The following is a 48,173-nucleotide window of genomic DNA, read 5'->3' on the forward strand; positions in this document are numbered from 1 at the left end:
CGCGGGTCATCGTGGACATCGGCATGCACGTGGGCCTGCAGATCCCGGCGGACTCGCCGTTCCACCCGGGCGAGACCTGGACCGTGGACCTGGCTCAGGAGTTCTTCGGCCTGCACAGCGGCCGCCCGGCCGACTTCGTCGAGAGCGAGCTGACCCGCTACCTGTCGATGCCGGGCCAGGCGATCGGCTACAAGCTGGGCGAGCGCGCCTGGCTGCTGGGCCGGGACAACGCCCGGGCCGCGCACGGCGATTCCTTCGACCTGAAGGCCTGGCACATGGCGGCGCTGTCGCAGGGTTCGCTGGGGCTGGACGACCTGGTGGACGAGCTGTCGAAGCTCTGACGGCCCGCCCGGTCGCCCCCGCGGCGGACGACGGGCCACGGACGACGGGCCACGGACGACGGACGGGCCGCTCCTCCCCCGGGGGACGAGCGGCCCGTCCGCGTGGCGGGCACTTCAGCAGCCGCAGTCGTCCGAGTCCGTCGGCGCGGTCAGCGGGTCGGCCTCGGCACGCTGCTGGTTCCCCTGCCAGGTCTCGACCTCGAAGCCCTCGCGGATCCAGTACTCGATGCCACCGAGCATCTCCTTGACCTGGAAGCCGAGTTCGGCCAGGGCGAGGGCGGAGCGGGTGCCTCCGTTGCAGCCGGGGCCCCAGCAGTACGTCACCACGGGGATGCCCTTGTCCAGGAGCCGCTCCGCCTGCTCGGGAACGAGCGCGGTGGGCAGGTGGACGGCGCCGGGCACGTGGGCCTGGTCCCAGGACGGGGTGGAACGGGAGTCGACGAGCTGGAAGCCCAGCTCGGCGCCCTGCTCGCGGTGGGCCCGGAAGGCTGCGGCGACGTCCGAGACGTCCGCGTGGAAGGCCAGGCTCGCGGCGAAGTACGCGGCTGCCGCGGCCGGAGAGGCGGGCGGCACCCGCAGCACGGGATTGGTGGCGGCGGGGGCGGAGGAGGCGTTCTGCGTCGTCGTCATGGCCAAAAATCTACGATCCGTTGATCACCGCCGGAAGTGGATTTCCCCGGCCTTTTCCTTGTCCGACCGGGGAATCCCCTGCTAGACCTGCCCCATGACCGACTATTCCCCTGACGCCACCGACTGGCGGATCCTCGAAGCCCTCCAGCGGGACGGGCGGGCCAGTTTCACGGAGCTCGCCCGCGCCGTGTCCATGTCCGCGAGCGCCGTCACCGAACGGGTCCGGCGGCTGGAGGAGACCGGGATCATCACCGGCTACACGGCGGTGGTGGATCCGGAGAAGCTCGGCAAGGCGATTCTCGCGCTGGTGCGGCTGCGCTACCCGCACGGCAACTACAAGCCGTTCCACGACTTCCTGGAGTCCACCTCCGAGATCCTGGAGGCCCATCACGTGACCGGCGACGACTGCTTCGTCCTCAAGGTCGCGGCCCGCTCGATGGCGCACCTGGAGGAGGTCACGGGCCGGATCTCCGGCCTGGGACCGGTGACGACCAGCATCGTCTACTCCTCGCCGCTGCCCCGCAGGCCGCTCAGTCCGTGAGCGCCGCCGTGCGGTGGCGGACCACGGAGCCGCCGCGCTGCTTGACGATCTCCAGCTGGGCCTGGACCCGGGTCCGCAGGTCGGCGACGTGGCTGACGATGCCGACGCTGCGGTCCCGCTCGCGCAGCGAGTCCAGGACGTCCAGCACCTCGTCCAGGGACTGGTCGTCGAGGCTGCCGAAGCCCTCGTCGATGAAGAGGGTGTCGAGCCGCATGCCGCCGGCCTCGTCGGTGACCACGTCCGCGAGCCCCAGGGCCAGGGCGAGCGAGGCGAAGAAGGTCTCGCCGCCCGACAGCGTGGCGGTGTCCCGCTCGCTGCCGGTCCACGAGTCGACCACGTGCAGCCCGAGGCCCGAGCGCCCCCGCCCGCTCGACCGGGTGTCGGAGTGCACGAGGGTGTAGCGGCCTCCGGACATGCGCAGCAGCCGTACGGTCGCGGCGGCGGCCACCTGCTCCAGGCGGGCGGCCAGTACGTAGGCCTCCAGGCGCATCTTGCGCTCGTTGTCGGCGGAGGTGCCCGCGGTGAGCCCGGCCAGCCGGGCGACCCGGTCGTAGGCCTCGCGCAGCGGTCCGAGGGCGTGCAGTTCCTGCTCGGCCTGCCGGGAGAGCCGGTCCAGTTCCGCGCAGCGCACCCGGGCCGCGTCGGCGGCCGATCCTGCCGTACGAAGCTTCGCCGCGGCCGAGGCCGCGTACGCCTCGGCCGCATCCGGTGCGGCCGGAGGCAGGGCTGCCGCTTCGGCGGCGCCGGTCTCGCGGCGGCGGTCCGCCAGCAGGGCCTCCTCCGTCTGCCAGGCGTCCAGCCGGTGTTGGAGCGCGGTGCGTTCGTACTCGGGGAGCACCGCGTCGGCGGCGGCCTCGATGGTGTCGAAACCGGCCTTGAAGGCAGCGTCGGCGAGCTGGTCGTCGGCCTCCTTCAGCCGGGCGGCGGTGCTCTCGGCCCGCCGCAGCGAGGTGGCCGCGCCGGAGACCATGCGGACCCGGTCCTCCAGGGTCCGGGCGCGGGCCGCGACGGTGGGCGCGCCGTCCCGCACGAGGGCGAGTTCGGCCTCCAGCCCGGCCTGTTCGCGGTCCAGGGCCTCGCGCCGGGAGGCCCTGGCGGCGGCCCGGGTCTCGGCGCCCTGCCGGTCCGCGCTGCGCGCGGCGTGCTCCCGCTCGGCCCGGGCCAGCTGCTCACGGGCGGCGTGCAGACCGGCGGCCGAGGCGTGGGCGGCGGCATGGCGGGCGCTCAGGTCTGCGGTCAGGGCGAGGAGTTCGGCGGTGGTCGCCTCCCCGGCCGCGGCCGCGGCCTCGGCGCGGGCCTCCTGCGCGGCGGCCAGCCTGCGCTCGACGGCGGCCCTGGCCTGCTCGGCCCGTTCGAAGAGGCCGTGGGCGGCGTCCTCCGCCGCGCGGTCCACGTGTCCGGGGGCCGGGCGGGCCGGAGCGGGGTGCTCGGCGGACCCGCACACGGTGCATGCCTCCCCGACCACCAGGGCCTCGGCGAGCTCGGCGGCGATTCCGCGCAGCCGGGCCTCCTTGAGCTCCAGCCAGCGCTCCCGGGCCGCGGCCGATTCCTCGCGCAGGGTGAGCAGTTCACCCGAGGCGCGCTCGGCCTCGGCATCGAGCTCGTCGCGTCGGCGGGCGGAGTTCAGCTGCATGCGGGCGGGTTCGAGCCGGCCGGCGAGCTGCTCGGCCAGGGTCGCGGCCTGCTGGGCGGCGTCCACCCGTTCCTGCAGCTCGGTCCGGGTCGCCTCCCAGCGCTCCAGCCACTCGGCGGACTCCTGGTGCTGATCCTCGGCGGCCCGGGACTCCCGTTCCAGGTCGGCGCGTTCGCGGCCGATCTCGGCGCTGCGCTGCTCGGCGCGCTGCGCCGCGCCCAGGGCACCGAGTGCCTCGCGCAGCCGCTGCTCGATGTCGGCGAGCTGCTCGGTCCCCGCTTCCTTCAGCGTGGGCGGAAGCTGCGCCCGGGCGGAGGTCTCGGCGTGCGCGGCGGCGAGGTGTGCGGCGGAGGCGGCGCCGCGCAGCTCCAGGGCGGGGGCCACCAGGGCGCCCCGCCGGGCCCGGTCCAGCAGGCCGCGCACCCGGTCCCGCTCGGGTTCGGCCTCGGCGAGCACGGCGGCCCGGCGGAGGGTCTCCGCGTGCCGGCGCTGCAGCCGGTCGAGCTCCCGGGCGTCCTCGGCGGCCCGCCGGGCGGCCGCGTGCCGGCTCTCGACGGCGGCCAGCGCGTACTCGGCGACGTCGAGGCGCTCGCGGGCCGCGCACCGGGCGACGGCCGCCCAGGCCCGGACGGCCTCGGCGAGCCCGGGGTCCCCCGGCTGGTGTCCGGGCATGGGCCAGGCGCGCAGGTCCGCGCTGTCCCCGGCGGCCTGGGCGAGCCGCTGGGCGGTGTGGAGCACCTTCTCGTCGCCGGCCCGGACCTTCGCCTCGGCGGCCCGGCGGCGTTCGCCGAGCAGGGCCTCGACGGCCGCGAAGCGGCGGGTGTCGAAGAGCCGGCCGAGCAGGCGGCCGCGGGCCGCCTCGTCGGCGCGCAGGAACCGTGCGAACTCCCCCTGCGGCAGCAGCACGACCTGGCAGAACTGCTCGCGGCTCATGCCGAGCAGCTGCTCGATCTCCTCGCCGATCTCCTGGTGGGAGCGGCTGAGCGCGTCCCAGCCCTCGCCGGTGTGCTCGCGCAGCCAGCTCTGGGCCTTGTCCTTGGTGGTGCCCGTACCGCGCTTCTTCGGGCGCTCCTGCTCGGGGCGGCGGGTGATCTCCAGGCGGCGGCCGCCCGCGGTGAGTTCGAGGGTGACCTCGGTCGGAACGTGGGCGGCGGCGTGGTCGCTGCGCAGGCTGGTGCCGGGGGCCTGGCGGGGGCCGGGCACGGAGCCGTAGAGCGCGTAGCAGACGGCGTCGAGGACGGAGGTCTTCCCTGCGCCGGTCGGTCCGTGGAGCAGGAAGATCCCTGCGGCGGACAGCGCGTCGAAGTCGATCTCCTGGGGCTCGGCGAACGGCCCGAACGCGGTGACGGCCAGCCGGTGCAGCCTCATCGGTGGGTCTCCCGGTGGCTGTCGTCGGCCCGTACGTCGTCGAAGGCGCCCTGGAGGACGGCCCGTTCGGCCTCGTCCGCGTGACCGCCGCCGCGCACGTGGGCGACGAAGTCCTCGGCGATCTCCTGGTCGGTGCGGCCGCGCAGCCGCTGGGCGTAGGAGGCGCCGGTCTCCTCCCGGCGGCCCTCGGGGTCGAAGGCGAGGGTGAGGGTGTGCGGGAAGCGGGCGGCGAGCCGGGCCATGGGGTCGTCGGGCCGGACCGGGTCGGTGAGGGTCGCCTCGACCCAGGCGTCCTCGTGCTCCTGGTGCGCCGGGTCCTCCAGGAGGTGCTCCAGCCGTCCGCGGAGCCGGGCGAGGGCGCGCGGTACGGGGGTGTCGATGCGCTCGGCGGCGGCGATCTCGCCCTGGGCGCCCAGCTCGATCAGCCACATGGTCTTGCGGTGGTCGGCCTCGGAGAAGGAGTAGGCGAGCGGGGAACCGCTGTAGCGGACCCGTTCGTTGATGGTCTGGCAGCCGTGGAGGTGGCCGAGGGCGGCGTAGTCCACCCCGTCGAAGACGGAGGCGGGCACGGCCTCGACGCCGCCGACGGTGATGTCGCGTTCGCTGTCGCTGGCCTGCCCGCCCGTGACGAAGGCGTGCGCGAGGACGATCGAGCGGGTGCCGGGCGCACGGGCGGCCAGGTCGGCGCGGATCCGGTCCATGGCGGCGCCGAGGACCGCCTCGTGGCTCACCTTCTGCGCGCTGAACTCGTCCTTGACCAGGGCGGGCTCCAGGTACGGCAGGCCGTAGAGCGCCACGTCACCGTGTGCGTCGGCCAGTACGACGGGGTCGGCGCAGCCGGCGGGGTCGGTCCGCAGGTGGATCCCCGCCCGGTCGATCAGCCCGGCGCCGACGCCGAGCCGGCGCGCGGAGTCGTGGTTGCCGGAGATCATCACGGTGGGCACACCGAGATCGGCGAGGCGGTGCAGGGCGCGGTCGTACAGCTCCACGGCGGGCAGTGGGGGCACGGCCCGGTCGTAGACGTCACCGGCGACGAGTACGGCGTCGACCTCGTGCGCGCGGACGGTCTCGATGAGGTGGTCGATGAAGACCGCCTGGGCGCCGAGCAGGTTGACCCGGTGGAAGGCCCGGCCGAGGTGCCAGTCGGAGGTGTGCAGGAACTTCACTCGCCGGCCCCGCCGCACATGCCGTCTCCCCCTGGTCGTCTCCCGCTCGCTGAACCCCTCTACGCTAACCCGTCCCGGGGGTCGCTCAGGGCGCGTACGTCTCCCCGCCGAGGGTGAGAGCGGCGCTGCCGGCCGTGGTGTCGGCGAGCCAGGCCTCGAAGGCGGGCAGGTCGGCCTCGGGGAGGGCGACCTCGATCTCCACGGCGGACCCGTAACGCAGATCCACCACGGTCCGGCCGGTGGAGCGCAGGTCGTTCTGGGTCTTGCCGGCCCGCTGGTGGTCGACGGTGACGGTGGCCAGCCGGTAGCGGCGCCGGGTGACGGTGCCGAGCTCGTCGAGGGCCTCGCCGACGACCCCGCCGTAGGCCCTGATCAGGCCGCCGGCACCGAGTTTCACACCGCCGTAGTAACGGGTGACGACGGCCACCGCGTAGCGGACGTCGCGGCGCATGAGCATCTGCAGCATGGGCACCCCGGCGGTGCCGCCGGGCTCGCCGTCGTCGCTGGCCTTCTGGACGGACGCGTCGGCGCCGACGACGTAGGCGAAGCAGTTGTGGGTGGCGGTGGGGTGCTCCTTGCGGATGCGCGCGACGAAGTCCTGCGCCTCCTGCTCGGTCGCGGCGGGCGCGAGCGAGCACAGGAAGCGCGAGCGGTTGATCTCGGACTCGTGCACGCCCTCACGGGCCACCGTCACGTACTGGTCTGCCTTCACCTCACCACCCTAAGCCGTGGCGACGGGCTACCTTGGCGGTCATGAAACTGCGGGGGCGGAACTACCGGTACGTGGGCCCGCCCGAGCTGAGGGCACTCGCCCACCCGGGCACCGAGGGCCGACCCATCCTCTCGGTCGCGGACGCCCTCGACGCGGTCGGGATCGGCCTGCGCACGGGCGGCTTCACGCACGCGGTGGTCTTCCGGCGGTGCCCTGCCTGCGGGCAGCTGAACATCGTGCGGGACGGGGACTTCGTCTGTGTCTTCTGCGACGGGGCGCTGCCACCCGATTGGAACGTGGACCCGTCGCCCGCGTAGCCGGCGGGGAATCGCACCCGGGTGTTTTCGGTTGATCCGGCTGAGCGCCGGTCCGACGCAGTGAGAAGCAGTGCACGGGGCCGGCGGGGACGAGAACATCAGGAGGCGGCACACGTGTACGGCGACCCGGCAACCATCCGCAAGATCCTCACCGAGCTCGGCGACACCTGGGCCGTGGTGGGCCTCTCGAACAACCAGGACCGCGCGGCCTACGGGGTGGCGCGCGTGCTCCAGCGGTTCGGCAAGCGGGTGATCCCCGTGCACCCCAAGGCCGAGACCGTCCACGGTGAGCCCGGGTACGCCTCCCTGGCGGACATCCCGTTCAAGGTGGACGTGGTGGACGTCTTCGTGAACAGCGAGCTGGCCGGGCCGGTGGCGGACCAGGCTGTCGCCGTCGGCGCCGAGGCCGTCTGGTTCCAGCTCGGCGTGATCGACGAGGCCGCGTACGCCCGCACCCGCGAGGCCGGGCTGACGATGGTCATGGACCGCTGCCCCGCGATCGAGATCCCGGCGCTCTAGGACGTCGGCGCGCCGGCGCCCGTGCCCCCGTGTGCATGCGCGGGCACCGGCGCCGAGACCGGGGGAACCGACACCGCGAGGGTCATCTCCATCGGTACGGAGCCGTCGTTGCGGTAGGAATGCGCGAGGTTGGCCTCGAAGGTGGCCGCGGCTCCGGCCGGGACGCGGAACTCCTCCTCGCCGACCACCAGGGTCAGCTCCCCGACCGTGACGTGCAGCATCTCGATGGTGCCGGACGGGTGCGGGACGGAGTCCGTCCCCTCGCCCGGCACCAGGTGCCAGGTCCACAGCTCCATCGGCCCCCGCTCGTCGGTGCCGATGAGCATCGTCGTCGAGCTGCCCGCCTCACTGGACCAGATCCGGACGACCTGGTCCGGGGGGACGACCCGGACCTGCGGGCCCCGGTCGTGGTCGAGGAGCGCGGAGATGCTGACGCCGAGCGCGTCGGCCAGCCGGACCGTGGTGCCGACGCTCGGGTTCGTACGGGCCTGCTCGATCTGGATGATCATCCCGCGGCTCACTCCCGCGCGAGCCGCCAGCGAGTCCAGGGTGAAGCCGCGCTCCCCGCGCCACCGCTTGAGGTTCCGGGCGAGCGCCTGGGTGAGCTGTTCGAGATCCGACACCATTCCGTCCAATATTTTGGATGACAGAGTCCAACAGAGTGCACTAACGTGTTCTGTATTCGATGCTGCACTCCACCGTTCACTGCACTGTACTGCGAGGCCCCCATGACCGCGCTCTTCGCCCTGGCCACAGCCGTGCTGTGGGGGCTCGCCGACTTCGGCGGCGGGCTGCTGACCCGCCGGATCCCGGCGCTCACCGTGGTCGTCGTCTCGCAGATCGTCGCCGTCGTCGTGCTCGGCGCGGTGGTCCTGGGCACCGGCGCCTGGCGGGAGGCCGGGCCGCAGCTGTGGTTCGCGGTCGGCGCGGGCCTGGTCGGGCCGGTCGCCATGCTCAGCTTCTACAAGGCCCTGGCCCTCGGCCCGATGGGCGTGGTCTCCCCGCTGGGCTCCCTCGGCGTGGTCGTGCCCGTCACTGCCGGGCTGATGCTGGGCGAACGGCCCGGCCTCGGCCAGTTCGCGGGGATCGCGGTGGCCGTCGTCGGCATCGTCCTCGCCGGTGGCCCCGAGCTGCGCGGCGCACCCGTACAGCGGCAGGCCGTCGTCCTCACCCTGGTCGCAGCCTTCGGCTTCGGCGCGGTGATGGCCCTGATCTCAGAGGCGTCCACCACCGTGACCGGGCTGTTCCTCGCGCTTTTCGTGCAGCGGGTCACCAATGTCACCGTCGGCGGCGCCGCCCTGTGGGCTCAGACCAGGCGCGGCATACCGGCCCTCCCTGCGGGCACGGGCCCGCGGGTCCTCCGGGGGCTGTTGCCCGCCCTGGCTTTCGTCGGCCTCGCAGACGTCGCGGCCAACGGCACCTACTCCATAGCCGCCCAGAACGGCCCGGTCACCATGGCCGCCGTCCTGTCCTCGCTCTACCCGGTGATCACCGCGCTCGCCGCCTTCGCCGTCCTCAAGGAACGACTGCGCACGGTCCAGGCGGCAGGCGCGGGCCTGGCCCTCGCCGGAACCGTGCTCCTCGCCGCCGGCTGACCCGCCGGACACTTCCTAGGCGTGCTCGGCCTCCGCCAGCTCCGCCAGGCCACGCAGTTGCTCGGGCGTCATTCCGTGCGGGATCGGTACGGGCGCGGGCGTGCGCAGCGGCGGCTGCCAGCCCGTCTCCGGCTCCCAGCGCCGCACGATGCGCGCCGGCGCCCCCGCCACCACCGCATGGTCCGGCACCTCGCCCCGTACGACGGCCCCCGCCGCCACCACGACGTTGCGGCCGAGCCGCGCCCCCGGCAGGATCACCGCGCCGGTGCCGAGCCAGCACCCCGGGCCGATCTTCACCGGCTCGCTGCGCGGCCACTGCCGGCCTACGGGCTGGTGCGGGTCGTCGTAACTGTGGTTGGTGGACGTGATGTAGACCCCGGGACCGCAGAAGGTGTTCGAGTCGATGGTGATGCGGGCGTCGGCGATGACATGACTCCCGCGGCCGATGACCACCCCGTCGCCGAGCACCAGCATCGGCTCGGAGCCCAGGTCGAGGTCCGGCATCATGCCGGCGGTGAGGGTGACCTGCTCGCCGATGATGCAGTGCGCACCCAGGCGGATCCACCGCTCACCGAAGACCGTGCCCTGCGGGAAGGCGAGCCGGGTGCCGTCCCCGATCGCACCGAACCTGAGCCGCCCCGGGGTCTGCGCGGTGACCGCGCCGGCCTGCTGCATCCAGCGCCAGCCGGTGTGGACCACGCGGCTCGCCAGCCGGCGGCGCGCGGCCGTCAGAGATGAGAACGTGTTCTGTTTCTTCGGCACCCGGCCACGGTAGTGCGCCGGGCCCCGGTCACCCCGGCCACACTCCTGTGATCTTCACCCCATCGCCGGTGCGGCGGGGCGCGTGGCCTACGGTGCCGTTAGCGCGGCAACCGGACGACGGACGCAGAGGAAGAGAACATGACGCACCAGGCGGCCCAGGCACTCGTGGCGGGTGTCGGCGGCAAGAACCCGGACATCGACCCGACGGCCTTCACGGCCCCGACCTCGGTCGTGGTCGGCGACGTCACCCTCGCCGCCGGCGCCAGCATCTGGTACTCGGCGGTGCTGCGCGCCGACTGCGGCCCGATCACGCTCGGCGCCGACAGCAATGTGCAGGACAACTGCACGGTCCACGTGGACCCCGGCTTTCCCGTCTCGATCGGCGCGCGCGTCTCCATCGGCCACAACGCCGTGGTGCACGGCTGCACGGTCGAGGACGACTGCCTGATCGGGATGGGTGCGACCGTACTGAACGGTGCCGTGATCGGCGCCGGTTCCCTCGTGGCGGCGCAGGCGCTGGTCCCGCAGGGCATGGTCGTCCCGCCCGGCTCACTGGTCGCGGGCGTGCCCGCCAAGGTGCGCCGCGAGCTGACCGACGAGGAGCGCGAGGGCATCAAGGTCAACGCCCTGATGTACGTGGAACTGTCCAAGCAGCACCGCGCCTCGGTGACCCCGAACGCCTAGGTCGTCGCGGCTCCGAGGATCCTGCGGACGGCTCCGTGGTCCGGCCTGCGCGTGCCCGGCAGCGCGTGGTCGGCGGACTGCCGCCGGCCGGCCGTGGACCGCTCCCTCTGCGTCACTTCCCGCAGGGTCTGCTCGGTGAGGGCGGCGCCGCGCTCCAGGAGCCGCTCCACCGTGGCGGGGAAGCCGAAGCGCGCGGCCCAGTCGAGCGAGGTGCGGTCCCGCATCGTCTCCTCGATGTCGGCGCCCCGGTCCAGCAGCAGGTCCACGGTCTCCGGGCTCCCGCTCCCGCAGGAGGTGGCAGCCAGGACCAGCGGCACGTGGCGCAGCCGTCCGGCGGGGCCGCCCGGCTCGGCGCCGGCGTCGAGGAGGGCCCGGGCGAGACGGCGCGCGTTCGCCAGCGGGTGGTACTGCTCCGACCGTCCCTCGTCCGACCAGTCCCCGTCCGGGCGGTCCGCCGTCATTCGCCGACCGGTGTCCGGTCCGCCGTCATTCGCCGACCGGTGTCCGGTCCGCCGTCATTCGCCGACCGGTGTCCGGGTCGCCGGCTGGGCCGGGATCTCCGCCCCGGCCGGCGCGGGCACGGAGACCGCCTGCGCCGCCTTCTTCATCCGGCTGCGCACCACCAGCGTCACCGCGAGTCCGAACAGCACTGCGAGCCCCAGGGCCAGCCAGGAGAACCGCTTCAGCCACGGCTCGGCGACGATCCCGACCGAGTAGATGACGGCCGTGGTGCCGCCCGCCCAGAGGATGCCGCCGAGGACGTTGGCGACCAGGAAGCGCCAGTACGGCATGTGCAGCACGCCCGCCAGCGGCCCGGCGAAGATCCGCAGCAGCGCCACGAACCGCCCGAAGAAGACGGCCCACATGCCCCACTTCTCGAAGGAGCGTTCCGCCAGCGCGACCTGCTGGGGTCCGAAGTGCTTGGGGAAGCGCCGGCCCAGCCGGTCCAGCAGGGGCTTGCCGCCCCGGCGGCCGATCGCGTAGCCGATCGAGTCGCCCACGATCGCTCCGGTGATCGCGCAGAGGCCGAGTACCACGGGGTCGATCTCCCCGTGCTGCGAGGCCAGCAGCGCCGAGCTGACCAGGATGATCTCGCCCGGCAGCGGGATGCCCAGGCTCTCCAGCCCGATGACCAGACCCACCAGGAGATAGATGCTGACCGCCGGAATCGTCTCCAGCCATTCCTGGATGTGCACCGGTACGTCCTCCCGTGTCGTCGCCGGCGCGCCCCCTGTGACACGCCGAACGGGCAGCCTATCGGCTCGTCACGACCGCCTTGGACCTCAGTGGCAGTTCCCGCGACGAACGGCCCACGAACACCTCGCGGCGGCCGGAACCCAGCACCCAGGCGTGCTGCTCCGGGTCCCACGACGACAGGGTCCGTGCGCCGATGTCGACGGTGACCCGCTGTGCCTCGCCGGGCGCCAGGACGAGCCGCCGGTAGCCGGCCAGTGCGCGCACCGGCTGGTCGAGCTCCAGCTCCGGGGAGGGTCCCACGTACACCTGGGCGACCTCGGTGCCCTTGCGGCGGCCGGTGTTGCGGACGGTGAATTCCACCCGCAGCCCTGACCGCTCGGGCCGGACGGTGAGGTTCTCGTAGTGCCAGGTGGTGTACGAGAGTCCGTGCCCGAAGGGGAACAGCGGGGTCACCCGCCGGGCGTCGTACCAGCGGTGGCCGACGTGGACGCCCTCGGAGTACTCCTGCCGGCCGCTCACCCCCGGGTAGCGCAGCGCGTCGCCGCCGACCGGGGTGGCCCGCTCGTCGGCCGGAAAGGTCTGGGTGAGGCGGCCGCCGGGGTCCACGTCCCCGAAGAGGAGGTCGGCGGTGGCTCCCCCGCCCTCCTGGCCCGGGTAGTACATCTGGAGGACCGCCCCGGTACGCGACAGCCACGGCATGGTCGTGCTGGACGAGGTGTTGAGGACGACGGTCGTACGCGGGTTGGCGGCGGCCACCGCTTCGATCAGCCGCTCCTGCCCGCCCGGCAGCGCCAGGGAGGTCCGGTCCCTGCCCTCGGTGGCGTCCTCGTAGGCGAACAGGACCACGCTGCGGGCGGACTTCGCGGTCCGCACGGCCTCGGCGAGGTCCGCGGCGCGGATCGCCCCGGTGGTGTGCCGGAGTCGGAAGCGCTGGCCCTTGTCCCCGCCCTCGGCGGTCACGGCGAGCCGGTGGGCGCCCGCCTTCAGGGTGAGGGTGCGGCGGCGGACGCTCATCCCGTCGGGTGCGGAGCCGAGCAGCCCGCCGGCGAAGTGCTCGGCCACACCCTGCCGGACGGGGAACAGCTCCTCCCCGTCGAGGCGCACGACGGGCCGCTTCCCGGTGTAGTGGACGAGCAGGGTCCACTCGTCGTCGGCCGTGAGACGGAACTCCCCCTCGTGGCTCCATACCTGCCCGGGGGCCACGGCCCGCTCCTCCAGGGCGGCGGCCGGGTTCAGCAGCTGCGCCGGGAGCGGGCGCCCGTACAGGTCCTCGCCGAGGGCGTAGCGCACGGACGCGCCGTTCCCGGCGCGCTGCCGGATGGCGGTGAGCGGGGCGGGTGCCCTTTCGGGGACCACCTGCGCGCTGCCACCGCCGCCGACGAAGGGCACCTGGCCGGTCGGCCCGATCACCGCGATCGAGCGGGCGGCGGCGCCGGTCAGGGGCAGGGTGCCGTGTTCGTTGCGCAGCAGTACGGCCCCGGCGGTGGCCACCTTGCGGGCGGTCCGTGCGCCTGCGGCTGCGTCGCGCGGGGGCCGGGCGGCGGGGCGGGCCGCGAGCAGCCCGAAGCGGTCCATGGTGGCCAGGATCCGGTGGACGGCGAGGTCGACGGCGCCCTCCGCCACGGAGCCGCCGCGCACGGCCTCGCGCAGCGGTCCGCCGAAGTGGGTGCCGCCCGGCATCTCCATGTCGAGGCCGGCGCCGATGGCGGCGACGGTGCTGTGGGTGGCGTCCCAATCGGACATCACCCAGCCGTCGAACCCCCAGCTGCCGCGCAGCAGTTCGTCGAGCAGCGGCTTGCTCTCGCAGGCGTGGACCCCGTTGACCTTGTTGTACGCGCCCATGACGGCACCCGCGCCGGCCGCCACGGCGGCCTCGAAGCCCCGTAGCTCGGTCTCGTGGAGGGTCTGCTCGGCGGCGATGACGTCGACGGTGTCGCGGCCGTGTTCCTGGTTGTTGAGGGCGAAGTGCTTGACGGTGGCGATGAGGCCCTCGTCCTGGATGCCGCGGATCAGTTCGCCCACGAGGTCTGCGGTCAGGCCCGGGTCCTCGGCGAAGGTCTCGAAGTTCCGGCCCGCGTAGGGGGTGCGGATCAGGTTCACCATGGGGGCCAGCAGGACGTCCTGGCCGAGTGCCCGGCCCTCGCGGCCGATGACCCGGCCGTACTCGCGGGCCAGCGCCGGGTCGAAGGCGGAGGCGAGCAGCACCGGCGCGGGCAGCGCCGTGGCCGGTACGGCGACCCGTACCCCGGCGGGTCCGTCGGCGAGGCGCAGCGCCGGGACGCCCAGGCGCGGTACGCCGGGCACGTAGCCGGCCTGGCCGAGCGGGGCGGGGTCCCGGGCTCCGTGCAGCAGGGCGGTCTTCTCGTCGAGGGTGAGGCGCTCCACGAGGGCGTCGACGCGGGCCGCGCCCTTGGCCTCGACGGGTGGTGCGGCGGCCGGCGCCCCGGGGGCCGCGGCGCCCGGCGGTACCTCGGGGGCGCAGGCGGCAGCGCCGAGGGAGGTGCCCGCCGCGCCCGCCGCCGCGAGGAGCCGCATCGCGGAACGTCTGGACACGGCCTCGCTCATGGGCGCTCCCTGCGGCGTGGGTCGGCGGGAGCGGCCCGCGCCGGACCGCTCCCGCGCCCACTGTGCGCCGCGCGCCCGCCGGGTCCGCCGAGACGCGCCACCGCGACGCCCAGGTTCAGTCCTCCGGCAGCGGCGCGGTGTCGGCGCCGCTGCCGGGTCTCGTCCTGTCGCTGCACGCGCGCCTCGGTGCGGTGCCCGCGCGCGATGCAGTCCCGTACGACGGCTTCCACCGCGCCCTGAGAACTTCCGTGGCGCCTTCGCCTCACCCAGCAGCAGATCCACCCATGTCCGGGCGGACTCTGCCTACGCCGGCCGGCTCGGCCGTGGTGGTCCCGCGCGCGGTTCCCCGTGGTCCACGGGCTGCGGCTTCGGCTTCGGCTTCGGCTTCGGCTTCGGCTTCGGCTTCGGCTTCGGCTTCGGCTTCCCGAGCATCTGCCGTGCCGCATCCGACTGGCCAGCCGCCGGGCCAGTGTGGGTTCGGCGTGCCGTCATCGCTCATGTGCGCCCGCTGCCAGATCTCGTTCCAGCGGTATGGACTCCCCGGCACGAGCCGGTGCGGCTGCCCGCACGGACACGGCGCCGGCGCCCACGCGCACCGGCCGCACAGTTCGACCCAGCCGTGTCCCGTCGAGTTCTGCTCCGGTGCTCCCTCGTGCCCGCAGGCCGGGCAGCCGGGCAGCTCAGCGCCGTCCAGGAGCGCGTTCTGCCGCCGGACGTACTCGGACAGCCGCAGCGACGGGTGGCGGAACGGATCTTCGTACCAGGCACGGTCCGGGCTCTCCCACCAGCTCCGCAGCCACCACGGCCGAGGGTTCGGTACGGCCCGCCGCCCGGCCCGCTTCTCAGTCCGACGCTGCGCGGCGTACTCCTCCGCCCGTGTGAGCCACAGCAGCCGCGCCTCGTGCAGTTCCTCCACCGCCCGCAGCAGCGCAGCAGGGTCCGCCTCCAGCCGCCGGGGGATCGCGGCGCTGAGCGTGAGGTGGTGGTACGTCGCCCGCAGGCCGTAGGGCGCGAAAAGGGTGAGGCAGGTGCGCAGCGCGCTGTGCCGCCGGTGGAGGGGGAGCCGGGCGTCGTGCACGCGCGCTCTGTGGGTGAGGAAGCTGGTCATGGCGTGGGCCCCAGGTCCAGCGCCCGGGCCAGGGCGGCGGTGACGGCCGCGCCATGTGTCGGCAGGTGTCGTCCGGCCCAGATTCCGGCGAGGCTGAGGAAGTCCCGCAAGTCCTGCTGGGCGCCGGTGACAAGCGCCCGTACCCGGTCCACGGGCAGCTCGATCACCGGGCTGTCGGTCACCCGGAAGCCACCGGCGGCGAACAGGTCGGTCATGGTGAGCAGCCCGTGCAGGAACGCGCCGAGCGGGTCGGTCGGGGACGGCCCGTGCCCCTCCTCCGGCTCGAAGTCGTTGCAGTCGGCGATCCGCATCACCGCCGTCCCGACCTGCGCCGGAGTCAGCTCCCCGTCCAGCACGAGGTAACCGTGGGACTCGTGCTCGCCGACCGGCCAGAGCGCGAAGTCGTCGGCCGAGAAGATCTCCAGAACGGGTTGCATCACCATCACATGGGGATGATGCCGAACCCTCTGCCCCACCGCCACGGGCTTAGGAGGCCGTCCCGTTCGGTGCCGGGGAGGTTTCTTCCCTCGTCCACTCGGAGAACCGCCGGTGGGCTGTCGCCCCCCGACGGCCCGCACGACGCCGTAGGCACGCGATCGTTGCCGTACGGCTGCCGCTACGCGTTGGGGCGCAGGGTCCAGACGACGGTCATCTCACCCGTCACGGCCTCGTCCTCACGCTGGATGGCGATGGTGACGGGGAACTCGGGGCGGCCGCCGGCGTCGAGTTCGGCGACGACCTCCGCGGCCGGGCGACCGAGGGTGGCGGTGGCGGTCACGACGCCCTTGGCGAGCTTCTTGTAGCCGATCTCGGCCTTCACGGCGAGCGGCACGGCGCGCGAGAGCTGGTCGCCGAAGGCGGCCAGGACGATCGCGCCGCTCGCGGACTCGGCGAGGGTGAACATGGCGCCGGCGTGCGGGCCGCCGACGTGGTTGTGGTAGTCGGGCTGGTCCGGAAGCCGGACGACCGCGCGCTCGGGAGTGGTCTCCAGGAACTGGAGGTTCAGGGTCCGGGCCATCGGCACGGTCGCGGCGAGCAGTTCGCCCACGTTCATCTGGTCTGCGCTCATGAAACGCGATGTTACCCGCGAGTAGTCCAGGTTGGCCAGAGCTCCTACGGGGGCGGCCGTGGCTCCCCACGACCACGACCACTATCGTTACCGGCCATGTGGCCAGGACAGCAGCAGCCGCCCGGGGGCGAACAGAACCCTCAGGACGCGCATCAGAACCCGTACCAGCAGCAGCCGGGACAGCCGGGGCAGCAGCCGAACCCGTACCAGCAGCAGCCCGGTTACGGATATCCGCAGCAGCCGGGGTACCAGCAGCCCCAGGGCGCTCCCGGCCAGCAGTGGGGACCGGCCCAGCCGCCCCAGGCGCCTCAGGCGGGCGGCGGAAGCCCGTACTCGACCAAGACCGTGGCCATCGTCGCGGCCGCCGCGGTCGTCGTGGCGGCCGCCGCGACCGGCGCCTTCGTCCTGACCCGGGACGACAAGAAGACCGAGGCCAACGACAAGCCGCCGGCCAGCCCCTCGGCGCCGGCCTCCGAGGCACCCGCCCCGGCCGGCAGCAGCGCGAACCCGCGGGCCGGCGGCAGCGCCCAGCCGGTCATCCCGGGCTGGAAGGTCGTCGTCAACACGAAGTACGGCGTCAGCTACGACGTGCCCCCCGAGTGGAACGTCCACGACTCCGGGGTGTCCCTCTTCTACGAGGACGAGGTCAAGAAGGACGGCAAGCCGGTCATCACGATGTCCGGGACCTCCAGCCTCAAGGAAGAGTGGTGCACCTTCGACAAGGACGCCGACGGCCGGGTCGAGAAGTTCTCGGTCGCGGACGCCGGCGTCAAGGGTGCCCAGGGCGCCAAGGACACCGCGCAGGCGGCGACCGACAACACCGGCACCTGGGTGTGGGCGGGCTTCGCGCAGAAGGAGCCCAAGGGCACGGTCAAGGTGACCGACCCCAAGGAGTTCACGACCGCCTCCGGCCTCAAGGGCCACATGGTGGTGGCGACCGCCACGGGCGTGAAGAAGGAGCACAAATGCTCCACCGACGGCAAGGCGGTCGGCTTCGCCTTCAAGAACGCCACCGGTGACTTCGCCAGCTTCGCGCTCATCAGCGCGGCCGGTGTGAAGGACGAGGTCGGGACCGACGTCACCGACAAGGTCCTCAGCTCCATCCGGCTCACCGCCCCGTGATCCCCGCGTCCCGTGTCCCGGGTCGGGTATCCGTTTGGATTCTCGGCCCGGGGCGGGGATAGTCCGGGGGTGAGTTCTCCCCGCACCGCAGCACCCCGTACGCCCGTGCACCGCCGCCGCCCCGCCTGGGCCGGCCGCAATTACAGCCTGCTCACGGGTGCGGCGATCATCACGAACCTGGGGAGCCACGGAGCCCACATCGCGGCCGCGTTCGCGGTCATGCAGGCCGGCGGATCCGGCGCCGACGTCGGACTGATCGCGGCCGCCCGCACGCTGCCGCTCGTCCTCTTCCTGCTCATCGGCGGCGCGATCGCCGACCGGCTGCCCCGTCACCGCGTGATGGTCGCGGCCAACACCTTGAACTGCCTGTCGCAGGCCGCCTTCGCGGTCCTGGTCCTCACCGGCACGCCCGAGCTGTGGCAGATGATGCTGCTGACGGCCCTGTGCGGCACCGGGACGGCCTTCTTCAACCCCGCCGCCGAGGGCATGTTGCTGTCCACGGTCTCCGGCGAACACTCCAACCGTGCCTTCGCGCTCTTCCGCATGGCGATCAACGGCGCCGGCATCGGCGGCGCGGCCCTCGGCGGAGCGATGATCGCGGTGCTGGGACCCGGCTGGGTCCTGGCCGCGGACGCGGCGGCCTTCGCCGTCGCCGGCGCCCTGCGCGCCTTCCTCGACGTCAAGCACGTACCCGACCGGGCCCCGGGCGGCGGCCTGCTGTCGGATCTGCGCGAGGGCTGGGTGGAGGTCCGCACCCGTCCCTGGCTGTGGAGCATCGTGCTCCAGTTCTCCGTCGTGGTCGCCGTCGTCGGCACCGCCGACGCGGTCTACGGGCCGCTGGTCGCCCGGGACCACCTGGGCGGCTCCGCGCCCTGGGGGCTGGCCCTGGCCTTCTTCGGGGTCGGCACCATCGCCGGGGCCGTCCTGATGATGGCGTGGAGGCCGCGCCGGCTGCTGCTGGTCGGCACCCTGTGCGTGTTCCCGCTGGCGCTGCCCTCGGCGGGGCTGGCGGTACCGCTGCCCGTGTGGGGGCTGTGCGTGGTGATGCTCGTCAGCGGCGCCGCGATAGAGGTGTTCGGCGTGAACTGGATGACCGCGATGCACCAGGAGATCCCTGAGGAGAAGTTCTCCCGGGTCACCGCCTACGACTGGTTCGGCTCTGTGTCGATGCTGCCGCTGGCGACCGCCCTGGCCGGGCCGGCCGAAGCGGCGTTCGGGCGCACCCAGGCGCTGTGGGGGTGCGCGGTCCTGGTCGTCGTGCCCACCGCCCTCGTGCTGCTGGTCCCGGACGTCCGCCGCATGACCCGCAGGGCGCACGGCAAGACCATCGCCCCGGCCCCGGCACCGGCACCGGCCGAGCAGGCCCCCGCCGGGCTCTGACGCCCGCCCGGCTCGGACCGCCGCTCACCCCAGGCTGAACGCGCCCTCCGGGGGCGCCGGTGAAGGGGCCGCGTCCGCATCGGCCACGGGCACCGCGCCCTTCCTGAACCGTGCCAGGCCGTCCCCGTACTCCACCCGGGCGGGAAACGCGTCGCCCGCGCACCGCCGGGCCAGCGCCCCCACGGCCAGCGGGGCGTCGGAGGCCAGCAGCACGGCGTTCCCGAACCGCCGGCCCCGCAGCACCGCGGGCTCGGCGACCAGCGCCAGCTCCGGGAACACCTCCGCGAAGTTCGCCACCTGCGCCCGCAGGAAGTCGAAGGGCGCCCCGTCGGCCAGATTCGCCGCGTACAGCCCGCCGGGCCGCAGCACCCGCGCGGCCGCCCGCGCGTACTCCACCGACGTCAGCTGCGCGGGCACGCGCGAGCCGCCGAACACGTCGGCCACCACCACGTCCGCGCTCCCCGCCGGCGCGGCCTCCAGCCAGGCACGGGCGTCGGCGGTGTGCACCGTGACACCGGTACCCGCTGCGAGCGGCAGGTGCTCGGCCACCAGCTCCACCAGGCCCGCGTCGAACTCGACGACCGCCTGCCGGGATCCGGGCCGGGTGGCCGCGGCATAGCGCGGCAGGGTGAGCGCGCCGCCGCCGAGGTGCAGCAGGTCGAGCGCGAGCCCCGGCTCGGCCGCGCAGTCCAGGACGTGCGCGAGGCGGCGTACGTACTCGAACTCCAGGTGCTGCGGATCGTCCAGATCCACGTACGACTGCGGGGCCCCGTCGACGGTCAGCAGCCAGGCCCGCTCCCGGTCCACGTCCGGCATCAGCTTGGCGGTGCCCTGGCCCACGTCCCGGACGACCGGGATCTGTTCGTCGCTCACCGTTCCATTCTCCGGCAGGAGCCCGGGACGGCTCCGGGCGGGCCCTCAGGCCGCCCGGCCCGACCAGACCTCCGCCGCCTCCCGTACGTGCTCCGCGGCCTGCGCCAGGCCCGCCCGTGCCGCCGGGTCCCGCCGCGCAGGATCCAGCACGTTGCGCCCGAAGACCTTGCGGGCGGCGTTCGAGGGGGTGATCAGCAGCACTCGCGCCCCCGCCGCCCGGAGCCGCTCGGCCTGTGCCGACGGCGAGGGGACCAGCTTGGAGCCCAGCGACAGCGGGGCGATGATCACTACGCGCGCGTAGCCCGCGGCCAGGTCGGCGTTGGTGGCGGAGCGGATCCCGCCGTCGATGAAACGGCGCCCGCCGACCGTCACCGGCGGCCACACCCCGGGCACGGCGCAGCTCGCCGAGACGGCGTCGACGAGTCCGCTGCCGCTCCCCCGCTCGAACGCCTCGAGTTCACCGCTGAGCGCGTCCACCGCCGTGACGACGAGCCGCCGCTCGGGCCACTCGTGCGAGACCAGCCGGGCGGCCAGGACCTTGCGCCGCTCCGCCTCCGGGCCGGTGTCGGCGGCCAGCGCCATGGCGCCGATCCGCTGCCGGTAGGCCGTCGCGGTGCGCGAGCCCACCATCGCGACGGCGTACCGGGCGACGAGGCCCGCCCCCAGTTTCGCCGCGACCTCCCCGGCGGGGTCCCCGAGCTGGCGCTCGTACAGCTCCTGCGCGGTGAGCAGCCCGGAGGTGAGCTGGGCACCGACCACGGAACCGGCGGAAGTGCCGACGACCAGGTCGGCGGTGGTGAGGTCCACGCCCGCGCGGGCGAGGCCGTACAGGATTCCGCACTCCCAGCCCACGCCGGTCAGTCCCCCGCCACCGAGCACCAGTGCCGTGTCGCCGCCCATTTCCGCCCGCCCCTTCGATCGCGCCTGTGGTGACGGCAGTCTGGCTCAGCCGTCCTGCCGTCACCACAGTGGGTCGGGATCGGACCCGGATCGGACCGGCATCGGATCTTGATCCGACCTTGATCCGACCCGGATCAGGTCCGGATCAGCCCAGGACCGCCGTCACCGTGCCCGCGCCGACGGTCCGCCCGCCCTCGCGGATCGCGAAGCCGAGCCCGGACTCCAGCGGCACGTCCCGGCCGAGCTCGACGGTCATCGTGACCGTCTCCCCGGGCCGGGCCACGGCGGCCTCGCCCAGGTCCACGTCCCCCACCACGTCGGCGGTGCGGATGTAGAACTGCGGCCGGTAGCCGCTGGCGACCGGTGTCGTACGGCCGCCCTCGCGCCCGGAGAGCACGTACACCTGCGCGGTGAACCGGCGCTGCGGGGTCACGCTGCCGGGCGCGGCCACCACGTGCCCTCGGCGAACGCCCTCGCGCGGCACTCCGCGCAGCAGCAGCGCGACGTTGTCCCCGGCCTCGGCGGACTCCATCGGCTTGCCGAAGGTCTCCAGCCCGGTGACGACCGTCAGGGCGGGCTCGCCGTCGCCGCCGAGGATCGCCACGCGGTCCCCGAGGCGGACGGTGCCGCGCTCGACGGCTCCGGTCACGACGGTGCCGCGCCCGGTGATGGTCAGCACGTTCTCCACCGGCAGCAGGAACGGCGCGTCCGTGTAGCGCACCGGGGTCGGTACGTACGTGTCCACGGCGTCCAGCAGCGCCCGGATCGCCTCCGTCCACCGCGGGTCGCCCTCCAGCGCGCCGAGTCCGGAGACCCGTACGACCGGCGCGCTGTCGCCGCCGTAGCCGTGCGCGGTGAGCAGCTCGCGGACCTCCAGCTCGACCAGGTCGGTCAGCTCGGGGTCCCCGGCGTCCGCCTTGTTGAGCGCCACGACGATGTGGTCGACACCGACCTGCCGGGCGAGGAGCACGTGCTCGGCGGTCTGCGGCATGACCCCGTCGAGCGCGGAGACGACGAGGATCGCCCCGTCGAGTTGGGCGGCTCCGGTGACCATGTTCTTGATGTAGTCGGCGTGACCGGGCATGTCCACGTGGGCGTAGTGCCGGGTGCCGGTCTCGTACTCGACGTGCGTGAGGTTGATCGTGATGCCCCGGCGGGACTCCTCGGGGGCCCGGTCGATGCGGTCGAACGGCACGAAGGAGGCGCCGCCGCTCTCCGCGAGGACCTTGGTGATGGCGGCGGTGAGGGTGGTCTTGCCGTGGTCGACGTGACCCATGGTGCCGATGTTGAGGTGCGGCTTGGTGCGCACGAAGGCCGTCTTGGCCATGATTCATTCCCGTGTCTGGAAGCTGGAACGGGACCCCGAAGCCGAGCCGACCCTCCCCCTGCGGGGTCCGCCGGACGATCCGGGAAGGGTCAGCTTCGTGCGCCGTCGAATGCGGCGAGGGCAGGTGCGCCTGCAAATTCGGCAGCCTTCGGCGCGTCCGCGACTGCGGACGGCGCTGCGAGGAAGGCGTACCGGTTCATGCCACTGATCCTGCCGGACGGTCAGGGGCCCGTCGAACGAATTACCGCACGCTCAGAGGTTCTTGAGCGCCTCACGCACGGACAGTGGGGCCAGGGTGCCCCGTTCGGCCTCGACGAAGGCGCGTACGGCGTCCGGATCCGTCTTCGCGTACTCGCGCAGAGCCCAGCCGATCGCCTTGCGCAGGAAGAACTCCGGGGCGCCGGCCCGGCGGCGGCAGTGGTCGAAGAGCCGGCCGCTGTCGGTGGCGGCCTTGAAGCGGAGCTGGTGGAGCAGCGCCGTGCGGGCGAGCCAGAGGTTCTCGTCCTCGATCCACTCGTCCATCACGGCCGCGAGCGGCGGATCGGCGGCCACCAGCGGACCGACCGTGTGCGCGGCCAGCAGGTCGACGGTGTCCCACCAGGGGACCGTGACGATCAGGTGCCGGGCCACCGGCAGGAAGCCGGAGGAGCAGCGGGCGACGTGGCGGCGCAGGTAGTCCACGGCGAAGTAGTGGTACTCACGTTCCGGGAGCAGCCAGCAGCGCAGCGCGAGCGCCGCGCAGTCCGTCTCGGACGGTTTCGGAGTGTCCTTGGTCACGGTCTTCGACAGGTCGCGGCGCAGCGGGGTGGGGATGCCGAGGAACGGCGCGACGTCCTTCATGTACGCGGCCATGGCCCGGGCCCGCACGGGATCGGCGGCCGCCCCGTACGCCCCGGGCAGGCGGTCCATCAGGGTGTCCGCGAGGGCGCTGCGGGGAACCTGCGGGGGTCGCCGGTCGTTCGACAGCATGAGGCCCAGATTACGGCGGGACGCCGCATACGTCGGCTAGTCTCCCGGGATGTCCCTCCTCCTCGCGCCGTGGGCCCGGCTGTCGCTGCTCGTCGTGCTGCTCGTGGCGGCCGGCGCGTGCGTGCTGCTGTACCAGCCCCAGCGCATCCTCTCGGAGGGCTGGCCCCCGGGGCTCCCGGTGGGCACGGCGGTCCTGCTGTTCGCAGCCGCGTACGGGGTGTGCACGGCCGCGTTCGTGCCGCGCCCCCTGCTCAATCTGGCCGCGGGAGCCGTCTTCGGCTCCCGGTTCGGCCTTGTCGCGGCGGTCGGCGGCACGGTGCTCGGCGCCGCGATCTCCTTCGGGCTGGGCCGGATCATGGGCCAGGAGGCTTTGCGGCCGTTCCTGCGCGGACGCTGGCTCCAGGCGGCCGACGGCCAGCTCAGCCGGCACGGTTTCCGCTCGATGCTCGCGGTCCGGCTCTTCCCCGGAGTGCCCTTCGTCGTGGCCAACTACTGCGCTGCGGTGTCGCGGTGCGGCTGGGGCCCCTTCCTCCTCGCCACCGCGGTCGGCGTCGTCCCGAACACGGCCGCGTACGTGATCGCGGGAGCCAGCGCCTCCTCCCCCGGGTCGCCCGCGTTCCTCTTCTCGTTCGGCTTCATCCTCGTCTCCGTGGTGGGCGGCGCAGTCGTCGGATGGCGCAAGCGGCACCGCCTGGCACCCCCTCGAACCCGGGACCGGGTGTCCGAACTGACGCCCCAGCACCCCCCTGTGGTCAGTGGCGCTTCGCACGGGCCCTAGCATCGGACGCGAACTGCCCGACGATCACAAGGACGAGCGCACCCCGACATGAGCTGGTTCGAATCCCTAATCCTCGGTCTCGTCCAGGGGCTTACGGAGTTCCTCCCGATCTCCTCCAGCGCCCACCTGCGGCTGACCGCGGCGTTCGCCGGCTGGCACGACCCAGGAGCGGCCTTCACCGCGATCACCCAGATCGGCACCGAGGCCGCCGTGCTGATCTACTTCCGCAAGGACATCGCGCGGATCATCTCCACCTGGTTCCGCTCCCTGTACACGAAGGCCCTGCGCTCCGAACAGGACGCCAAGATGGGCTGGCTGGTGATCGTCGGATCCCTCCCGATCGGCATCCTCGGCCTCGTCTTCAAGGACGCGATCGTGGGCCCGGCCCGTGACCTGCGGCTGACGGCCACCACCCTGATCCTGATGGGCATCGTGCTCGGCATCGCCGACCGGCTGGCCGCCCGCGACGAGGAGGGCGGCAGGCACCGCGCCATCCGCGAGCGCAAGACGCTCCAGCAGCTGGGCGTCAAGGACGGCCTGATCTTCGGTCTCTGCCAGGCGATGGCCCTGATCCCGGGTGTTTCGCGGTCCGGCGCCACCATTTCCGGCGGTCTGCTGCTCGGCTTCACCCGCGAGGCCGCGGCCCGCTACTCCTTCCTCCTCGCGATCCCGGCCGTGCTGGCCTCGGGCGCGTTCGAGATCAAGGACGTGATGGAGAACCCGGGTCACATCTCCTGGGGGCCGACGATCTTCGCGACGGTCATCGCCTTCTTCGTGGGCTACGTCGTGATCGCGTGGTTCATGAAGTTCATCTCGACCAAGAGCTTCATGCCCTTCGTGATCTACCGGATCCTCCTGGGCATCCTGCTGTTCGTGCTGATCGGCACGGACGTGCTGAGCCCGCACGCGGGTGAGTCCGGCTCCTAGCGGGACCCCTTTCCACCACTTCGCGTGAACCGCAGGCCGCTCGGGAACGTTCCCGGGCGGCCTGCGCGTCGTTGTGCCTGAAGAGAGCGGAAGGCAAACAGCAGGGGGTGCCCCATGGGTCGAGTGGTGCTGGAGCGATTTCCCGCCGGAAGTCCGCGCGGAAGTTGGCCCGCCGAGGAGTACGCGGCGCAGCGGATGCGCGAGGGCGTGCCGGCCGAGGTGGTCATGGACCTGGACAGCGACGCGTTCCTCGTCGTGGTCCGGCAGCGGGAGTCCCGATCCGGTCACTGACCGCCCGCGGGAGCATCCGGTGGGCGCACGGCCCTTGGCCTCGCGCTCGACCGGCCCCACACTGACCCGATGACTCAGCGTGTGGATCTCGCGACGGTGATGGACCGGCTGGCGATCGACGAGGTGGTCACCGGCTACGCGGTTGCCGTCGACGACGGGGACTGGGCCGCCTACCGGGCCCTGTTCGCCGACGGCGCGCGGGTCGACTACAGCACGGCGGGCGGGATCGAGGGCCCGGTGGCCGAGGTGGCGGACTGGCTGGCGCAGACCATGACGCTCTTCCCCGTGCGCCAGCACCTGATCGTCAACCGGCTGATCCGGCTGGAGGACGTGGGCGGCTCGCCCGGGGACAGCGCCCGGGTGCGGGCGGACTTCCTCAATCCGATGCGGCTGGCCGGGCCGGACGCCGACCCGGAGGTCACCGCGCCGAACTTCGTCGCCGCCGGCCGGTACACCTTCGGGCTGGCCCGCACCCGTGACGGCTGGCGGCTCACCCGCGTCACCGTGCACGAGAAGTGGCGGCACATGTCCGGCTGAGACGGCCGGAAGCCGCTCGACTCGGCCCGGACGTCCGGCACTGCCACACTGGAAGCGGAGGCGCGCCATGATCACGACGGGCATGCGGTGGTGGTCCCCCCGATGGCGCGCGCCCGCCGCCGTCGCCGCCGGGGCGCTGCCCGCGCTCGCCTTTCCCGCGCCCGCGCTCTGGTGGTTCGCCTACGTCGCCCTCGTGCCCTGGATGCTGCTGCTGCGGTCGGCCCCCACCGGGCAGCGCGCCGCCCTGGAGGGCTGGCTCGGCGGCGCCGGTTTCATCCTGGCCGTCCATCACTGGCTGCTGCCCAGCCTGCACGTGTTCCTGATCCCGGTGGCCGCGCTGCTCGGGCTGCTCTGGATCCCCTGGGCCCTGCTGGTGCGGGAGCTCCTCGGCGGGGTCCCGGCCGCGGGCCGGGCCTGGTGCGCGCTCGTCCTCGTACCGGCGGGGTGGCTACTGTCCGAGCTGGTGCGGTCCTGGCAGGGGCTGGGCGGGCCGTGGGGGCTGCTGGGGGCCAGCCAGTGGCAGGTGGCGCCCGCCCTGCGGCTGGCCTCGGTGGGCGGCGTGTGGCTGGTCAGCCTGTTGGTGGTGGCGGTGAACTGCGCCCTGGTGCTGCTGGTCGCGGTGCCGGGCGCGCGGCTCCCGGCGGTGGCCGGCATGACGGGGTGCGCGGTGCTGACGGGGGCGGTGTGGGTGTGGGCGGCGCGGCCTGCGGAGTCGGGCCGGCTGCGGGTGGCCGTCGTACAGCCGGGCCCGGTGGCGGACGGCCCGGACAGTGCGGAGCGGCGGTTCGACATCGGGCAGCGGCTGACCCGGCCGCTGGCCAAGGAGCGGGTCGACCTGGTGGTGTGGGGCGAGAGCAGCGTCGGGGAGGACCTGACGGCCCGCCCGGACCTGGCCGGTCGGCTGGCGGCGCTGTCGGCGGAGGTCGGGGCTCCGCTGCTGGTGAACGTGGACGCGCGGCGGGCGGACCGCCCGGGCATCTACAAGAGCGCGGTGCTCGTGGGTCCGCAGGGCCCCACCGGCGACCGGTACGACAAGATGCGGCTCGTCCCCTTCGGCGAGTACGTCCCGGCCCGTGCGCTGTTCGGCTGGGCCACCTCGGTGGGCCGGGCCGCGGGCGAGGACCGGGTGCGGGGCGAGGCCCCGGTGGTCATGGACCTGCCCGGCCGGCCGGGCGGGCGCACGGCGGGCACCTCCGTCCGGCTGGGCCCGTTGGTCTGCTTCGAGTCGGCCTTCCCCGACATGAGCCGGCGCCTGACCCTCGACGGGGCCTCCCTGCTCATCGCCCAGTCGGCGACCTCCTCCTTCCAGCAGAGCTGGGCCCCGGCCCAGCACGCCTCGCTGGCCGCGCTGCGGGCCGCGGAGAACGGCCGCCCCATGGTGCACGCCACCCTCACGGGCATCAGCGTCGTCAACGGCCCGTCCGGAGAGCGGATCGGCGCCGCCCTGCCCACCTCGGCGAGCACGGCGATGGTGTACGAGGTCCCGCTCGCCCGGGGCACGACCCTCTACGTCCGCTTTGGGGACTGGCCGCCGGCCGCCGCCCTCGCCGTACTCGCGGTGTACTGCGCGGTGGCGGGCAGCCGTGCACTCAGGAGGCCTGCGCCAGAGCCGAGCCCACCACCTTCTCGCACAGCTCGTGGGTGAGCAGCGCGTCGCGGGCGCTGAGCGTGCTGCCCGCCACGACGGCCTCCAGGAAGTGGTGGACGACCTGTTCGATGCCGCGCTGCCGGGCGACCGGGACCCAGTCGCCGCGGCGCCGCACGGTCGGCTGGCCCTTGTGGTCGATGACCTCCGCAAGGTTGACGACCTGCCGCTTCGTGTCGCGGCCGGAGACCTCCAGGATCTCCTCGGTGGAGCCCGACAGGCGGTTCATGATGCCGAGGGCGGTGAAGCCCGCGCCGGACAGCTGGAGCACCACCTGGTGCATCAGCCCCTCGCGCACCACCGCCCGGACGTCGACGTGCTCGGCCTCGCCGGGCAGCAGGAAGCGCAGGGTGTCGACGACGTGGATGAAGTCGTCCAGCACCAGCGTGCGCGGCTCCTCCGGCAGACCGATCCGGTTCTTCTGCATGACGATCAGCTCGCGGGGATGGTCGGCGCACTGCGCGTAGCCGGGCGCGTAGCGGCGGTTGAAGCCGACGGCGAGCGAGACGCGGCGCTCCTCGGCGAGTTCGACCAGCCGTCGCGACTGCTCGATCTCGTAGGCGAGCGGCTTGTCCACGTACGTGGGCACGCCGGCCTCCAGCAGCCGTGTGACGATCTCGGGGTGGGCCACGGTCGCGGCGTGCACGAAGGCGGCGTCGAGCCCTTCGGCGAGGAGCGCGTCGAGATCGGCGTGCCGGCGCGCGGCCGGCACGTGGTGGGTGTCGCCGACGTCGGCCAGCGTGGCGGGGTTACGGGTCTGCAGGTGCAGCTCGATCCCCGGGCGGGTGGTGAGGACGGGCAGGTACGCCTTCTGCGCGATGTCGCCGAGTCCGATGCAGCCGACCTTCACCGGGCGCCTCCAGGTTGGTTCCGTGTGGGATCTCCCGCAGCTTAATCCCTGGTGGCAGGGGCTCCGTTCGCCGAGGATGAGCCCCATGACCACCAGTTCTGGATCACACCGCAACGAACCCGCCACCACCGCCGACGAGCGGGACATGTTGGACGGATGGCTCGACTACCACCGCGCCACCCTCGTCTGGAAGTGCGAGGGGCTCCAGGACGAGCAGCTGCGCCGCACCCCGCTCGCGCCCTCCGAGCTGAGCCTCCTGGGCCTGGTACGCCACATGGCGGAGGTGGAGCGCTTCTGGTTCCGGGAGATCATGCTGGGCGAGGACCTCCCCGAGCTGTACTGCACGAGCGAGGACCCGGACGGCGACTTCCACTTCACCGAGAAGGACACCTGGGCCCAGGTCGAGCAGGTCTGGCAGACCGAGGTCGAACTCGCGCGTCAGGCCGCCGCGGGCCGTTCGCTCGACCTGGTGTCGCAGGCCGAGAGCCACCACCGCGGCGAGGTGTTCAGCCTGCGCTGGGTCTACACCCACATGATCGAGGAGTACGCACGCCACAACGGCCACGCGGACCTGCTGCGCGAGCAGATAGACGGCGCCACCGGCGATTAGCGGGTGCGGCCGTCACCCGTGCGGGGTGAATATCGGCCGCGGGTTTTCGCAACAGGGTCCTCGCACAGCAGAGTTGCGCGGGTGCATCCAACCCGAACCACGACAACGCTGCTGCTCGGAGTCGCCTGCGCCGTCTCGGCGGTCTCCGGCTGTGTGAATGTGAGCCCCGGACCCGCGCAGCCGGCGACGGCCCCCGCCGCCGGGGTACCGCCCCGCCACGAGCCGCGCGGCGGGCCGGGGGCCGCGCCCGTGGTCGTCCGGGCGCCGGCCCTGGAGGCTCTGGAGGCGGTGGAGGCCGCCCCGGAGCGGCCCGGGGTCCCGGCGGCTGCGGCGCCCGCCCAGAGGTCCGCACAGCGCCCGCTGCCGGGCGGCTCGGGCGGGGCGGTACAGCAGGCGCCGCCGGTCCCGGACATCCCGGAGCCGCGGCGGGCCGCCGAGCCCGCCTCCGGGCGGCCCGGCGGCCGTCCGCAGCGGTCCCGGCCCGACGCCGAGGTGGAGCGTGAGCTGATCCGCAAGCTGCCGGTGCGGCCGGCCGACGTGTGCGCGCTGGGCCGCAGTCACGGACGCTGGCATCCCGACAGCCCGGAGGCCCGTATCTGCGCCGGCGTCCACACGGACTGAACTCCGGCAGGCCTACGGATCCGCGGGATCCACGGACCCTCCGGATCCACGGGCCCACGGGCCTCGGGATCCACGGGTCTACGGGGACTGCTCCGGGAACGGCGGAGGCCCGGCCCCCGGTTCCGCGGCCAGGCTCCGCTCCAGCCGGGCGATCGCGGCCCGTACGCCGTTCCCGTACCCGTCGTCGGCCAGCACCCCGGTGGCGGCGCGGGCCCGCGCCAGGTGGACCCGGGCCGCCTCCGGCCGCTGCAGCTTCACGTAGTCGGCGGCCAGGCTGAGGTGCAGGGACGGGTAGAACGCACGCATCGCCGGGTGCGGCTCCTGCCGGACGGGCCGCCCGTCCCAGGGCGACCCGGTCCCCGGCCCGTCACCGCGAACCTCGTCCGCGGCGGCGGTCAGGGCCCTGAGGTCCCAGGCCAGCTCGTCCGCCGGATCGTCCTGGGCGTCGGCCATGTAGTGGGCCAGCGTGCACCGGTGCAGCGAGTCGCCCTCCTCGCCGATCTCGGCCCAGATGTCGCCGAGCCGGTTGCGGGCCTCCTCACGGTCCCCGGCGTGCAGCAGGATGACCGCCTGGCCGATCCTGGTCATGACGGCGTCCTCCGACGCCTCCTGCTGCTCCGTCACGGCGGCCTCCGGCTTGCTCTGCCAGACCTGCTCCGGTCTGATCATCAAGAAGCTAGCCGGAGGCACCGGCAATGGCGCCGAGGCGCGGGGGGACGTCAGCCGAGGTTCGGGATCCGCCAGTCGATCGGCTCATGTCCCTGGGCTGCGATGGCCTCGTTGATCTGGGTGAAGGGCCGGGACCCGAAGAACTTCTTGGCCGAGAGCGGGGAGGGGTGGGCGCCCTTGACGACCACGTGCCGCTCCTCGTCGATCAGCGGGAGCTTCTTCTGGGCGTAGGCGCCCCAGAGGACGAAGACGGCCGGGTCGGGACGCTCGGACACCGCGCGGATCACGGCGTCGGTGAACTTCTCCCAGCCCTTGCCCTTGTGCGAATTGGGCTCGGCCTCCCGGACCGTGAGCACCGCGTTGAGCAGCAGGACACCCTGCTCGGCCCACGGCATCAGGTACCCGTTGTCCGGGATCGGCAGGTCGAGCTCCTCCTTCATCTCCTTGTAGATGTTGCGCAGCGACGGCGGGGTCTTGACCCCCGGCTGCACGGAGAAGCACAGGCCGTGGCCCTGGCCGGCGCCGTGGTAGGGGTCCTGGCCGAGGACGAGGACCTTCACCCGGTCGAAGGGCGTGGCGTCCAGGGCGGCGAACACCTGCTCGCGGGGCGGGTAGACCGGCCCGTTCGCCCGTTCCTTCTCGACGAACTCGGTGAGCTCTTTGAAGTAGGGCTGGTCCAGCTCTCCGCCGAGGACGGGGAGCCAGGACTCGGGCAGCATCTGGGTCACGGCGACAACCTCCGGTACAAGTTCGTGCAACTGCTCCAGAACCTACCGGGGCCCACTGACAATGCGTCGGCCGCCCGGTACCTGCCCGGGCCGCCGACGCATCGATGCCGGGGCTACCAGCTGGTCTTGCGGTACAGCTCCCACATCTGCATGGCGGTCTGCGGGTCCAGCGCCCGCTCCCCGCCCGCGATGTCCTCGCGCGCGGCGACGTACAGCTTGCCCTGCCACAGGGGCAGCAGCCGGACGTCCTCGGCGAAGATCTGCTGCGCCCGCTCGAACTCCTGGACGCCGGCCGAGCGGTCGCCCTCGCGGCGGGACTTGGGCAGCAGGTCGGTCAGGATCTCGGCGGGCTCGTACGGGGTGCCGACCGCGTTCTCCTTGCCGACGAACGGCGCGATGAAGTTGTCGGGGTCCGGGAAGTCGGGGAACCAGCCGCGGCCGAAGATCGGGTACTCGCCGGTCTTGTAGCCGGCCTGGAAGGCCTTCCAGGGCTGACTGCGCAGGGTGATCTTGAAGAGCAGGCTCTCGTCGAGCTGCCGCTTGAGTTCGGTGAACTCGTCGGCGGTGGAGGAGCCGTACCGGTCGGTGGTGTACCAGAAGGTCAGCTCGACCGGCTGGGTGATCCCGGCGTCCTTGAGGATCTTCTTGGCCTTGGCCACGTCCGCGGCGCCGTACTTGTCGTAGAAGGGCGTCTTGTGGCCGACGACCCCCTTGGGAACCATCGAGTACAGCGGCTCGGCAGTGCCGTGGTAGACCTTGGAGACGAGCGCCCCGCGGTCGACGATCTGCGCGATGGCCTGGCGCACCGGGAGCTTGGCGACCGCCGGGTCCTTGGGGTTGAAGACCAGGTAGCGGATCTCGGCGCCGACGTTCTCGACGACCTGGACGCCCAGGTCGTGCGACGCGGGGGTCTGCAGGTCCGTGATCTCCGCGGCCGACAGGCCTCGGTAGGTGGCGTCGATCTCCTTCGCCTTCAGCGCGGCGACCATCTTCGGGGAGTCCGCGAAGTAGCGGATGGTCACCGCGTTGTTGCGGCGGTTGGCGAAACCGGTGTAGCCGGGGTTCTTGGTGAGGACCGCCTCGGCGCCGTCCTTGTACGAGTCGAGCACGTACGGGCCGGACCCGGTGATCTTGTCGCCCTCGCGGACCTTGTCGGCCGGGTAGTCCTTGGGCGCGACGAGCGAGGCGGCGGGCGAACCGAGAACGTAGGGGAAGGTGGCGTCCGAGGTGTTCAGGTGGAAGACGACGGTCAGCGCGTCCGGGGTCTCGATCTTGTCGAGGGTGCCGAAGAGCCCCTTGGGGCCGACGTTGGAGCCGATGGTCTTGATCCGGTCGAGGGAGTACTTGACCGCCTTGGAGTCGAGCGGCTCTCCGTTGGAGAACTTCAGCCCCTTGCGCAGGGTGCAGCGGTAGGCCTGGCTCGCCGCGTCCGTGAACTCGCAGTTCTGGGCCGCGTCGGGCTGGGGCTTGCTGGAGCCCGTCGGGAAGGCCAGCAGGGTCTGGTAGACGTTCCGGTACAGCTCCCAGGAACCGTCCCACGCGGCCGCGGGATCGAGGGTGCTCGGTGCGCTCGTGGTACCGACAACGATCCTCTTCATATCGTTGCCGTCGTCCTCCGACAGCAGGCCGCATCCGGCGAGCAGGGATATGGACGCAAGGGCCGCAGTGATCTGCAGGCATCTGGTCCGGTTGAACACGTGCACGCTCCTCGATCAGCCAGGGGTGCGGCAGACCCTACCGCAGTGCCTCACGAATCCAATGGGGTGGTTTCGTGAGGCACTTGACCGGTTCCGTGCATATTCGTTACGCATTTACCTCCCTTTCGGAGGCAAATGCGTCCGATTATCGGTCAGTGCACCCCGGCATTGAGGAACATCCCGCCGTCCACGACGAGAGTTTGCCCGGTGATCCATTCCGCTTGTGCAGATGTCAGGAAGGCCGCCGCCCCGCCGATGTCCTCCGGGACCCCCAGCCGGCCGAGCGGATAGGCCGCCGCCGCCTCCTGCTCCCGGCCCTCGTAGAGCGCCTGCGCGAACTTCGTCTTGACCACCGCGGGGGCGATCGCGTTGACCCGGACCCCGGGCGCCATCTCGTGCGCGAGCTGGAGGGTGAGGTTGACCATGGCCGCCTTGCTCATCCCGTAGGCGCCGATGAAGGGCGAGGCGGAGACACCGGCGATGGAGGCGATGTTCACGATCGCACCGCCGTTGTCCTTCTGCCAGGCGTGCCAGGTCCGCTGGGCGAAGCCGAGCGCCGAGATCACGTTGGTCTCGAAGACCTTCCGCGCGACCCCGAGGTCCAGGTCCGCGATGGGCCCGAAGACCGGATTCGTGCCGGCGTTGTTCACCAGGAAGTCGACGCGGCCGAAGGCCTCCATCGTGCGCTCGACGGCGACGGCCTGGTGGGTCTCGTCGTGCGCCTTGCCGGCGACACCGATCACCCGGTCAGCGCCGAGCCGCTCGACGGCCTCCTTGAGGGCGTCCTCGTTGCGCCCGGTGATGCAGAGCCGGTCGCCCCGGGCGACCAGCGCCTCCGCCACGCCGTAGCCGATGCCCCGGCTCGCCCCGGTGATCAGAGCGACCTTGCCGCTGTCGATACCGCTGTACGTCATGTCGTACGCCCTGTCTCTGGTGGACTCGTCAGTTGAGCGGGCCGCCGGCCACGTACACGACCTGGCCGGAGACGAAGCCCGCGGCGTCGCCCGTGAAGAAGGCGATGGCGTTGGCGATGTCGTCCGGGCGGCCGACGCGCTGGACGGGGATCTGGGTGGCGGCGGCGGCCTGGAAGTCCTCGAAGCCCATGCCGACGCGAGCGGCCGTCTGGGCGGTCATCTCGGTGACGATGAATCCGGGGGCGACGGCGTTGGCGGTGACGCCGAACTTGCCGAGCTCGATGGCCAGGGTCTTGGTGAAGCCCTGCAGACCGGCCTTGGCCGCGGAGTAGTTGACCTGGCCGCGGTTGCCGAGCGCCGAGCTGCTGGAGAGGTTCACGATGCGGCCGAACTGGGCCTCCACCATGTACTTCTGACAGGCCTTCGACATCAGGAAGGCACCGCGCAGGTGCACGTTCATGACCGTGTCCCAGTCCGTCTCGCTCATCTTGAAGAGCAGGTTGTCGCGGAGCACGCCCGCGTTGTTGACCAGGATGGTCGGGGCGCCCAGCTCGCTCGCGACGCGCGCGACGGCCGCCTCCACCTGGGCGCCGTCGGAGACGTCGCAGCCGACCGCCAGGGCCTTGCCGCCGGCCGCCGTGATGGCCTCGACGGTGTCCTTGCAGGCGGCCTCGTCGAGGTCGAGTACGGCGACGGCCCGGCCCTCGGCGGCCAGGCGTACGGCGGTGGCCGCGCCGATGCCCCGGGCCGCCCCGGTCACGATCGCGACGCGCTGCTCGGTGGTGGACATGCTGGATCTCCTCGCCCTTGAGAGGCGGCCGCCCAGAGGTGAGCAACCGCTTAGTAGCTTCAGCTGAGGAGACGCTAGGAGCCCTGGCACCCGGTGTCAACGGCGCTCGGCCGGCTCCGCCGCCGTTTGCGTCGCGGGCCCGGCCGACAAGATCCGAAAGGGACGGCCCGAGCCCCTCAGCGGACCAGCAGGTCCAGCAGCCGCTCCACCTCCGCCGCCGGGTCGGCCGTGAGGCCGGTGTGCACCGGCCCCGGCTGCACCACGGTGCTCCGCGGCGCGATCAGCCAGCGGAACCGGCGCCCCGCGTCGTCGCCCGCCGCCTGCCCCGCGTCGGCACCGCCGCTGCACACGCCCTCGACCCCGCGCAGGGCCGCCCGTACGCCGGCCACGTCGGCCCCGGGATCCAGCGCGAGGAGCTTCGCCTCGTCGAGGTGGATGCGCGCGGCGACGTAGGTGTGCGCCCGGCAGTAGACGATCACGCCGGCGTTGAAGCACTCGCCCCGTTCCATCCGGGGCACCACGCGCACCAGCGCGTACTCGAACACGTCCCGCTTGGTCACTCGTTGTCGCTCTTCTGCTTGTGGGTCTTGTGGGGCCATTCCGGCAGGTGGTCGGTGAGCCAGCCGGGAGGTCCGGCGGGCGCCTTCACCTCGGCCTCCATCGAGATCCTCTCGTGGATCGTGGCCGCACGCGGGAGCAACGCCTCCACGTAGGCGCGGCGCAGCGCGTCGGTGGAGTCGAAGCCCGGCTCGTCGACCAGCCACTCGTCGGGGACGTCGGCCGCGACCTCCGTGAGCAGCTCCTCGGTCACCAGGGGCGCGAGCGCAGCGGCCGCGGCGGCGATGTCCGGGCCCACGGGGGCCAGTACGTGATCGGAGGCGTTGTAGGGCTTGGCGGCCGCGGCGGCGGCGGTGGGCCAGTTGTGGTGCCAGATCATGGTGGCGCCGTGGTCGATGAGCCAGACGTCCCCGTGCCAGACGAGCATGTTCGGGTTGCGCCAGGACCGGTCGACGTTGTTGATGAGGGCGTCGAACCAGACCACGCGCCCCGCCTCGACCGGGTCCACCTGGTAGGCGAGCGGATCGAAGCCGATCGAGCCGGGCAGGTAGTCCATGCCGAGGTTGAGCCCGCCGCTGGCCTTGAGCAGCTCCTGGACCTCCTGGTCGGGCTCGCCGAGCCCGATGACGGGGTCGAGCTGCATCTGCACCAGCCGCGGGACCCTCAGCCCCAGCCGCTGGGCCAGGCGACCGCAGATGACCTCGGCGACCAGGGTCTTGCGGCCCTGGCCGGCTCCGGTGAATTTCATGACGTAGGTACCGAGGTCGTCGGCCTCGACGATTCCCGGGAGCGAGCCGCCCTCACGCAGGGGCGTGACGTAACGGGTCGCGATCACTTCGGACAGCATCCGCCCAGGTTACGGGGGTCAGGTCGCGGGAGCCCACTGCATTAGCAGTTCCTCGGCCGTGGTGACGGACGCCACCAGCGCGAGGGAGTTGCGGATCACCTCGGCGGTGCAGGAGGCGGGCACCCCGGCGATGGCGTCGGCGGGAACCACCACCCGGTAACCGAGGTTGACGGCGTCGAAGACGGTGTTCGGGATGGCGATGTTCGAGGAGACCCCGGTGACGACGAGGGTGCGGATGCCGAGATTGCGCAACAGGGCGTCCAGGTCGGTGCCGGCCATCGGGGAGAGGCCGTGCAGCCTGCGCACCACCAGGTCCTGCTCGGCCACCGTGATGGGGGCGGCGACCTGCACCGCGGGGCTCCCGGTCAGCTGGCGCACCGGCAGCCTTTCGGCGGCCCGGAACAGCCGTGCGTTGGCGTTGGCCCCGCGTCCGTCCGGCCGCCGTTCGGCGACCGCGTGCAGCACCTGTACGCCGGCCCCGCGCGCGGCGTCCACCAGCGCGGCCACCCGCGCCAGCATCCCGGAGTCCCGGGCCTCCTTCGCGAGCTCGGGCAGCGCGCTCTCCTCGCCCACGACACCGTTCTGGCACTCGACGGTGAGCAGCGCGGTGGTGGCGGGATCGAGATCCGGCATGGCTCCCCCTGGCGTGGCGACGGAAGAGCCCTCATGATTCCTGACACACAGTCAGATGTGAAGGGGCGCGGGACGGATGGACGAGACTCAGCGGCGGGGCCGCCGCATCATGATGAGCGATACGGAAGTGGACGCGTTCCTGCGCGAGCAGCGGACCTGCCGGGTGGCGACGGTCTCCCCCGACGGACGCCCGCACGTGGGCGCCCTGTGGTTCGCGTGGGACGGCAGCTCGCTGTGGCTGTACTCGATCACGCGCAGCCGGCGCTGGTCCGATCTGCGGGGGGACCCGCGGATCTCCGTGGTCGTGGACGCGGGCGAGTCGTACGACGAGCTGCGCGGCGTGGAGCTGTCCGGCAGCGCCGTCTTCGTGGGCGAGGCCCCGCGCACGGGCGAGCCGTGCCCCGAACTGGCCGAGGCCGAACGGATCTTCCCGGTCAAGAACTTCGGGATCGAGGAGATGCCGCACGACGGCCGGCACGCCTGGATCCGCCTCACGCCCGAGTCGGTGGTCTCCTGGGACTTCCGCAAGCTGTAGAGCGCGCGAGCACGACGGGACCGGGACGGGGAAGGACCGGGACGGGGACGCGGACGGGGCTCGTGCGGGGCTCGTAGGGGCGGTCAGCGGAGCCCGGCCGCCGCCTGCCGCAGGCTGTCGACCGCGGCCCGGATGGAGGGCCGCCGGTCGGCGTCCGCACGCCAGACCGCGTACACATGGCGGCGAACGCTGTCGCAGACGGGCAGCAGCCGCACCCCCGGCGGCACCGGACCGCGCCCCAGCTTCGGCGCCACGCACACGCCGAGCCCGGCCTCCACGAAGGCCAGCTGGGTGTGGTGCTCCTCGGCGATGTGGGCGATGCGCGGCTCGATGCCCGTACCGCGCAGCGTGAAGACCAGCCACTCGTGGCAGAACTGCCCCTCGTTCCAGGAGATCCAGTCGTCCTCCCCGAACTCGGCGAGGGAGATTCCGGAGGGAGCGGCGCTCCCCGTCCGGTCGGCCAGCCGGTGGCCGGCCGGGACCGCGATGTCGACGGTGTCGTCGAGGAGGTGGGTCCGGGTGAGTTCGGCGGGCACCGGCATCCGCTTGTTGTGCCAGTCGATCGCCAGCGCCAGGTCGAGGTCCCCACGGACGACGGCCGCCATGCTCTCCTCGGGCTCCTGCTCGCGCACCCGGACGCGCAGCTCGGGATGTCCGGTGCGGAGCGCCGCCAAGGCCTGCGGCAGCAGACCGCGCATGGCGGTCGGGAAGGCACCGATCCGCAACTCGCCCACTGCGCAGCCCCGCTGGGCCTCGACGTCGGCCTGGGCGAGCTCCACCTGGGAGATGATCCGGGCGGCGTGATCGGCGAGCAGCCGCCCGGCGTCGGTGAGCCTGACCCCGCGCCCGTTCCTGGCCAGCAGCGGCTGGCCGACCTCGCGCTCCAGCTTGGCCATCTGCTGGGACACGGCGGAGGTGGTGACGTGGAGGCCGTCGGCCGCACCGCTGACCGAGCCGTGGCGGGCGAGGGCGTCGAGGGTGCGCAGGCGCTCCAGGTTCAACATGTAAGCAATGCTACGGCGTCACTCGGAGAAACTCTCGCTTGTCCTACGAAGTTGATACGAGCAGAGTAAGCGGCATGAGCGCACCGACCACCCCGGGGCCGGCCGTCCCGGCCTCCGCCCCGACCACACCGACGACCGCCACGGCCACCGGCACGACCACGCCCACGACCACGCCCACGCCCACGCCCACGGCCACTGCCGCCCCGACCCGGCTCCACCGGGGCGGCCTCCTCGACTGGCGGGTCCGGTTCGCGATCCTCTCCGTCATCTGGGGCTTCAGCTTCCTCCTGATCAAGGTCGGCACGGAGGCCTACGCGCCCTTCCAGGTGGCACTGGGACGGGTCCTGTTCGGCGCGCTCGCCCTGTTCACCGTGCTGCTGGTCCGCCGCGAACCGCTCCCGCGAGGGCTGCGCACCTGGGGCCACCTGAGCGTGGCGGCGCTCCTGCTCAACACCGCTCCCTTCTCGCTCTTCGCGTACGCGGAGCTGAGCATCCCCTCCAGCCTGGCCGGCATCTGCAACGCCACCTCGCCGCTGTGGGGCATGGCGCTGTCCCTGGTCGCGCTGTCCGAGGACCGCCCGACCCGTCGCCGCTTCGCCGGGCTGGGCCTGGGCTTCCTCGGCGTGCTCACCGTGCTCGGCGCCTGGCAGGGCTTCTCCGGCGTCGACGCCAAGGGCACCGCCTTCGCCCTGCTGGCCTCGCTCTGCTACCCCATCGGCTGGATCTACGTCCGCCGCACGCTGGCCGGGGCCCCGGGCTCGCCGGTGGCCCTGACCGGCGGCCAGCTCATGGTCTCCACGCTCCAGCTCGCGCTCGTCAGCGCCCTGTTCACCTCGGCGCCGAGCTCCTTCCCGCTCTGGCCGACCCTGTCGGTGATCGCGCTGGGCGCCCTCGGCACGGGCATGGCGCTGCAGATGCAGTACGGGCTGGTGACGGAGGTCGGCCCGACCACCGCCCAGATGGTCACCTACTTCATCCCGGTCATCGCCACCACGGCGGGCGTCCTGGTCCTCGGCGAGCAGCTCCACTGGAACACCCCCGTCGGCGCCGCGATCGTGCTGGCCGGCGCGGCCCTCACCCAGACCCTACCCGGGGCCCGCAGGCCCGCCTGACCTGCCCTGACCTGCCCTGACCTGCCCTGCCCTGCCCTGCCCTGACAGCCTCCGGGTGGTCATCACGACGCCCGGGGGCCTCTCTTGGGCCCGGCCGTCGTCCTGCTGACCGCCGGACCCACCGCTTTCCTCGAAGGCAGCCGGTTCGCACTGAACATGCGCGGCGCCGCCCGTGCGCCGGAGCGCCGGGCGGCCGCCGACGCCGAGCTCTCGATGCACGCCCGAGGGCTCGACCCGGCCCGCCGGGTCGCCCCGGCGTTCTTCTACTGCTTCCTGGGCTCGGTGTGCGCCCTGTCCGGGGCCCGGGCCGGGCCCGCGGTCGGCCGTCAGTCGTACCGCACGCCCGCCGCCCCCACGCTGGCCGCCGCGGCCACCGCGTCCGCCAGGCCGGGCACCTCGGCGACCGACAGCTGCGAGACCGTCAGCCGGATCCCCGGCGCCGCCTCGACGCGGTAGACGGCTCCGGGGGACACCGCCCATCCGGCGGCGAGCAGCCTGGACACCACCACCGTCTCGTCGACCACCGGCACCCAGACGTTCAGACCGCTGCGCCCGTGCGCCGCGATCCCCCCCTCCCGCAGCGCCTCGACCAGCGCGTCGCGCCGCTGTCCGTACGAGCGGGCCACCGCAGTCCGGTCCACCGCCCCCGAGGTCCACAGCTCCACCACCGCGTACTGGATGATCCGGCTCACCCAGCCCGGCCCCAGCCGCTGGCGGCCCCGCAGCCGGTCCAGCGTGACCGCGTCGCCGGTCAGCACCGCGAGCCGCAGGTCCGGCCCGTACGCCTTCGCCGTCGACCGGACCAGCACCCAGTGCCGGGTGACCCCTCCCAGCGGGTGCAACGGCAGGTCGACGATCCCGTTCCCGTGGTCGTCCTCGATCAGCAGCACCTCGGGGTGCTGCGCCAGCAGGGCCCGCAGCTCCCGCGCCCGCTCGGCGCCCACCGCGGCTCCGGTCGGGTTCTGCGCCCGCGCGGTCACGATCAGCGCCCGCGCCCCGGCGGCCAGCGCCCGGGCCACGGCGTCGACCCGCGGCCCGTCGTCGTCCACGGCCACCGGCAGCACGCGCAGCCCGAGCGCCGGGACCAGGTCCAGCGCCCCGCCCCACCCCGGATCCTCCACGGCCACCGCGTCGCCCGCCCGCAGGTGGGCGGCGAGCACCCGTTCGATCCCGTCCAGCGCGCCCGAGGTGACCGCCACCGGACCCGGTGGCACCCCGTCCGCGTCGAGGTCGGCCCGGGCCAGCCGGGCGAGCTCGGGGGCGACCGGGCCGGCTCCGTAGAGGGTCGGCGCCTGCGCGTACCGTCGCGCGGCCGCCGCCAGCGGTCCGTCGAGCGAGGGGAGCAGCGACACGTCCGGATTGCCCTCGGCGAGGTCCCGCACTCCCTCCGGAACCACCATCCGCAGCGCGTCCCGCGGCGTGCTCGATGGGCGGGACCGCACCCGGCTGCCGCGCCGTCCGTCCGTTTCGATGACCCCGCGCTCGCGCAGGGTCCGGTAGGCGGCGGCCACGGTGTTGGGGTTCACCCCCAGATCGCCCGCCAGCTCCCGCATGGGCGGCAGCAGCGAACCAGGCGGGAGCGCACCCGAAGCCACGCCCGCCTCCACTCCGGCGGCGATATCCGCTGCGCGGCGCCCCGTGATTCGATAGTCTCCTAGCACAAACCCTAGTATGCACTAGTGCAATGGAGTCGACCATGACCGCCACGCCTGCCACGGAAACGCCGGGGTCGACGGAAGGGACCGAGAGGCCCGAGTCGACCGGAAGCTACGAGCCCACCGACCTCACCGTCCCCAGCCGCTCCCGCGACCGGGCGCGCTACGACCGCAAGACGGTGCACTCGATACTCGACGCGGCCTACATCTGCCACCTCGGCTTCGTCCGCGACGGCGCACCCGTGGTCCTGCCCACGCTGTTCGCCCGGGTCGGCGAATCGCTCTACATGCACGGCTCCACCGGATCCCGGCCGCTGCTCGCGGCCGGCCGCACGGACCCGGGGCTCCAGGTCTGCGTCACCGTGACCCACGTCGACGGACTGGTCCTGGCCCGCTCGGCCTTCCACCACTCGCTCAACTACCGCTCGGTGGTCGTGCACGGCACCGCCCACCAGGTCACCGACGAGGCCGAGTGCCGGACGGCGCTGGACGCCATGGTCGACTCGGTCGCCCCGGGCCGCTCCGCCGACGTCCGGCCCGCCAACGCCAAGGAGCTCGCCGCCACCGCGGTGATCCGCGTGGACCTGACCGAGGTGTCCGCCAAGATCCGCAGCGGCCCGGTGAGCGACGATGCCGAGGACCTGGGCCTGCCCCACTGGGCGGGCGTGATCCCGGTGGCCCCGGTGTACGGAACCCCGGTGCCCGCCGCGGACCTGGAGCCCGGCATCGCCCTTCCGGACTACCTCGCCGCGCTCTGAGGAGTCCGCCGCCCGGGGGTGGGCGCCGCGCTCACCGGCTGCCGGGACTCCGCCGCGATGAGCGCGCCCACCGCCGTCAGCAGCAGTACGGTGCCCAGCACCACGGCGCCGGTCAGCCGCTCCCCGAGGACCAGGACCGCGATGACCGCCGCGCTCACCGGCTCGATCAGCATGATCACCGACACGGTCGCGGCCCGAACGGCGGCGGCCCCGGTGAAGTAGAGCGCGTACGCCAGCGCCGTCGGCACGGTGGCCACGTACACCAGCAGCCACAGCACCCGGCCGAGATCGGCGGTGTGCGGCAGCAGCCCCTCCACCGCCGCGAGCGGCAGCAGGCACACCGTGCCCACCGCGACCGACCAGGCGGTGGTCACCAGCGGGTCACCGCCGGCCACGCGCTGCCCGAGCCAGCGGGCCCGCAGGGTCATCCCCGCGTACCCCGCGGCCGACAGCAGCGCCCAGCCGACACCGAGCGGGCGCACCTCACCGCCGCCGCTGCCCAGTACGAGTACCGCCAGACCGGCCAGCGCTCCGACGACGGCGACCGCGCCGCCGAGGCCGAGCCGCTCGCCCATCCAGGAGCGGGCGCCCAGCGCGATGATCACGGGCCCGGCGCCGAGGGTGACCACGGTGCCCACGGCGAGACCGGTGTCGCGCACCGCGGCGAAGTACGCGGCCTGGAAGACCGTGAACAGCAGCCCGGTCACGATCAGCGAGCCCATCGAGGGCCGCACCCGGGACGGGCCGGGGCGGGACCGGGACCCGCGTACGGCGAGCACGGCGAGCAGCACCGCGAGCCCGCCCGCGCACCGCCAGAAGGACAGGGCGAGCGGGCCGAGGTCACTGGCCAGGAAGAGGAGGGAGGCGGCCGCCCCGGCGGTGCCCCAGGCGGCTCCGGCGACGACGAGGTACAGCAGACTGCGCCCGGCAGCGGGCGAATGGTTCGACACGAGATGTCTCCGCGCATGCGTGAAGGATGAAAGAAGCAGGTCATCGCTTCGCGGGCAGCGGGGGCTCCCCGGCCGGGTACCTGACGTGGTGGCGCCGCCCGCGCTAGGCGGCGGGAGGCGGAAGCACGGTGGAATGCATGATCGCCACCCTAGGCCGTGGTCGTCTCGCGGTCCAGCACGGCCGGTTGGAGCTCGGCCGGCGGGGCCGGCCGGGAGGACTGGGCGATGAAGGCGCCCCCCAGCACCAGGCCGCCGCCGACGATCTGCCAGGTCGAGAGGTGCTCGCCGAGCAGGATCCAGGCGAACACGGTGGCGACGACCGCCTCCAGGAAGGCCACCACGCCCGCGACCTGGGGCGAGAGCCTGCGGACCGAGACCACACCGGTCAGATAGGCGAAGACGGTCGCGACCAGCACCACCCAGGCGAGCAGGAACGGCGCGGGCACCGGGGTGGCGCCCACCAGGGCCTGACCGCCCAGCACCTGCCAGTCCATCTCCCACGGCCGGGCGATCACCGTCATCACCAGGGCGCCGACGAGCATGCCGTACGCGATGACCCCCAGCGGGTCGGGGGCGTCGTCCCCGTCGGCGCCCTGGTCGGCGAAGACGAAGTAGAAGGCCTGGCAGCAGGCGGCCGCGAGGCCGAACAGCACACCGAGCAGGTCCAGGCTCAGCCCGGCCCAGATCTCGACCACGCAGGCCAGGCCGACGACGGCCACGGCCGCGCCCGCGGCGGCGCCGCGCGTCACGGGCTTGCGCTGCACGAAGCGGATGTAGCCGAGCAGCAGCGCCGGGCCCAGGTACTCCAGGAGCAGGGCCACGCCGACCGGGATCCGGGACAGGGAGGCGAAGTAGAAGGCCTGTACGCCCGCGACGGCGATGAGTCCGAAGCCGGCGAGCAGGGCGGGCCTGCGCAGGACGAGGTCGCGGTGGCGCCAGGCCAGCGGTGACAGCACGAGCGCTGCTCCGGCCACCCTGAGCCAGACCATGTGGAGGGGGTCCAGTCCCGCCTCGATCAGCGGCTTCGCCGCCACTCCGGAACCACCGAACGCGAACGCCGAGACGAGGGCGAGGCCCAGTCCGGCATTTCTCCCTGACGCTTGCATCCGGCCATCATGACAGGGCCGGTCAGGACCGTCACGGGGGTGACACCTGTTGAGACGGAGTCGAGATCACGCCCCGCCGGCCGCCACCATTTCTGACAGGTCGTCAGTATTGAATGTTCCGCCCGCCGGGGCTACCTTCCGCCGCACGTACCCGACGAGAAGGGGTGGTCGCATGGCAGAAGTCACCGCGGAATCACGCATCGAGGCGTCCGCCGCGCAGCTCTGGTCCCAGCTGACGGACTGGGACGCGTACGGGCAGTGGAGCATGACCCACACGAACTTCCCCAAGGGCGGACCCGAGACCCTCGCGGTCGGGGCCACCTTCGCGGAGAACATGAAGATGATGGGTTTCCCGGCCGAGGTCCTCTGGACGGTCTCGGAGCTGGAGGCCGAGCGCCTCTTCGCCATCACCGGCAAGGGGCCGATGGGCGTGGCCGTCCTCACCCGGTACACCCTGATTCCGGACGGCGAGGCCACCACGGTCCGGATCGACGGCGAGTTCACCGGGGCCGCCGTCTCCCTGATGGCGGGCAAGCTCAAGGACTCGGCCACCGCCGCGCTCAACGAGTCGCTGCGCAAGCTGGCCGGCCTGGTCATCTGAGGCTCCCGCCATCCGGCACGCGGGTCACCCGCGCCGCACGCGAGGACGCGCCCCGCGAAAGGAACTCGCGGGGCGCGTCGCCGTGTGCCGGGCCGGCCGGGCTCAGTGCTCGTCGGCGAGGATCAGGTAGAGCTTCTTGCGGGCGTCATTGATGACCCCGAGCGCCTTCTCCCGCTGCTCGGGCGTGCCGGTCTTGAAGACCTGACCGAAGGCTTCCATCAGACCGACACCGGCCGTCCGGACCTCCTGCATCGCCTCGAAGTCGAAGCCGCGCCCGGCATCCGCCCAGGGGGCGTCCGGACCCGACTCGGCCTCGGTGCGGCCGGCGTCGGTGAGCGTGAACAGCTTCTTGCCGCCCTCGCTCGCGCTGGTGATGAGCCCCTCGTCCTCGAGCAGCTGCAGGGTCGGGTACACCGACCCCGGGCTGGGCTTCCAGGCCCCGCCGCTGCGCTCGCCGATCTCCTGGATCATCTCGTAGCCGTGCATCGGCCGGTCGGCGAGCAGCGCCAGGATCGAGGCGCGCACATCGCCGCGCCGGGCCCGGCCCCGCGGTCCCCCGCGTCCGCCGCGGCCACCGAAGGGGCCTCCGCCGAAGGGCGGCCCGAACGGGCCGAAGGCGGCGCGCCGCCCCTTGAATCCCTCCCGACGATCGGGCCCGCAGTGGTCGTGGCCCCGTCCGTGGTCATGTCCGTGGTCGTGTCCGTGCTGTCCGTGTGAACGCATGACTGCGCTCCTTTCGTCACGTTGTGGTTACTTCATCGGTTCTCCGATGACTCCACTATCGGCGACGGCTCGCGACCTGTCAACGATATATCGGAATGCATCATCGACAGTCGAGTGGCCTACGCTCACCCCTCCCCCATCCGACTGCCGGAACACCCACCCGACCGGGCCAGTCATCCCGGATTGGCCTTTGTCGATGATCAAGAAATCGCCCTACGGTCGTGCCATGCGCATCCGAATCGTCGACGCCTTCACCGACCGCCCGTTCCAAGGGAACCCCGCCGCAGTCCTGCTGCTCGACGCCGCGTTCCCGCCGGACGCCTGGCTCCAGCAGGTCGCCTGCGAGATGAACCTCTCCGAGACCGCCTTCGCCCATCCCCTGCCGCCCGGCGGGGACGCCGACTGGGCGCTGCGCTGGTTCACCCCGGCCGCCGAGGTCGACATGTGCGGGCACGCCACCCTGGCCACCGCGCACGTACTGGCCACCTGCGGGCTCGCCACCGGACTCATCCGCTTCTCCGCGCGCTGTGGCATCCTCACCGCCGAGACGGCCGAGGACGGCACGATCACCATGGACTTCCCGACGTCCTCACTGACCCCGGTACCGGCGCCGGCCTCCGTGGACCACGCCCTCGGCGGACCCCCGATCCTCTCCGTGCACGACACCGCCGACCACATCGGCGACCTCGTCGTCGAGCTCGCCGACGAGAAGACCGTCCGCGAGCTGGAGCCGGACCACGCCGCCCTGCGCGCCTTCGCGAGGCGAGGGGTGATCGTCACCGCGCCGGCCGAGGACCCCTCGCTCGGGTACGACTTCGTCTCCCGCGGCTTCTTCCCGGCCTTCGGGATCGACGAGGACCCGGTCACCGGCAGCGCCCACACCGCGCTCGCCCCGTTCTGGGCGGAGCGCCTGGGCCGCACCGACCTGACCGGCCTCCAGGGCGGCGCGCGCCGCGGTCTCGTACGGGTGACCCTGGCGGGCGACCGCACCCTGCTGACGGGCCGGGCCGTCACCGTGGTCGACGGTGAGCTCCTCGCAGCACCGCCCACGGCCGCCCCCGGGCAGTGAGCGCGGAAGCCGGACCGACGACGTCGCGCCCGGTCAGCCCGCGTCCGGGCCCGGGTCCGCGCGTTCGTCCTCATCGTGTCGCCGCTGCCGCTCCGTCGCCGCCCACGCGGCCGAGTCGATCCGCGAGGTGTGCCCCGCCGCCGGTTCGGACACGTCCAGGTAGACCGCCCACGCCCACAGGCCGACCGTCAGCACGAGGAAGCTGAACGTCAGTCCGAGCAGGGCCTCGACGTCATCGGGCCGGTCCGTCTCGTCCTCCGCCCCGAAGAACTCGGGAGGACCGCCGACGAGGATGCTCACCCACCACGCGAAGGCCGCGTTGAAGGCGAGGAAGGAGATCCAGTACAGAACGCGTACGACCTTGGCCGGGCGACCGCGGAGCGGGCGCAGCAGGAGCAGGCGCCGCAGCGTCCCCGGCCGCCCCTCGCCCCGTGCGGCCGCCTCCGCCTCGTAGCTGCGTACCGACGCGTAGCACTCGTCCAGCCAGCGTCCCGGCTCCGGATCGGGGGCGACGTCGGTCGGTGCCAGCTTCTTGGCCTCGATCCAGCCGGTGACGAACTGGACCTCCATCTGGGCCCTCTCCAGCCGCCGGCGGAAGTGATGGTCGGCACTCCGCTTCTCGCGGCGGTCCTTGACGAGGAGGGTGGCCCCGCCCACCAGGCCGGAGACCACGGGCACGAGCAGCGGCGCGAAGGACACCAGCGACTCCGCACCAGCCACCCTGAACGCCTCCTCGCCCGATCCCGACGAAGCCTTCCCTCCAGCGTCGCACCACCCGTGGCGGCCGCCACCGCTCCGCGCGCCCGATCGGGTGACCCCGCGCCGGATCACGGCGTGGGCAGCCAGCCCACCTTGCCCGCGAGCAGGGCGTACCCGCCGAAGGCCACGATGTCGAGCAGCGCGTGCGCGGCGACGAGCGGTCCCACCCGGCCCCAGCGCCGGTAGGCGAGGACGAAGACGACACCCATCACCATGTTGCCGATGAAGCCGCCGATCCCCTGGTACAGGTGGTACGAGCCGCGCAGCACCGAGCTGGCCAGCAGGGCGGACGTCGGCGACCAGCCCAGCCGGCCGAGCCGGCGCAGCAGGTAGGCCAGCACGATGACCTCCTCCACCACGGCGTTCTGCAGCGCGGAGAGGATCAGTACGGGGAACTTCCACCACACGTCGGGCAGCGCCTCCGGCACCACCGTGAGGTTGAATCCGGCGGCGCGTGCCCCCAGGTAGAAGGCCAGCCCTGCGCTGCCGATCCCGGCCGCGACGAGAGCGCCCCGGCCCAGGTCCCACCAGGGCCGGGTGCGGTCGAAGCCCAGCACCCGCAGCCCGGGGGCCCCCTCGCGGGTCAGCAGGTGCGCCACCAGGAGTACGGGCACCAGGGCGCTCGCGATGCCGAACAGCTGCCAGGCCAGGTCCAGCCAGGGCCGACCCGGCGCGTACGAGCCGTTGAGCGTGGCCGCCTGGTCCTTGAGGCCGCCCGGCTTGGTGAGCGAGCCGAGGAAGCTGATCAGCGCCGAGACCCCGCTCGCCCCCAGCGACAGGGCGAGGACGAGCAGCGTCTCGGTGCGCAGGAGACCCCGCCGCCCGTCCTCGCTCAGCCCCACGAACACCGGCTCCGGCTCCGCCCGCACGCCCGACTCCGTCCTGCCATCCCATTGCGACCACCCCATACTGCCCCCTCGGGGGACCGGGGGGATCACTGCGGGGTCGTCAGCGGGACGGCCGGTCGTCGCCGGGCACGCGGCGGACAGGTCCGGAGCGGATCAGCGAACGACGGGCACCGAGGCGGCCACCTCCTCCGTCAGCCCGACCGGCCAGGTGTGCACGGGATCGCCCTTGTGCATGAGCTCGGTGTACCTGCGGGTCGTCGCGGCCAGCGCCTCGTCCCGCTCCAGCCCGCCCGCGAGTGCCCGGTGGTAGGTGTCCACCTGCCAGGTCGCCCCGTTCACCCGGCGCCGGCAGCGCTCCTCGATGATGCCGAGGTAGTGGTCCCGGTCCGCGGGCTCGATGCCCCAGGCGTCCAGCCCGGCCGCCGCCATCGGCAGCAGCTCGTCCAGGACCAGCCGCACGGCGGGCACGCTGGCCAGCCCCCCGGCCCGGCCCCGGCGCGGCCACCGCAGCCGCGCGTCGATCCCGTACCGGCAGGCGGCGTCGAAGTTCGCCTCCGCCTCGGCGAAGGGCAGCCGGGTCCACACCGGGCGCGGTTCGTCCGCGAGGGTGCGCACCAGCCCGTAGTAGAAGGCGGCATTGGCGACGACGTCGGCGACCGTGGGCCCGGCCGGCAGCACCCGGTTCTCCACCCGCAGGTGCGGCACCCCGTCGGCGACCCCGTAGACGGGCCGGTTCCAGCGGTAGACGGTGCCGTTGTGGAGGACCAGCTCCTGCAGCCGCGGGACCCCGCCCTCGGCGAGCACCCGCAGCGGCTCCTCCTCGTCGCATATCGGCAACAGGGCGGGGAAGTACCGGACGTTCTCGGCGAAGAGCTCGTAGGCCGAGTCCACCCACCGCTCCCCGAACCAGGTGCGCGGCCGCACTCCCTGCGCCTGGAGCTCGGGCGGCCGGGTGTCGGTGGCCTGCGTGAACAGCGGGGGTCGCGACTCCCGCCACAGCTCACGCCCGAACAGGAAGGGCGAGTTGGCGCCGACGGCTATCTGTGCGGCGGCCACCACCTGCGCCGCGTTCCACACCGCCGAGAAGCGGGCCGGGGTCACCTGCAGATGGAGTTGTACGGAGGTGCAGGCGGCCTCCGGAACGATCGACCCGGAGTTCCAGATGAGCCGTTCGACGCCG

The 48,173-nt window shown here is 73.1% G+C and carries 53 protein-coding genes and 1 pseudogene (1 of these 54 cut by a window edge); 20 read left to right on the forward strand and 34 right to left on the reverse strand.

Going from position 1 to position 48,173, the window contains the following annotated elements:
• On the forward strand, positions 1 to 341 hold the 3' end of the coding sequence (locus tag IE257_RS33385) for a DUF885 domain-containing protein (RefSeq protein WP_189973580.1). 1,363 nt of this gene lie to the left of the window's left edge; 341 of the gene's 1,704 nt are visible here — the last part of the coding sequence; its start codon lies beyond the left edge, outside the window; the stop codon is at positions 339 to 341.
• A 114-nt stretch (positions 342 to 455) separates the two neighbouring features.
• Here the strand turns inward: IE257_RS33385 and IE257_RS33390 are convergent, their stop codons facing one another.
• Complete coding sequence (locus IE257_RS33390) at positions 456 to 971, reverse strand: rhodanese-like domain-containing protein (protein ID WP_189973581.1); 516 nt, start codon at positions 969 to 971, stop codon at positions 456 to 458.
• Positions 972 to 1,065: 94 nt separating this feature from the next.
• Between IE257_RS33390 and IE257_RS33395 the strand changes: the two genes are divergently transcribed.
• Positions 1,066 to 1,512: an Lrp/AsnC family transcriptional regulator gene (locus tag IE257_RS33395; protein WP_189973582.1), complete on the forward strand. Its 447-nt coding sequence runs from the start codon at positions 1,066 to 1,068 to the stop codon at positions 1,510 to 1,512.
• Here the strand turns inward: IE257_RS33395 and IE257_RS33400 are convergent.
• From IE257_RS33400 to IE257_RS33410, 3 genes are all read right to left on the reverse strand, one after another.
• Positions 1,502 to 4,513 carry an AAA family ATPase gene (locus IE257_RS33400; protein ID WP_189973583.1) on the reverse strand — a complete coding sequence of 1,004 codons (3,012 nt, stop codon included), beginning with the start codon at positions 4,511 to 4,513 and terminating at the stop codon, positions 1,502 to 1,504. The genes IE257_RS33395 and IE257_RS33400 overlap by 11 nt on opposite strands.
• Positions 4,510 to 5,679: an exonuclease SbcCD subunit D gene (locus IE257_RS33405; RefSeq protein ID WP_189973584.1), complete on the reverse strand. Its 1,170-nt coding sequence runs from the start codon at positions 5,677 to 5,679 to the stop codon at positions 4,510 to 4,512. The genes IE257_RS33400 and IE257_RS33405 overlap by 4 nt, the downstream gene beginning before the upstream one ends.
• An 85-nt stretch (positions 5,680 to 5,764) precedes the next feature.
• The gene (locus IE257_RS33410) at positions 5,765 to 6,391 is read right to left on the reverse strand and encodes a YigZ family protein (protein ID WP_189973585.1); all 627 of its coding nucleotides are present in this window, start codon (positions 6,389 to 6,391) and stop codon (positions 5,765 to 5,767) included.
• 41 nt (positions 6,392 to 6,432) lie between these two features.
• Here IE257_RS33410 and IE257_RS33415 point away from each other — a divergent pair, with 41 nt between their 5' ends.
• Positions 6,433 to 6,708 (forward strand): hypothetical protein, encoded by a 276-nt coding sequence (locus tag IE257_RS33415; RefSeq protein WP_189973586.1) that lies wholly within the window; start codon positions 6,433 to 6,435, stop codon positions 6,706 to 6,708.
• A gap of 114 nt (positions 6,709 to 6,822) precedes the next feature.
• Positions 6,823 to 7,227, forward strand: coding sequence for a CoA-binding protein (locus IE257_RS33420; protein ID WP_189973587.1), 405 nt, complete (start codon positions 6,823 to 6,825; stop codon positions 7,225 to 7,227).
• On the opposite strand, the gene IE257_RS33425 is transcribed toward IE257_RS33420, so the two are convergent.
• Positions 7,224 to 7,850, reverse strand: coding sequence for a helix-turn-helix domain-containing protein (locus IE257_RS33425; protein ID WP_189973642.1), 627 nt, complete (start codon positions 7,848 to 7,850; stop codon positions 7,224 to 7,226). The two genes, IE257_RS33420 and IE257_RS33425, sit on opposite strands and share 4 nt — an antisense overlap.
• Positions 7,851 to 7,955: 105 nt before the next feature.
• On the opposite strand from IE257_RS33425, the gene IE257_RS33430 reads away from it, so the two are divergent.
• Positions 7,956 to 8,822 (forward strand): DMT family transporter, encoded by an 867-nt coding sequence (locus IE257_RS33430; protein ID WP_189973588.1) that lies wholly within the window; start codon positions 7,956 to 7,958, stop codon positions 8,820 to 8,822.
• Positions 8,823 to 8,837: 15 nt separating this feature from the next.
• On the opposite strand, the gene IE257_RS33435 is transcribed toward IE257_RS33430, so the two are convergent.
• Positions 8,838 to 9,584: an acyltransferase gene (locus tag IE257_RS33435; RefSeq protein WP_189973589.1), complete on the reverse strand. Its 747-nt coding sequence runs from the start codon at positions 9,582 to 9,584 to the stop codon at positions 8,838 to 8,840.
• A 138-nt stretch (positions 9,585 to 9,722) separates the two neighbouring features.
• Here IE257_RS33435 and IE257_RS33440 point away from each other — a divergent pair, with 138 nt between their 5' ends.
• Entirely contained in the window at positions 9,723 to 10,268 is a 546-nt protein-coding gene (locus IE257_RS33440; protein WP_189973590.1) for a gamma carbonic anhydrase family protein, read from the forward strand.
• On the opposite strand, the gene IE257_RS33445 is transcribed toward IE257_RS33440, so the two are convergent.
• The 7 genes and pseudogenes from IE257_RS33445 to IE257_RS33470 all read right to left on the reverse strand — a co-directional run bounded on the left by IE257_RS33445 (position 10,265) and on the right by IE257_RS33470 (position 16,207).
• Positions 10,265 to 10,729 carry an ankyrin repeat domain-containing protein gene (locus tag IE257_RS33445; protein ID WP_189973591.1) on the reverse strand — a complete coding sequence of 155 codons (465 nt, stop codon included), beginning with the start codon at positions 10,727 to 10,729 and terminating at the stop codon, positions 10,265 to 10,267. The genes IE257_RS33440 and IE257_RS33445 overlap by 4 nt on opposite strands.
• A 54-nt stretch (positions 10,730 to 10,783) precedes the next feature.
• Complete coding sequence (locus IE257_RS33450) at positions 10,784 to 11,464, reverse strand: DedA family protein (protein ID WP_229920806.1); 681 nt, start codon at positions 11,462 to 11,464, stop codon at positions 10,784 to 10,786.
• 58 nt (positions 11,465 to 11,522) lie between these two features.
• A complete protein-coding gene (locus tag IE257_RS33455) occupies positions 11,523 to 14,030 on the reverse strand; it encodes a glycoside hydrolase family 3 protein (RefSeq protein WP_189973592.1) in 2,508 nt (835 codons plus the stop codon).
• Positions 14,031 to 14,188: 158 nt separating this feature from the next.
• Positions 14,189 to 14,278 (reverse strand): annotated as a pseudogene (locus IE257_RS38705) (DUF2191 domain-containing protein); the annotation flags it as partial.
• 14 nt (positions 14,279 to 14,292) lie between these two features.
• Positions 14,293 to 15,138, reverse strand: coding sequence for a hypothetical protein (locus IE257_RS33460; RefSeq protein ID WP_229920820.1), 846 nt, complete (start codon positions 15,136 to 15,138; stop codon positions 14,293 to 14,295).
• The gene (locus IE257_RS33465) at positions 15,135 to 15,581 is read right to left on the reverse strand and encodes a hypothetical protein (protein WP_308279492.1); all 447 of its coding nucleotides are present in this window, start codon (positions 15,579 to 15,581) and stop codon (positions 15,135 to 15,137) included. The genes IE257_RS33460 and IE257_RS33465 overlap by 4 nt, the downstream gene beginning before the upstream one ends.
• Positions 15,582 to 15,754: 173 nt before the next feature.
• Positions 15,755 to 16,207, reverse strand: a complete 453-nt coding sequence (locus IE257_RS33470) for a DUF4442 domain-containing protein (RefSeq protein ID WP_189973593.1) — start codon at positions 16,205 to 16,207, stop codon at positions 15,755 to 15,757.
• A gap of 96 nt (positions 16,208 to 16,303) precedes the next feature.
• On the opposite strand from IE257_RS33470, the gene IE257_RS33475 reads away from it, so the two are divergent.
• Together IE257_RS33475 and IE257_RS33480 are read left to right on the forward strand one after the other, a co-directional pair.
• Positions 16,304 to 17,329, forward strand: coding sequence for a DUF8017 domain-containing protein (locus IE257_RS33475; protein ID WP_189973594.1), 1,026 nt, complete (start codon positions 16,304 to 16,306; stop codon positions 17,327 to 17,329).
• Between the two features lie 69 nt (positions 17,330 to 17,398).
• Positions 17,399 to 18,709: an MFS transporter gene (locus IE257_RS33480; RefSeq protein ID WP_189973595.1), complete on the forward strand. Its 1,311-nt coding sequence runs from the start codon at positions 17,399 to 17,401 to the stop codon at positions 18,707 to 18,709.
• Between the two features lie 24 nt (positions 18,710 to 18,733).
• On the opposite strand, the gene IE257_RS33485 is transcribed toward IE257_RS33480, so the two are convergent.
• From IE257_RS33485 to IE257_RS33500, 4 genes are all read right to left on the reverse strand, one after another.
• Positions 18,734 to 19,525 (reverse strand): spermidine synthase, encoded by a 792-nt coding sequence (locus IE257_RS33485; protein ID WP_189973644.1) that lies wholly within the window; start codon positions 19,523 to 19,525, stop codon positions 18,734 to 18,736.
• A 102-nt stretch (positions 19,526 to 19,627) separates the two neighbouring features.
• Entirely contained in the window at positions 19,628 to 20,482 is an 855-nt protein-coding gene (locus IE257_RS33490; protein WP_189973596.1) for a patatin-like phospholipase family protein, read from the reverse strand.
• A 145-nt stretch (positions 20,483 to 20,627) separates the two neighbouring features.
• Positions 20,628 to 21,809 carry an elongation factor Tu gene (gene tuf, locus IE257_RS33495; protein WP_189973597.1) on the reverse strand — a complete coding sequence of 394 codons (1,182 nt, stop codon included), beginning with the start codon at positions 21,807 to 21,809 and terminating at the stop codon, positions 20,628 to 20,630.
• 252 nt (positions 21,810 to 22,061) lie between these two features.
• Positions 22,062 to 22,778: a DNA alkylation repair protein gene (locus IE257_RS33500; protein WP_189973598.1), complete on the reverse strand. Its 717-nt coding sequence runs from the start codon at positions 22,776 to 22,778 to the stop codon at positions 22,062 to 22,064.
• A 49-nt stretch (positions 22,779 to 22,827) separates the two neighbouring features.
• Between IE257_RS33500 and IE257_RS33505 the strand changes: the two genes are divergently transcribed.
• The 5 genes from IE257_RS33505 to lnt all read left to right on the forward strand — a co-directional run bounded on the left by IE257_RS33505 (position 22,828) and on the right by lnt (position 26,956).
• Positions 22,828 to 23,556, forward strand: coding sequence for a TVP38/TMEM64 family protein (locus IE257_RS33505; RefSeq protein WP_189973599.1), 729 nt, complete (start codon positions 22,828 to 22,830; stop codon positions 23,554 to 23,556).
• 48 nt (positions 23,557 to 23,604) lie between these two features.
• Positions 23,605 to 24,483, forward strand: a complete 879-nt coding sequence (locus tag IE257_RS33510; RefSeq protein WP_189973600.1) for an undecaprenyl-diphosphate phosphatase — start codon at positions 23,605 to 23,607, stop codon at positions 24,481 to 24,483.
• 114 nt (positions 24,484 to 24,597) lie between these two features.
• Complete coding sequence (locus IE257_RS33515; protein WP_181382610.1) at positions 24,598 to 24,774, forward strand: DUF8839 family protein; 177 nt, start codon at positions 24,598 to 24,600, stop codon at positions 24,772 to 24,774.
• Between the two features lie 69 nt (positions 24,775 to 24,843).
• Positions 24,844 to 25,311: a nuclear transport factor 2 family protein gene (locus tag IE257_RS33520; RefSeq protein ID WP_189973601.1), complete on the forward strand. Its 468-nt coding sequence runs from the start codon at positions 24,844 to 24,846 to the stop codon at positions 25,309 to 25,311.
• 67 nt (positions 25,312 to 25,378) lie between these two features.
• The gene (gene lnt, locus IE257_RS33525; RefSeq protein ID WP_189973602.1) at positions 25,379 to 26,956 is read left to right on the forward strand and encodes an apolipoprotein N-acyltransferase; all 1,578 of its coding nucleotides are present in this window, start codon (positions 25,379 to 25,381) and stop codon (positions 26,954 to 26,956) included.
• Here lnt and IE257_RS33530 read toward each other — a convergent pair.
• Positions 26,901 to 27,806 carry a Gfo/Idh/MocA family protein gene (locus tag IE257_RS33530; protein ID WP_189973603.1) on the reverse strand — a complete coding sequence of 302 codons (906 nt, stop codon included), beginning with the start codon at positions 27,804 to 27,806 and terminating at the stop codon, positions 26,901 to 26,903. The genes lnt and IE257_RS33530 overlap by 56 nt on opposite strands.
• Before the next feature lie 85 nt (positions 27,807 to 27,891).
• On the opposite strand from IE257_RS33530, the gene IE257_RS33535 reads away from it, so the two are divergent.
• Positions 27,892 to 28,416, forward strand: coding sequence for a DinB family protein (locus IE257_RS33535; protein ID WP_189973604.1), 525 nt, complete (start codon positions 27,892 to 27,894; stop codon positions 28,414 to 28,416).
• 81 nt (positions 28,417 to 28,497) lie between these two features.
• Positions 28,498 to 29,037, forward strand: a complete 540-nt coding sequence (locus tag IE257_RS33540) for a hypothetical protein (RefSeq protein ID WP_189973605.1) — start codon at positions 28,498 to 28,500, stop codon at positions 29,035 to 29,037.
• Positions 29,038 to 29,115: 78 nt separating this feature from the next.
• Here IE257_RS33540 and IE257_RS33545 read toward each other — a convergent pair whose 3' ends face one another.
• The 8 genes from IE257_RS33545 to IE257_RS33580 form a co-directional block, all read right to left on the reverse strand.
• Complete coding sequence (locus IE257_RS33545) at positions 29,116 to 29,661, reverse strand: hypothetical protein (RefSeq protein WP_189973645.1); 546 nt, start codon at positions 29,659 to 29,661, stop codon at positions 29,116 to 29,118.
• 95 nt (positions 29,662 to 29,756) lie between these two features.
• The gene (locus IE257_RS33550) at positions 29,757 to 30,425 is read right to left on the reverse strand and encodes a uracil-DNA glycosylase (protein ID WP_189973646.1); all 669 of its coding nucleotides are present in this window, start codon (positions 30,423 to 30,425) and stop codon (positions 29,757 to 29,759) included.
• A 122-nt stretch (positions 30,426 to 30,547) separates the two neighbouring features.
• Positions 30,548 to 32,131: an ABC transporter substrate-binding protein gene (locus IE257_RS33555; RefSeq protein WP_189973606.1), complete on the reverse strand. Its 1,584-nt coding sequence runs from the start codon at positions 32,129 to 32,131 to the stop codon at positions 30,548 to 30,550.
• Between the two features lie 152 nt (positions 32,132 to 32,283).
• Positions 32,284 to 33,045, reverse strand: coding sequence for an SDR family oxidoreductase (locus tag IE257_RS33560; protein WP_189973607.1), 762 nt, complete (start codon positions 33,043 to 33,045; stop codon positions 32,284 to 32,286).
• Positions 33,046 to 33,073: 28 nt separating this feature from the next.
• The gene (gene fabG, locus IE257_RS33565) at positions 33,074 to 33,835 is read right to left on the reverse strand and encodes a 3-oxoacyl-ACP reductase FabG (RefSeq protein WP_189973608.1); all 762 of its coding nucleotides are present in this window, start codon (positions 33,833 to 33,835) and stop codon (positions 33,074 to 33,076) included.
• 176 nt (positions 33,836 to 34,011) lie between these two features.
• Positions 34,012 to 34,395: a DUF3037 domain-containing protein gene (locus tag IE257_RS33570; protein WP_189973609.1), complete on the reverse strand. Its 384-nt coding sequence runs from the start codon at positions 34,393 to 34,395 to the stop codon at positions 34,012 to 34,014.
• Entirely contained in the window at positions 34,392 to 35,240 is an 849-nt protein-coding gene (locus IE257_RS33575) for a HipA family kinase (RefSeq protein WP_189973610.1), read from the reverse strand. Before IE257_RS33575 ends, IE257_RS33570 begins: the two co-directional genes overlap by 4 nt.
• A gap of 18 nt (positions 35,241 to 35,258) precedes the next feature.
• Positions 35,259 to 35,873 carry a cysteine hydrolase family protein gene (locus IE257_RS33580; RefSeq protein ID WP_189973611.1) on the reverse strand — a complete coding sequence of 205 codons (615 nt, stop codon included), beginning with the start codon at positions 35,871 to 35,873 and terminating at the stop codon, positions 35,259 to 35,261.
• 76 nt (positions 35,874 to 35,949) lie between these two features.
• Here IE257_RS33580 and IE257_RS33585 point away from each other — a divergent pair, with 76 nt between their 5' ends.
• Positions 35,950 to 36,408: a pyridoxamine 5'-phosphate oxidase family protein gene (locus IE257_RS33585; RefSeq protein WP_052873049.1), complete on the forward strand. Its 459-nt coding sequence runs from the start codon at positions 35,950 to 35,952 to the stop codon at positions 36,406 to 36,408.
• An 83-nt stretch (positions 36,409 to 36,491) separates the two neighbouring features.
• On the opposite strand, the gene IE257_RS33590 is transcribed toward IE257_RS33585, so the two are convergent.
• Positions 36,492 to 37,412: a LysR family transcriptional regulator gene (locus IE257_RS33590; protein ID WP_189973612.1), complete on the reverse strand. Its 921-nt coding sequence runs from the start codon at positions 37,410 to 37,412 to the stop codon at positions 36,492 to 36,494.
• 74 nt (positions 37,413 to 37,486) lie between these two features.
• Between IE257_RS33590 and IE257_RS33595 the strand changes: the two genes are divergently transcribed.
• Entirely contained in the window at positions 37,487 to 38,524 is a 1,038-nt protein-coding gene (locus IE257_RS33595) for a DMT family transporter (protein WP_229920807.1), read from the forward strand.
• A 326-nt stretch (positions 38,525 to 38,850) separates the two neighbouring features.
• On the opposite strand, the gene IE257_RS33600 is transcribed toward IE257_RS33595, so the two are convergent.
• Positions 38,851 to 40,185, reverse strand: a complete 1,335-nt coding sequence (locus tag IE257_RS33600; protein ID WP_189973614.1) for an aminotransferase class I/II-fold pyridoxal phosphate-dependent enzyme — start codon at positions 40,183 to 40,185, stop codon at positions 38,851 to 38,853.
• Positions 40,186 to 40,220: 35 nt separating this feature from the next.
• Here IE257_RS33600 and IE257_RS33605 point away from each other — a divergent pair, with 35 nt between their 5' ends.
• Positions 40,221 to 40,937, forward strand: coding sequence for a pyridoxamine 5'-phosphate oxidase family protein (locus tag IE257_RS33605; protein ID WP_229920808.1), 717 nt, complete (start codon positions 40,221 to 40,223; stop codon positions 40,935 to 40,937).
• Here the strand turns inward: IE257_RS33605 and IE257_RS33610 are convergent.
• Together IE257_RS33610 and IE257_RS33615 are read right to left on the reverse strand one after the other, a co-directional pair.
• Positions 40,919 to 41,887, reverse strand: a complete 969-nt coding sequence (locus tag IE257_RS33610) for a DMT family transporter (protein ID WP_229920809.1) — start codon at positions 41,885 to 41,887, stop codon at positions 40,919 to 40,921. The two genes, IE257_RS33605 and IE257_RS33610, sit on opposite strands and share 19 nt — an antisense overlap.
• A gap of 149 nt (positions 41,888 to 42,036) precedes the next feature.
• Positions 42,037 to 42,993, reverse strand: coding sequence for an EamA family transporter (locus tag IE257_RS33615; protein ID WP_189973616.1), 957 nt, complete (start codon positions 42,991 to 42,993; stop codon positions 42,037 to 42,039).
• 172 nt (positions 42,994 to 43,165) lie between these two features.
• On the opposite strand from IE257_RS33615, the gene IE257_RS33620 reads away from it, so the two are divergent.
• Positions 43,166 to 43,594 (forward strand): type II toxin-antitoxin system Rv0910 family toxin, encoded by a 429-nt coding sequence (locus IE257_RS33620; RefSeq protein ID WP_189973617.1) that lies wholly within the window; start codon positions 43,166 to 43,168, stop codon positions 43,592 to 43,594.
• Between the two features lie 102 nt (positions 43,595 to 43,696).
• Here IE257_RS33620 and IE257_RS33625 read toward each other — a convergent pair whose 3' ends face one another.
• Positions 43,697 to 44,317: a PadR family transcriptional regulator gene (locus tag IE257_RS33625; RefSeq protein ID WP_189973618.1), complete on the reverse strand. Its 621-nt coding sequence runs from the start codon at positions 44,315 to 44,317 to the stop codon at positions 43,697 to 43,699.
• Positions 44,318 to 44,543: 226 nt separating this feature from the next.
• On the opposite strand from IE257_RS33625, the gene IE257_RS33630 reads away from it, so the two are divergent.
• The gene (locus IE257_RS33630) at positions 44,544 to 45,386 is read left to right on the forward strand and encodes a PhzF family phenazine biosynthesis protein (RefSeq protein WP_189973619.1); all 843 of its coding nucleotides are present in this window, start codon (positions 44,544 to 44,546) and stop codon (positions 45,384 to 45,386) included.
• Between the two features lie 33 nt (positions 45,387 to 45,419).
• On the opposite strand, the gene IE257_RS33635 is transcribed toward IE257_RS33630, so the two are convergent.
• The 3 genes from IE257_RS33635 to IE257_RS33645 all read right to left on the reverse strand — a co-directional run.
• Positions 45,420 to 46,106 (reverse strand): hypothetical protein, encoded by a 687-nt coding sequence (locus IE257_RS33635; RefSeq protein ID WP_189973620.1) that lies wholly within the window; start codon positions 46,104 to 46,106, stop codon positions 45,420 to 45,422.
• 107 nt (positions 46,107 to 46,213) lie between these two features.
• Positions 46,214 to 47,053 carry a CPBP family intramembrane glutamic endopeptidase gene (locus IE257_RS33640; RefSeq protein WP_245385761.1) on the reverse strand — a complete coding sequence of 280 codons (840 nt, stop codon included), beginning with the start codon at positions 47,051 to 47,053 and terminating at the stop codon, positions 46,214 to 46,216.
• A gap of 93 nt (positions 47,054 to 47,146) precedes the next feature.
• Positions 47,147 to 48,173 (reverse strand): glutamate-cysteine ligase family protein (locus tag IE257_RS33645; protein WP_229920811.1); only part of this gene is annotated, 1,027 nt, incomplete at its 5' end.

This window comes from Streptomyces avidinii (genome assembly GCF_014650695.1).
Lineage (GTDB): Bacteria > Actinomycetota > Actinomycetes > Streptomycetales > Streptomycetaceae > Streptomyces > Streptomyces avidinii.

Excerpts from the sequence above, each read along its gene's own strand:
- IE257_RS33620 (WP_189973617.1), top strand. The coding sequence starts at position 43,166 with ATGGCAGAAGTCACCGCGGAATCACGCATCGAGGCGTCCGCCGCGCAG.
- IE257_RS33535 (WP_189973604.1), top strand. The coding sequence starts at position 27,892 with ATGACCACCAGTTCTGGATCACACCGCAACGAACCCGCCACCACCGCC.
- fabG (WP_189973608.1), bottom strand. The coding sequence starts at position 33,835 with ATGTCCACCACCGAGCAGCGCGTCGCGATCGTGACCGGGGCGGCCCGG.
- IE257_RS33500 (WP_189973598.1), bottom strand. The coding sequence starts at position 22,778 with ATGCTGTCGAACGACCGGCGACCCCCGCAGGTTCCCCGCAGCGCCCTC.
- tuf (WP_189973597.1), bottom strand. The coding sequence starts at position 21,809 with ATGGCCAAGACGGCCTTCGTGCGCACCAAGCCGCACCTCAACATCGGC.
- IE257_RS33585 (WP_052873049.1), top strand. The coding sequence starts at position 35,950 with ATGGACGAGACTCAGCGGCGGGGCCGCCGCATCATGATGAGCGATACG.
- IE257_RS33510 (WP_189973600.1), top strand. The coding sequence starts at position 23,605 with ATGAGCTGGTTCGAATCCCTAATCCTCGGTCTCGTCCAGGGGCTTACG.
- IE257_RS33515 (WP_181382610.1), top strand. The coding sequence starts at position 24,598 with ATGGGTCGAGTGGTGCTGGAGCGATTTCCCGCCGGAAGTCCGCGCGGA.
- IE257_RS33460 (WP_229920820.1), bottom strand. The coding sequence starts at position 15,138 with ATGACCAGCTTCCTCACCCACAGAGCGCGCGTGCACGACGCCCGGCTC.
- IE257_RS33400 (WP_189973583.1), bottom strand. The coding sequence starts at position 4,513 with ATGAGGCTGCACCGGCTGGCCGTCACCGCGTTCGGGCCGTTCGCCGAG.
- IE257_RS33615 (WP_189973616.1), bottom strand. The coding sequence starts at position 42,993 with ATGCAAGCGTCAGGGAGAAATGCCGGACTGGGCCTCGCCCTCGTCTCG.
- IE257_RS33485 (WP_189973644.1), bottom strand. The coding sequence starts at position 19,525 with ATGCCGGACGTGGACCGGGAGCGGGCCTGGCTGCTGACCGTCGACGGG.
- IE257_RS33580 (WP_189973611.1), bottom strand. The coding sequence starts at position 35,873 with ATGCCGGATCTCGATCCCGCCACCACCGCGCTGCTCACCGTCGAGTGC.
- IE257_RS33560 (WP_189973607.1), bottom strand. The coding sequence starts at position 33,045 with ATGACGTACAGCGGTATCGACAGCGGCAAGGTCGCTCTGATCACCGGG.
- IE257_RS33465 (WP_308279492.1), bottom strand. The coding sequence starts at position 15,581 with ATGGTGATGCAACCCGTTCTGGAGATCTTCTCGGCCGACGACTTCGCG.
- IE257_RS33575 (WP_189973610.1), bottom strand. The coding sequence starts at position 35,240 with ATGCTGTCCGAAGTGATCGCGACCCGTTACGTCACGCCCCTGCGTGAG.
- IE257_RS33625 (WP_189973618.1), bottom strand. The coding sequence starts at position 44,317 with ATGCGTTCACACGGACAGCACGGACACGACCACGGACATGACCACGGA.
- IE257_RS33455 (WP_189973592.1), bottom strand. The coding sequence starts at position 14,030 with ATGAGCGAGGCCGTGTCCAGACGTTCCGCGATGCGGCTCCTCGCGGCG.
- IE257_RS33505 (WP_189973599.1), top strand. The coding sequence starts at position 22,828 with ATGTCCCTCCTCCTCGCGCCGTGGGCCCGGCTGTCGCTGCTCGTCGTG.
- IE257_RS33595 (WP_229920807.1), top strand. The coding sequence starts at position 37,487 with ATGAGCGCACCGACCACCCCGGGGCCGGCCGTCCCGGCCTCCGCCCCG.
- IE257_RS33605 (WP_229920808.1), top strand. The coding sequence starts at position 40,221 with ATGACCGCCACGCCTGCCACGGAAACGCCGGGGTCGACGGAAGGGACC.
- lnt (WP_189973602.1), top strand. The coding sequence starts at position 25,379 with ATGATCACGACGGGCATGCGGTGGTGGTCCCCCCGATGGCGCGCGCCC.
- IE257_RS33490 (WP_189973596.1), bottom strand. The coding sequence starts at position 20,482 with ATGGGCGGCGACACGGCACTGGTGCTCGGTGGCGGGGGACTGACCGGC.
- IE257_RS33550 (WP_189973646.1), bottom strand. The coding sequence starts at position 30,425 with ATGCTGCCCGAGTCCTGGCTCCCCGTCCTCGGCGGAGAGCTGGACCAG.
- IE257_RS33520 (WP_189973601.1), top strand. The coding sequence starts at position 24,844 with ATGACTCAGCGTGTGGATCTCGCGACGGTGATGGACCGGCTGGCGATC.
- IE257_RS33390 (WP_189973581.1), bottom strand. The coding sequence starts at position 971 with ATGACGACGACGCAGAACGCCTCCTCCGCCCCCGCCGCCACCAATCCC.
- IE257_RS33415 (WP_189973586.1), top strand. The coding sequence starts at position 6,433 with ATGAAACTGCGGGGGCGGAACTACCGGTACGTGGGCCCGCCCGAGCTG.
- IE257_RS33475 (WP_189973594.1), top strand. The coding sequence starts at position 16,304 with ATGTGGCCAGGACAGCAGCAGCCGCCCGGGGGCGAACAGAACCCTCAG.
- IE257_RS33590 (WP_189973612.1), bottom strand. The coding sequence starts at position 37,412 with ATGTTGAACCTGGAGCGCCTGCGCACCCTCGACGCCCTCGCCCGCCAC.
- IE257_RS33470 (WP_189973593.1), bottom strand. The coding sequence starts at position 16,207 with ATGAGCGCAGACCAGATGAACGTGGGCGAACTGCTCGCCGCGACCGTG.
- IE257_RS33440 (WP_189973590.1), top strand. The coding sequence starts at position 9,723 with ATGACGCACCAGGCGGCCCAGGCACTCGTGGCGGGTGTCGGCGGCAAG.
- IE257_RS33445 (WP_189973591.1), bottom strand. The coding sequence starts at position 10,729 with ATGACGGCGGACCGCCCGGACGGGGACTGGTCGGACGAGGGACGGTCG.
- IE257_RS33640 (WP_245385761.1), bottom strand. The coding sequence starts at position 47,053 with ATGGGGTGGTCGCAATGGGATGGCAGGACGGAGTCGGGCGTGCGGGCG.
- IE257_RS33630 (WP_189973619.1), top strand. The coding sequence starts at position 44,544 with ATGCGCATCCGAATCGTCGACGCCTTCACCGACCGCCCGTTCCAAGGG.
- IE257_RS33395 (WP_189973582.1), top strand. The coding sequence starts at position 1,066 with ATGACCGACTATTCCCCTGACGCCACCGACTGGCGGATCCTCGAAGCC.
- IE257_RS33430 (WP_189973588.1), top strand. The coding sequence starts at position 7,956 with ATGACCGCGCTCTTCGCCCTGGCCACAGCCGTGCTGTGGGGGCTCGCC.